Source organism: Thalassospira sp. (genome assembly GCF_030690045.1).
In the GTDB taxonomy this organism is placed as follows: Bacteria; Pseudomonadota; Alphaproteobacteria; order Rhodospirillales; family Thalassospiraceae; genus Thalassospira.
This window is the reverse complement of the sequence record NZ_JAUYHK010000011.1, coordinates 56565-114235: the sequence shown is the minus strand read 5'-3', so window position 1 is coordinate 114235 and position 57671 is coordinate 56565. Positions and strand designations below refer to the sequence as shown.

At 56.8% G+C, this 57671-nt stretch carries 49 protein-coding genes (2 of these 49 cut by a window edge); 23 read left to right on the top strand and 26 right to left on the bottom strand.

Features of this window, described 5'->3' with window-relative positions; genetic code table 11:
- A protein-coding gene (locus tag Q8O73_RS06405) for a methyl-accepting chemotaxis protein (protein WP_305556575.1) crosses the window boundary here: on the top strand, positions 1 to 2474 show its 3' portion. 391 nt of this gene lie to the left of the window's left edge; 2474 of the gene's 2865 nt are visible here — the last part of the coding sequence; the start codon falls outside the window, past its left edge; its stop codon occupies positions 2472 to 2474.
- Positions 2475 to 2514: 40 nt separating this feature from the next.
- Here Q8O73_RS06405 and Q8O73_RS06400 read toward each other — a convergent pair whose 3' ends face one another.
- The 3 genes from Q8O73_RS06400 to Q8O73_RS06390 all read right to left on the bottom strand — a co-directional run bounded on the left by Q8O73_RS06400 (position 2515) and on the right by Q8O73_RS06390 (position 6572).
- Positions 2515 to 4017, bottom strand: a complete 1503-nt coding sequence (locus Q8O73_RS06400) for an ATP-binding protein (RefSeq protein ID WP_305556573.1) — start codon at positions 4015 to 4017, stop codon at positions 2515 to 2517.
- A gap of 3 nt (positions 4018 to 4020) precedes the next feature.
- On the bottom strand, positions 4021 to 4749 hold the full coding sequence (locus Q8O73_RS06395) for a response regulator (protein ID WP_305557912.1): 729 nt from the start codon (positions 4747 to 4749) through the stop codon (positions 4021 to 4023).
- 221 nt (positions 4750 to 4970) lie between these two features.
- Positions 4971 to 6572, bottom strand: a complete 1602-nt coding sequence (locus Q8O73_RS06390; protein ID WP_305556571.1) for a choice-of-anchor I family protein — start codon at positions 6570 to 6572, stop codon at positions 4971 to 4973.
- Positions 6573 to 6747: 175 nt separating this feature from the next.
- On the opposite strand from Q8O73_RS06390, the gene Q8O73_RS06385 reads away from it, so the two are divergent.
- On the top strand, positions 6748 to 7725 hold the full coding sequence (locus Q8O73_RS06385; RefSeq protein ID WP_305556569.1) for an NAD(P)/FAD-dependent oxidoreductase: 978 nt from the start codon (positions 6748 to 6750) through the stop codon (positions 7723 to 7725).
- Positions 7718 to 7918: a DUF2256 domain-containing protein gene (locus tag Q8O73_RS06380; protein WP_371135047.1), complete on the top strand. Its 201-nt coding sequence runs from the start codon at positions 7718 to 7720 to the stop codon at positions 7916 to 7918. Before Q8O73_RS06385 ends, Q8O73_RS06380 begins: the two co-directional genes overlap by 8 nt.
- Here Q8O73_RS06380 and pgi read toward each other — a convergent pair.
- The 7 genes from pgi to Q8O73_RS06345 all read right to left on the bottom strand — a co-directional run bounded on the left by pgi (position 7900) and on the right by Q8O73_RS06345 (position 15916).
- Positions 7900 to 9546: a glucose-6-phosphate isomerase gene (pgi, locus tag Q8O73_RS06375; protein ID WP_305556567.1), complete on the bottom strand. Its 1647-nt coding sequence runs from the start codon at positions 9544 to 9546 to the stop codon at positions 7900 to 7902. The two genes, Q8O73_RS06380 and pgi, sit on opposite strands and share 19 nt — an antisense overlap.
- Positions 9547 to 9622: 76 nt before the next feature.
- On the bottom strand, positions 9623 to 10582 hold the full coding sequence (locus tag Q8O73_RS06370; RefSeq protein WP_305556564.1) for a PfkB family carbohydrate kinase: 960 nt from the start codon (positions 10580 to 10582) through the stop codon (positions 9623 to 9625).
- Between the two features lie 158 nt (positions 10583 to 10740).
- Positions 10741 to 11385 (bottom strand): tyrosine phosphatase family protein, encoded by a 645-nt coding sequence (locus Q8O73_RS06365; protein ID WP_305556561.1) that lies wholly within the window; start codon positions 11383 to 11385, stop codon positions 10741 to 10743.
- 6 nt (positions 11386 to 11391) lie between these two features.
- On the bottom strand, positions 11392 to 12357 hold the full coding sequence (gene speB, locus Q8O73_RS06360) for an agmatinase (protein WP_305556559.1): 966 nt from the start codon (positions 12355 to 12357) through the stop codon (positions 11392 to 11394).
- Positions 12358 to 12376: 19 nt separating this feature from the next.
- Complete coding sequence (locus Q8O73_RS06355; protein ID WP_305556557.1) at positions 12377 to 13882, bottom strand: aldehyde dehydrogenase; 1506 nt, start codon at positions 13880 to 13882, stop codon at positions 12377 to 12379.
- Positions 13883 to 13946: 64 nt separating this feature from the next.
- Complete coding sequence (locus Q8O73_RS06350; protein WP_305556555.1) at positions 13947 to 14534, bottom strand: cupin domain-containing protein; 588 nt, start codon at positions 14532 to 14534, stop codon at positions 13947 to 13949.
- Positions 14534 to 15916, bottom strand: a complete 1383-nt coding sequence (locus tag Q8O73_RS06345) for a glutamine synthetase family protein (RefSeq protein WP_305556553.1) — start codon at positions 15914 to 15916, stop codon at positions 14534 to 14536. The genes Q8O73_RS06350 and Q8O73_RS06345 overlap by 1 nt, the downstream gene beginning before the upstream one ends.
- Before the next feature lie 304 nt (positions 15917 to 16220).
- Here Q8O73_RS06345 and Q8O73_RS06340 point away from each other — a divergent pair, with 304 nt between their 5' ends.
- From Q8O73_RS06340 to Q8O73_RS06330, 3 genes are all read left to right on the top strand, one after another.
- A complete protein-coding gene (locus tag Q8O73_RS06340; RefSeq protein ID WP_305556550.1) occupies positions 16221 to 17591 on the top strand; it encodes an aspartate aminotransferase family protein in 1371 nt (456 codons plus the stop codon).
- Positions 17592 to 17669: 78 nt separating this feature from the next.
- Positions 17670 to 19019 (top strand): FAD-binding oxidoreductase, encoded by a 1350-nt coding sequence (locus Q8O73_RS06335; RefSeq protein ID WP_305556548.1) that lies wholly within the window; start codon positions 17670 to 17672, stop codon positions 19017 to 19019.
- A gap of 90 nt (positions 19020 to 19109) precedes the next feature.
- Positions 19110 to 19595: a group III truncated hemoglobin gene (locus Q8O73_RS06330; RefSeq protein WP_305556546.1), complete on the top strand. Its 486-nt coding sequence runs from the start codon at positions 19110 to 19112 to the stop codon at positions 19593 to 19595.
- Here Q8O73_RS06330 and Q8O73_RS06325 read toward each other — a convergent pair.
- Together Q8O73_RS06325 and Q8O73_RS06320 are read right to left on the bottom strand one after the other, a co-directional pair.
- Positions 19592 to 20911 (bottom strand): FAD-binding oxidoreductase, encoded by a 1320-nt coding sequence (locus Q8O73_RS06325; protein ID WP_305556544.1) that lies wholly within the window; start codon positions 20909 to 20911, stop codon positions 19592 to 19594. The genes Q8O73_RS06330 and Q8O73_RS06325 overlap by 4 nt on opposite strands.
- A gap of 26 nt (positions 20912 to 20937) precedes the next feature.
- Complete coding sequence (locus Q8O73_RS06320; protein WP_305556543.1) at positions 20938 to 22515, bottom strand: L-serine ammonia-lyase, iron-sulfur-dependent, subunit alpha; 1578 nt, start codon at positions 22513 to 22515, stop codon at positions 20938 to 20940.
- 155 nt (positions 22516 to 22670) lie between these two features.
- Here Q8O73_RS06320 and Q8O73_RS06315 point away from each other — a divergent pair, with 155 nt between their 5' ends.
- Complete coding sequence (locus tag Q8O73_RS06315; RefSeq protein ID WP_305556541.1) at positions 22671 to 23423, top strand: hypothetical protein; 753 nt, start codon at positions 22671 to 22673, stop codon at positions 23421 to 23423.
- Here Q8O73_RS06315 and moaD read toward each other — a convergent pair whose 3' ends face one another.
- Together moaD and Q8O73_RS06305 are read right to left on the bottom strand one after the other, a co-directional pair.
- Positions 23424 to 23675 carry a molybdopterin converting factor subunit 1 gene (moaD, locus tag Q8O73_RS06310; protein ID WP_305556539.1) on the bottom strand — a complete coding sequence of 84 codons (252 nt, stop codon included), beginning with the start codon at positions 23673 to 23675 and terminating at the stop codon, positions 23424 to 23426. It lies immediately after the preceding gene.
- A 77-nt stretch (positions 23676 to 23752) separates the two neighbouring features.
- The gene (locus Q8O73_RS06305; protein WP_305556536.1) at positions 23753 to 24697 is read right to left on the bottom strand and encodes a LysR family transcriptional regulator; all 945 of its coding nucleotides are present in this window, start codon (positions 24695 to 24697) and stop codon (positions 23753 to 23755) included.
- A 171-nt stretch (positions 24698 to 24868) separates the two neighbouring features.
- Here Q8O73_RS06305 and Q8O73_RS06300 point away from each other — a divergent pair, with 171 nt between their 5' ends.
- The 10 genes from Q8O73_RS06300 (at position 24869) to Q8O73_RS06255 (ending at position 35189) form a co-directional block, all read left to right on the top strand.
- Positions 24869 to 25741: an ABC transporter permease gene (locus Q8O73_RS06300; RefSeq protein WP_305556533.1), complete on the top strand. Its 873-nt coding sequence runs from the start codon at positions 24869 to 24871 to the stop codon at positions 25739 to 25741.
- Positions 25742 to 25755: 14 nt separating this feature from the next.
- Positions 25756 to 26556, top strand: coding sequence for an ABC transporter permease (locus Q8O73_RS06295; RefSeq protein ID WP_305556530.1), 801 nt, complete (start codon positions 25756 to 25758; stop codon positions 26554 to 26556).
- Between the two features lie 57 nt (positions 26557 to 26613).
- Positions 26614 to 27768: a PotD/PotF family extracellular solute-binding protein gene (locus Q8O73_RS06290; RefSeq protein ID WP_305556528.1), complete on the top strand. Its 1155-nt coding sequence runs from the start codon at positions 26614 to 26616 to the stop codon at positions 27766 to 27768.
- A 98-nt stretch (positions 27769 to 27866) separates the two neighbouring features.
- A complete protein-coding gene (locus Q8O73_RS06285) occupies positions 27867 to 28973 on the top strand; it encodes an ABC transporter ATP-binding protein (protein WP_305556526.1) in 1107 nt (368 codons plus the stop codon).
- A 23-nt stretch (positions 28974 to 28996) separates the two neighbouring features.
- Positions 28997 to 30358: an aspartate aminotransferase family protein gene (locus Q8O73_RS06280; RefSeq protein WP_305556524.1), complete on the top strand. Its 1362-nt coding sequence runs from the start codon at positions 28997 to 28999 to the stop codon at positions 30356 to 30358.
- Entirely contained in the window at positions 30355 to 31284 is a 930-nt protein-coding gene (locus tag Q8O73_RS06275) for a 3-keto-5-aminohexanoate cleavage protein (RefSeq protein ID WP_305556522.1), read from the top strand. Before Q8O73_RS06280 ends, Q8O73_RS06275 begins: the two co-directional genes overlap by 4 nt.
- Positions 31285 to 31325: 41 nt before the next feature.
- A complete protein-coding gene (locus Q8O73_RS06270; protein WP_305556519.1) occupies positions 31326 to 32357 on the top strand; it encodes a histone deacetylase family protein in 1032 nt (343 codons plus the stop codon).
- A complete protein-coding gene (locus tag Q8O73_RS06265; RefSeq protein WP_305556517.1) occupies positions 32354 to 33496 on the top strand; it encodes an FAD-binding oxidoreductase in 1143 nt (380 codons plus the stop codon). Before Q8O73_RS06270 ends, Q8O73_RS06265 begins: the two co-directional genes overlap by 4 nt.
- A gap of 11 nt (positions 33497 to 33507) precedes the next feature.
- Entirely contained in the window at positions 33508 to 34803 is a 1296-nt protein-coding gene (locus tag Q8O73_RS06260) for an ArgE/DapE family deacylase (RefSeq protein WP_305556515.1), read from the top strand.
- A 38-nt stretch (positions 34804 to 34841) separates the two neighbouring features.
- Positions 34842 to 35189 (top strand): RidA family protein, encoded by a 348-nt coding sequence (locus tag Q8O73_RS06255; protein WP_305556513.1) that lies wholly within the window; start codon positions 34842 to 34844, stop codon positions 35187 to 35189.
- Positions 35190 to 35248: 59 nt separating this feature from the next.
- On the opposite strand, the gene Q8O73_RS06250 is transcribed toward Q8O73_RS06255, so the two are convergent.
- A complete protein-coding gene (locus Q8O73_RS06250; RefSeq protein ID WP_305556511.1) occupies positions 35249 to 36484 on the bottom strand; it encodes a bifunctional alpha/beta hydrolase/OsmC family protein in 1236 nt (411 codons plus the stop codon).
- A gap of 93 nt (positions 36485 to 36577) precedes the next feature.
- Here Q8O73_RS06250 and Q8O73_RS06245 point away from each other — a divergent pair, with 93 nt between their 5' ends.
- Positions 36578 to 37087 (top strand): GNAT family N-acetyltransferase, encoded by a 510-nt coding sequence (locus Q8O73_RS06245; protein ID WP_305556509.1) that lies wholly within the window; start codon positions 36578 to 36580, stop codon positions 37085 to 37087.
- A gap of 4 nt (positions 37088 to 37091) precedes the next feature.
- On the opposite strand, the gene Q8O73_RS06240 is transcribed toward Q8O73_RS06245, so the two are convergent.
- The 3 genes from Q8O73_RS06240 to Q8O73_RS06230 form a co-directional block, all read right to left on the bottom strand.
- Entirely contained in the window at positions 37092 to 37586 is a 495-nt protein-coding gene (locus Q8O73_RS06240; RefSeq protein ID WP_305556507.1) for a thioesterase family protein, read from the bottom strand.
- Entirely contained in the window at positions 37583 to 38524 is a 942-nt protein-coding gene (locus Q8O73_RS06235) for an ornithine cyclodeaminase family protein (RefSeq protein WP_305556505.1), read from the bottom strand. The genes Q8O73_RS06240 and Q8O73_RS06235 overlap by 4 nt, the downstream gene beginning before the upstream one ends.
- Positions 38525 to 38649: 125 nt before the next feature.
- A complete protein-coding gene (locus Q8O73_RS06230) occupies positions 38650 to 39501 on the bottom strand; it encodes an alpha/beta hydrolase (RefSeq protein ID WP_305556502.1) in 852 nt (283 codons plus the stop codon).
- 179 nt (positions 39502 to 39680) lie between these two features.
- Here Q8O73_RS06230 and Q8O73_RS06225 point away from each other — a divergent pair, with 179 nt between their 5' ends.
- Entirely contained in the window at positions 39681 to 40172 is a 492-nt protein-coding gene (locus tag Q8O73_RS06225) for a hypothetical protein (RefSeq protein WP_305556499.1), read from the top strand.
- On the opposite strand, the gene Q8O73_RS06220 is transcribed toward Q8O73_RS06225, so the two are convergent.
- The 5 genes from Q8O73_RS06220 to Q8O73_RS06200 all read right to left on the bottom strand — a co-directional run bounded on the left by Q8O73_RS06220 (position 40173) and on the right by Q8O73_RS06200 (position 45755).
- Complete coding sequence (locus tag Q8O73_RS06220; protein ID WP_305556497.1) at positions 40173 to 41237, bottom strand: D-TA family PLP-dependent enzyme; 1065 nt, start codon at positions 41235 to 41237, stop codon at positions 40173 to 40175. It abuts the gene before it with no gap.
- 2 nt (positions 41238 to 41239) lie between these two features.
- The gene (locus Q8O73_RS06215) at positions 41240 to 42709 is read right to left on the bottom strand and encodes a M81 family metallopeptidase (RefSeq protein WP_305556495.1); all 1470 of its coding nucleotides are present in this window, start codon (positions 42707 to 42709) and stop codon (positions 41240 to 41242) included.
- An 89-nt stretch (positions 42710 to 42798) separates the two neighbouring features.
- Entirely contained in the window at positions 42799 to 43854 is a 1056-nt protein-coding gene (locus tag Q8O73_RS06210; RefSeq protein ID WP_305556493.1) for a DctP family TRAP transporter solute-binding subunit, read from the bottom strand.
- 102 nt (positions 43855 to 43956) lie between these two features.
- The gene (locus Q8O73_RS06205) at positions 43957 to 45237 is read right to left on the bottom strand and encodes a TRAP transporter large permease (protein ID WP_305556490.1); all 1281 of its coding nucleotides are present in this window, start codon (positions 45235 to 45237) and stop codon (positions 43957 to 43959) included.
- Positions 45234 to 45755 (bottom strand): TRAP transporter small permease, encoded by a 522-nt coding sequence (locus Q8O73_RS06200; RefSeq protein ID WP_305556488.1) that lies wholly within the window; start codon positions 45753 to 45755, stop codon positions 45234 to 45236. The genes Q8O73_RS06205 and Q8O73_RS06200 overlap by 4 nt, the downstream gene beginning before the upstream one ends.
- Positions 45756 to 45959: 204 nt before the next feature.
- Here Q8O73_RS06200 and Q8O73_RS06195 point away from each other — a divergent pair, with 204 nt between their 5' ends.
- The 3 genes from Q8O73_RS06195 to Q8O73_RS06185 all read left to right on the top strand — a co-directional run bounded on the left by Q8O73_RS06195 (position 45960) and on the right by Q8O73_RS06185 (position 48303).
- A complete protein-coding gene (locus Q8O73_RS06195) occupies positions 45960 to 46349 on the top strand; it encodes a RidA family protein (RefSeq protein WP_305556486.1) in 390 nt (129 codons plus the stop codon).
- Positions 46350 to 46422: 73 nt separating this feature from the next.
- Positions 46423 to 47307, top strand: coding sequence for a MurR/RpiR family transcriptional regulator (locus Q8O73_RS06190; protein ID WP_305556484.1), 885 nt, complete (start codon positions 46423 to 46425; stop codon positions 47305 to 47307).
- Positions 47308 to 47331: 24 nt separating this feature from the next.
- Positions 47332 to 48303, top strand: coding sequence for a sugar kinase (locus Q8O73_RS06185; protein WP_305556482.1), 972 nt, complete (start codon positions 47332 to 47334; stop codon positions 48301 to 48303).
- Here the strand turns inward: Q8O73_RS06185 and Q8O73_RS06180 are convergent.
- Both Q8O73_RS06180 and Q8O73_RS06175 read right to left on the bottom strand, forming a co-directional pair.
- A complete protein-coding gene (locus Q8O73_RS06180; RefSeq protein ID WP_305556480.1) occupies positions 48300 to 52691 on the bottom strand; it encodes a translocation/assembly module TamB domain-containing protein in 4392 nt (1463 codons plus the stop codon). The two genes, Q8O73_RS06185 and Q8O73_RS06180, sit on opposite strands and share 4 nt — an antisense overlap.
- Entirely contained in the window at positions 52691 to 54604 is a 1914-nt protein-coding gene (locus Q8O73_RS06175; RefSeq protein WP_305556478.1) for an autotransporter assembly complex family protein, read from the bottom strand. Before Q8O73_RS06175 ends, Q8O73_RS06180 begins: the two co-directional genes overlap by 1 nt.
- Positions 54605 to 54781: 177 nt before the next feature.
- Here Q8O73_RS06175 and Q8O73_RS06170 point away from each other — a divergent pair, with 177 nt between their 5' ends.
- Positions 54782 to 56758, top strand: coding sequence for a GNAT family N-acetyltransferase (locus Q8O73_RS06170; protein WP_305556476.1), 1977 nt, complete (start codon positions 54782 to 54784; stop codon positions 56756 to 56758).
- A gap of 13 nt (positions 56759 to 56771) precedes the next feature.
- Here Q8O73_RS06170 and Q8O73_RS06165 read toward each other — a convergent pair whose 3' ends face one another.
- On the bottom strand, positions 56772 to 57671 hold the 3' portion of the coding sequence (locus tag Q8O73_RS06165) for a GNAT family N-acetyltransferase/peptidase C39 family protein (RefSeq protein ID WP_305556473.1). The gene runs 210 nt beyond the window's last position; the window shows 900 of its 1110 coding nt (coding positions 211-1110); its start codon lies beyond the right edge, outside the window — the gene reads right to left on this strand; its stop codon occupies positions 56772 to 56774.

Here is a 57671-nt window from a genome sequence, read left to right as displayed (position 1 = left end):
ACAGTGCGGTTGCCGCAGGCGTTGAAACCCTGCGCCGCTCCCATGACGGATTTCTGGGCAATATCAATCAACAGGTTGAAAACGCCAATCGCGATCTGGTATCGGGCAGCAATTCGGTCATCAATACCGCCAATGACAATATCAATACCCTGATCACCGGCGAAGTCGGCACCTTGCGCACCGCCCTGACCTTGCAGGCCGAGGGCAATCTGATGGTCAGTATCCTGTTGGAGGCAGCCAACGCCGAAAATGCCGCCGCCCTTGACGCGCTGGAAAGCCGTTTTGCCGAAACCAGCAAGGTTCTGGGCGATCTGGGCATGGAAATTCAGTCACCCGAACTGGCCGACATTACCCTTTCCCTGATCGGTTTTGGCGAAGGCAACAACAATGTCTTTTCGATACGCCGCAACGAACTGACGGCAACCGCACAATCCAGCGAAGTGTTTCGCAAGGCCCGCGAGGGACTGGAAGCCCGCCTGCATCAGGCCTATGGCGAGGTGATGGCACTGGTTGACGGCAACACCGCCCTGCTGCCTGCCCCGCGCAATCAGGTCAAGGCGATTGTCGCGCAAAGCTATGCAATGATGGTCTCGGGAATTGCCGCCACCAATATCGCCAAGGTGCGCGAGGCCAAGGACAATTTCCAGAAATTCTATTCTGAAAACCGTAAAATCCCCGAAGAAATCAGTGCCGATTTCAAAAAACCGATTGGCGATTTTTTCCGTCTTGGCATCACCCGTGGGGCACTGTTTGATCTGCGCGCCCAGGAACTGGAAGCCATCGAGCGCGCCATCGCCACATGGTCGCGACTTGCCGCCGAACGCAAGGCCGAACTGGTTGCCACCCATGTCGCGTTCCGCGATGCCATCCAGCCGGTGGTCGAAACCGCCGATGCCAATCTGCGGGACCGTTCCGCCAGCATCCAGGAAGAAAGCCGCACCGCCCTGACCAGCCTGCTTGAAGACCAGTTGACCGCCCTGATCACGATGGTGCGCCTTGAAGCCACCGGCAATCTTGCCGTCGGATATCAAAATCAGGCGGCGGCTTCGTCCGATCTGGCCGCGCTGGATCAGGTATCGGCACGTCTTGGCGATACCGCAACCCAAAGTACGGCAATTGCCCGATCGCTCAGCGGGCAAACCGACATTATCAATGCCGCCGCCAGCCTGACCGGCCCCACCATTGTCGAACAACGTCGCGCCGCCCTTCTGGCGCGTAACGAAGCCGCCGCAGCCCTTGACGGCGTTCGGACGTCGGTTGAAAAAATGGGTGTGCAGGGTGTGGCCGGTGCGGCAAGCCAACAAGCCTCTGCCGTCACCCGGCAATCGGCACGCGCCATTGCCCAGGGTCGCTGGATTCTGATCTCTCTTGGCATCGGGTCTCTGATTCTGGCCGGGTTGCTGGCGTGGTTGTATGTCGGGCGCGGCCTGATTGCCCGTCTGGAACGGGTCCGCGTGGCGATGGCCGATATTGCCGCAGGCAATACTGCCACCATCATTGACGATACCGGCAATGATGAAATTTCGGAAATGGGCAGGACACTGGAAGTTTTCCGCGCCAATGCCGTCGAAATTACCGCCGCCCAGCAGCGCGAGGCACAACAGCGCGATGCCGCCGCCCGCGAACGTCAGGATGCCCTGAACAATCTTGCCGCCGATTTTGAAACGCGCATCAAATCGGTTGCCGAAGAAATCGGCACCGCATCGGAACAAATGAACGCATCAGCCCAGATACTTAGCGAACGCAGCACCGTCAGCGCCCAACGTTCCGAAAGTGCTGCCGCTGCAACAGAGGCAACAGCACACAGCGTTGAAACCGTCGCAGCCGCCGCCGAACAACTGGCCGCCTCGATCCGGGAAATCCGCCGCCAGACGGCTGATTCCACCGATATTGCCCGCACCACAGCCAAACGCGCCGAAGAATCGGCGCAAAGTGTCGGTCAACTCAACAAGCTGGCCGAAGAAATCGGCGATGTTGTCACCCTGATTTCAACCATTGCCGAACAGACCAACCTGCTGGCGTTGAATGCCACCATCGAGGCCGCCCGCGCCGGAGACGCCGGCAAGGGGTTTGCCGTGGTCGCCAACGAGGTCAAACATCTGGCCGATCAAACCGCCAAGGCAACCGCCGATATCGAAGGCCGGGTCCGTGCCGTTCAGGATGCCACCCGACATGCCAGCGACGAAATCAACGCAATCAGCACCGCGATTGCCGACCTTGACGGCATCACCAGCAATTTGTCGAGTGCCGTGGAACAACAGGCATCGGCCACCGATGAAATCACCCGCAATGCCCAGGCCGCCAACGACACCACCCGCCGCGCCGCAAGCGACGTGTCCGCAGCCAATACGGTGGTTCTGGAAACCGGGGAAATATCGCGCGATGTTTTGACCGCCGCCCAAAATCTTGGCCGCAAGGCCAGCCATATCCAGCACGAGGTTGATGGATTTCTGCGCGATGTCCGGCAAGGCTGAATATATCAAAACACCCGGCCTGCCCCGTCTGGCCGGGTGTTCAGGCCACCCGGCGCGGCAGGGTGATCGTAACCTGCAATCCCCGGCGCGGCAAATTGCGCAGGCTGATATCGCCCTCATGGGCGTCAATCACGGTTTTGACAATCGACAGGCCAAGGCCACTGCCGCCAGTGCTGCGTGCCCGGGATCCCTCAACCCGGTAAAACGGTAAAAACACCTTTTCCTGTTCTTCTTCGGGAATGCCCGGCCCTTCGTCACAAACCGTCACCATCACCCGATCTGCCGTGGCATCCAGACTGACATAGGCGCGATGACCGTATTTCAGGGCATTTTCAATCAGATTGGTAAAGGCGCGTTTTAAGGTTCCAGCCCGGCAGGTCAGGCGAATGGACCGTTTATCGCCAAAGGAATGGGCCTCGTCCCCGCCGCCAAAAACCGTATGTACAGAACTGAATTTTAACGGTTTTGGTCCTTCAAATACCACCGGGCGGCCCAGATCGGCATAATCATCGCAAATTGCTTCCAGCACCGAAATGAAGTCAACGGTGCGTTCTTCTTCCTTGTGAATCCAGTCACCAAGGAAATCCATCGCATCGCTCAGCAAATCATCCATTTCATCCAGATCGCGCAGCACAGTTTCGCGTAATTCGTCATTATCGATAAATTCGGCGCGCAACCGCAACCGCGTGCTGGGCGTACGCAAATCATGGGAAATCGCCGCCAACATCCGGGTCCGGTCATCCAGCATCCGCGCAATCCGCAACCGCAACCCGTTATAGGCCGCCGCCATTGACCGTGCCTCGGTTGGCCCGCGTTCTTCAACCGGCGGGCCTTCGACTTCATCCCCATTGCGCAAAATCGCATGGGTCAGGGATTTGAACGGCCCTGCCAGCAAATCGGCAAGGGCGGCAAACACTGCCAGAACTGCCACCACGCCCACCAGAAACATAATAAATACCACAGAGGGCGATGCGTGATCGGCCCATAACACCGGATGCGCGACCAACAACCGGTTGCCCGATGGCATGGTAACTTCCAGCCGCCCCTCCAGCCCCAGCCGGGCAATTTCACGCGACAGACCGGCAAAAAACAGACCGGGACTTTCGGACTTTTCAATCGATGATCTTTGTTCGGAACTTAATCGTCCACGCCGGAAATACACCTTTACCGATGTCGGCCAACCGGTTTCGCTTAACCGGACCGGCAGGGCGATATGTTGCGCCGGACGGCTAAATAACAGCGATGTTCCCGGCTCGTCCGCCGCCATCAATGTCACCAAAAGCCCATCGCGTGCGCCAAGATCAGCGGCACTGGACCGCAATTCCGGGTTTTCGGCAATCAGGATCAATTCCCGGATGGTAAAGCCCAGCGTATAGGCGCGGCTGATGCGTTCGCTGCGGTCAATGATATATTGCGACGCCATTGTGCTGATCCCGGCAATAATCACACCGCCCAGCATCATGATCACGAAAATCCGCCCGCCCAGGGTGCGGGGTTTGTAATGCCGTAAAATTTCGGCGATGGCGCTGCGGCGGCCCTGCACGCCCTACTCCAGACGGGTATCGGCGCAAAACTGATACCCGATGCCGCGCACGGTTTTGATCAGCTTGGGATTTTTGGCATCTTTTTCAATCTTGCGCCGCAATCGGCTGATCTGGATGTCGATGCTGCGGTCAAACGGAATAGAACTTTGCCCGCGCACAATATCCACAAGCTGTTCGCGTGACAAAGGCCGCTTGTTATGTTTGACCAGCGCGCGTAACAGGGCGAATTCGCCGCTCGACAAATGCACCACCACATTGTCGGACCCGCGCAATTCCCGCGCCCCCAAATCCAGAACCCACGACCCAAACAGGATTTTTTCCGATCCGCCCTGATCTGGCGGGGCTTTGGTGCCGGTTTCTGCCCGCCGGAAAATAGCCCGAATACGCGCCAGCAATTCCCGTGGATTGAACGGTTTGGTCAGATAATCATCCGCGCCCAGTTCCAGCCCCAAAATCCGGTCGGTATCCTCGCCCACGGCAGTCAGCATAATGATCGGCACCTTGGAATTGCGCCGCACATCTCGGCACAACGCAAACCCGTCATCACCTGGCAACATGATATCAAGGATCACCAGATCAATATTCCAGTCGCGCAGGGCCTTGTGCATCTCGCCGCCATCGGAAACCGTCGTAATGCGAAAACCGTGTTGAAGCAGGAATTTCTTCAACAGGCGCTGTATTTCCTGATCGTCATCGACGACAAGAATATGGGGTTCACGGCGGGAACTCAGGCTCTGTCTCCTGCAAAATCAATGGCTTTGTCCAATTGCGGCGGAGTGTAATCGGTTTTTGTAACAAATTGAAGCATTCTGCGATCATCGCCCTGTTGATTTTGGGGATATCGGACTGCCAAACAAAATGGCAGGCCGAAATGATCATTCGGCCCGCCATTGTAACACCCGTCACATTCCCACACGCATCAGCCACAAATCGGGTAGCTAACTTTATGCTTTTATTTCAGATCATAAATTTTGGTGCTGCCAGAAACTTCTGACGCAATCACCAGCATGGCATTACCCGTCGGGCTTTTTGCCGCATCAATAAACAGCATCCCTTCCGGGGCCAGTTCACCCGCTTTGTCGGTCTTGGGATCACCGGCAAAATTACGGTCAGTATGATAGGTCACAAATTGCGGGTTTTGTGGATTGCTCAGGTCATAGACCATGAAACCACCCTGCCGTTCCAGACCAATAAACGCATAAGGGACGCCATTGACATAGCCGCTGGTAACACCTTCCGGCTCAGGGCCTTTATCATCGGAACGATCATCAAAGCTGCCATTTTCGCTGCTGTCAGCGTTAAAGTCGCTTGCAAAATGCACGGCCAGATATTGTTCAAACTGATCGCCGCTATCAAAAATCATCGCAGCATGATCGTTCAGGACAGAAAACGACCGACCGCCGAATGTGTAAAGCTTGTCAAAATCACCGTCGCCATCAACATCTCCCTGGGCCGTTGTCACCTTCAGACGGCCCAGATTTTCCTTTTTCTGCAATGTTTCGGCATCGGGAAACGCCGTCGGATCCAGTTTCAAATCGCCAATGCGGGCTTCTTCGCTGTATCCGTCATAATCGCGGGAATCACCTTCATTGGCGATGATGAAATAATCTTTGCCGTCAATTTCAATGCCCTCAATGGTATCAGGCATATACATGCCCCAAACCGGCCAGGTTTTTATATTGATCGCGTCATCCTTGTTGCTGGCATCAAGGGCATGGATCGAATGATCCTTGAACCCAAGAGCAACAACATCCGTTACGCGGGCGGTCGCAATATCGACAATTGCAATGGCGTTGTTTTCCTGCAAAGTCACATAGGCTTTGCTGTCATCCGCACTGATCGCAATATATTCCGGTTCAATATCCTGTGCGATGCTGGATGTCCCCGGATTTGCTGTGCGCATACCATATGGCAGAACCGCTTCGTTCAGATGTTCAAATGTTGCGAATTTAACATTTTCATCGGTTATTGTGGTAATGTCGGCCGGAACGGAAATGACAGAAACGCTCCCTTCCGGGTCATTGTCGAAGGCGTCATTGGGTTCGCCTTCATTGGCGACCAGCACATGTCGGCCGTCGTGGGTAAACTTGATCATGTCGGGCAAGGCACCAACGGTTACTGCCGCTTTGAAATTGCCGTCGATATCAAAAAATACCGCTTTGCCCGGTGCCTGTTTCTCGGTGTTTTCAACAGCGGCCGCAATCAGGCCATTATGAATGGAAACACTGTTGGCGGTCTTGCCCCACTGTGCCAGTTCAATCGTTGAAATTTTGCGAATATTCATGGGATCGGACAGATCCAGAATATCAATTCCCTTGTCCCCGCCATTGACAACAAACGCCCGCTTGCTGTCGGCATCAAAAGCGACAATTTCTGCCCCACCTTCATCAAACAACTTCGTCCGATATTCTCCCATCGGCGTAATTGCAAGCGTATGCGCCGCCATATTGGCGCTGCGCAAGGAAATATCATTTTTCATCTGCATGCCACTAGCGGCACCTGCCGATAACAGACCAGAAATCGCAACACCTGCCAGCAATACTGAACGACGCATGAATTAACCCTTTTTGTCTGTGAAATTTATCAAGGATTCAACAATGAGAGTTACGGGTAACGGTTTCATGACAATGATATGATGCTTTGATAAATATCTTTGCAAAGGATGTGCTCCGACCCGGTCCCCGATGCGTATTGAGAAAACAGCACAATCAACAGGGCCAGCATTTTTCATGTCACAGCAAAAAATTGCCATCATCGGGGCTGGGATGACCGGGCTCAAGGCGGCATCCAGCCTGAATCGCGCCGGGTTTTCCGTTACCGTTTTTGAAAAAAGACACAGCCTTGGCGGGCGTCTGGCGACCCGGCGCACGGAATTGGGTATGTTTAATCATGGTGCGCAATATGTCACCGCCAAACGTCCCGATTTTACCGCCTATCTGATCCGTGCTGCCAATCTCAATGCCGCATCGGGCTGGCATCCGCATATCCACCCCCAACCGGGTGGCAATGCCGATCCGCGACAGGACTGGTATCGCGGTGCGCCACAGATGAACCGGCTGGTCAATCCCCTGCTCGCCTCTTATCCGCTGATCAGACAGAGCACCATTACCGCGATTGAACCACTGGGCCGCAAATTCATCCTGCATGGTGCGGCAGACGAACAATTTGGGGAATTTGACAGTGTGATCGTCACCGCCCCCGCCCCGCAAACCGCAAATCTTCTGATGCCGTTGAGCGGTCGGTTTGACTGCCTTGGCGATGTGACAATGGCCCCGTGCTGGGCGGTAATGGTGGCCTTTGCCAAATCACTGGATATGCGCTGCGATGCCATGCTGCATCCCGACCCGGCCATCAGTTGGGCCGCACGCAGCGAAGCCAGCATGCCCGGACGTCCGGATTTATGGGTGATCCATGCCAGCCCGCAATGGTCGCAAGACCATCTGGAAGATGACAGGGATAGGGTGATCTCCCGCCTGCTGGCCCGGTTTGAAGATGTTAATCCCGCTCTGTTGCCTGCCGTCATCTCGGTTGATGCCCATCTCTGGCGTTTTGCCCGCACGCAATCCCCACTGGGCCGCAGCCATCTGGCCGGGCTCAATGGCAGGATCATTGCCGCGGGGGACTGGTGCCTTGGCGCACGGGTCGAGGCCGCCTATGACAGTGGCCGTTGTGCCGCCAATGCCCTGATCGAAACATTTTATGGGTAAGGCCGCCCAAACCACCGGCGGGAAAATGCGTAAAAAGGCCGACCTTCCTGCCAAAATCTGCGTAATATGCCACCGCCCATTTGCATGGCGACGCAAATGGGCGGTGTGTTGGGATCAGGTGCGGTATTGTTCGGAAAAATGCCGTCGTACCCGGCAATCCGCAACACTCTCCGTTCAGGATCGCAGACTGTAAAGCTGGTCGATCAGACCGGCGGTTGAACTGTCGCGGTTTTGCGCAGTCTCCTCGCCCCGGACCATCGGCAGCAATTCTTTCGCCAATTGCTTGCCCAGTTCCACCCCCCACTGGTCATAGGAATTGACGTTCCAGATAATCCCCTGAACAAAGATTTTATGTTCATACATCGCCACCAGCCGCCCCAGCGTAAAGGGATCAAGCTGTTTATACAGGATCATGGTGCTGGGTTTATTCCCGGCAAAAACCTTGTGCGGGGCCAATGCCGCGATTTCACCGTCCGACATGCCCTGTGCAGCCAGTTCAACCTGCACCTCCTGCGCAGTTTTGCCGCGCATCAGGGCTTCGGCCTGGGCAAGGCAATTTGCCACCAACTTGTCATGATGGTTTTGCAACGGATGCAGCGCCTTGGCCGCCACCAGAAAATCAACCGGGATCAATTCCGTGCCCTGATGGATCAATTGATAAAAGGCATGTTGACCATTGGTGCCCGGTTCCCCCCAGATCACCGGGCCGCTGGCACGGGTAACTTTTTTGCCATCGCGCTGCACCGACTTGCCATTGCTTTCCATATCGGCCTGCTGCAAATAGGCCGGAAGCCGCGACAGATGCTGATCATAAGGCAGGATGGCATGGCTGGCCGCGCCCAGAATATTGCGATACCACACCCCGATCAGGGCAAGGATAACCGGAATGTTTTCGGCCAGACGGGCGGTGCGAAAATGATGATCCATTGATGCCGCACCGCGCAACAATTCCTCGAATTTGTCATAGCCCACCGCCAGAATAACCGGCAATCCAATTGCCGACCACAGGCTGTATCGCCCGCCAACCCAGTCCCAGAAACCAAAGGCATTGTCGGTATCAATGCCGAAATCTGCGACCTTATCAAGGGCGGTCGATACCGCGACAAAATGCTTTGCCACCGCCCCGTCATCGCCCAGCTTTTCAATCAGCCACGCACGGGCCGACAGGGCATTGGTCAGGGTTTCATCGGTGGTAAAGGTTTTCGACGCAATCACAAACAGGGTGCGTTCCGGATCAAGGTCTTTCAGCGTATCGACCAGATGCGCACCATCGACATTGGACACGAAATGGGCCCGAATGCCGTCAAGATGAAACGGGCGCAGCGCCTCGTTGATCATCACCGGCCCCAGATCGGATCCGCCAATGCCGATATTGACGACATCGCAGATGGTTTTGCCGGTATGACCTTTCCAGTCGCCCCCCTGCACGCGGGCGGCAAAGGCCTTCATTCGCGCCAGCACATCCTTGATACCGGGCATGATATCCTGCCCGTCCACCATCACCGGGCCACCATCCAGATTGCGCAGGGCAGTATGCAAAACCGCCCGGTTTTCGGTGATATTGATCCGGTCCCCGGCAAACATCCGGTCCCGCCATTCAGTCACATTGGCGGCCTTGGCAAGGTCGATCAATTCACCCATCACCGCATCGGTAACAAGATTCTTGGAATAATCGACAAACAGATCGTCAAACTGCAAATGATAACGGCCAAACCGCCCGGCATCACTGGCAAAGGCCCGTCGCAGATGGAAATTTTGCGCAATATCCGCGCCCAGTTTCTCCAGATTTTCCCAGCGATCCGTCAGATTTTCGGTGGACATGGCATCCTCGGTTTTCAAACAGGTCGGCCCGCAGGCCATGATGATATGCGTGGGACGTCTATAGATGGTCTGGCAATCAGGCTTGCGCCATAAAAGATGTAACTTCCGCCTCGGTCGGCAGGGCGGCAATCGCCCCGCGTTTGGTCGCGGTCAGCGCCCCCATCGCATTGGCAAACCGGCAGGCGGCGGCAATTTTATCCTGTGATGACAGCAATTCCGGATCTTTCAGCAATCGTGACAGGAAACCGGCGGTAAATCCATCCCCGGCCCCGGTGGCATCAACCGCCGTCACCCTGAAAGCATCGGCATGCCCGGTAAAATCAGGGGTGAAAAACCGGCTACCTTCAGGGCCGGAGGTCACGATCAGAAGTTTCCAGCCCGCACACCACAGCTTTTTGACCCCGGCATCAATATCTTTTTCACCGGTCAGAAAGGCCACTTCGTCATCGGAAATTTTAACAATATCGGCCTTTGAAATCGCCAGCAGCAACATCTCGCGCGCGGCATCCTCATGGGGCCACAATGGCAGGCGCAAATTGGGATCGCAGGAAATAATCGCCCCGCCTGCCCGCGCAATTTCAATGGCCTTTAATGTCGCCGCTCGTGGGTCGTCATCAATCATGCACAGCGTACCGTAATGAAACAGATCGCATCCTTGCAGCATCGCCACATCCAGATCGGCAGGCGACAGCAACATATCGGCCGAAGGCGAACGGTAAAACGAAAATTCGCGTTCGCCATCGGCCCGCAACGACACAAAGGCCAGCCCGGTCAGGGCTTCTTTCGTCAGGACAATTCCCGATGTATCGACATGATCGGATTTTAACGTATCCACCAGAAAATGCCCGAAGGCATCATCGCCCAGCTTGCCGATAAAGCCGGTGGCAATCCCCTGGCGCTGCAACCCCACTGCCACATTGCCCGGCGCACCGCCTGCCGCCTTGGCAAAGGCCGGTGCATCGGCAAGTCCCGTCCCCGTCACGGTCGGGACAAAATCAATCAGCAATTCCCCAAGGCAAACTGCTTTCACTGTCATGTTTATCTCCGGTTTGATGGCCTTTATGGCCTGGTGTTTTGTGACGTGGGACAGCATCTTTTAAATCGATTCAATTACGGTCGCAAAGAAAAAGCCGCCCGGAAATTTCCCGAACGGCCCGACAGGATCAAAACAGCAAAAAGCGCTGCATTTCCCCCTCAATAAAGCGCCATTTCAACTTCACGCGCCCGGCCCAGTTCGGTCATCCATTCGCCGATTGACGGGTCCTTTTGCAACTGGCGACCATAATGGCGGGTCAGGGCCGCACTCAAACGCCCCTTGCGACCCAGATACGCATCGGCATAGCCGATCATCACAGAATTGGGCCACGCCTGGGGCCGGATCATGGCCAGACGGTGAAAGAGTTCATCCTCGCTGGCATCGGGTTGCGCCTGTGCCATCAGGGTCATCATCGCCGCCGTTGACCGCGATACGCCCATATGACAATGCACCAGCAAATGCCCGTCGGTCCGGCTGTCACAGGACCCGGCCAGTTTCTCGCCAAAACCAAGGATTTCCTCGACATGGCCGGATTGCGGCATGATCATGCCGGGTTTTTCCTCGATAATATCGTGAAACCGCAACAGGGTGCGGTCATGCGGCGCATAGGTGCCAAAGGCCTCGGGATCGGGGGTTTCCGGGTCAATCACCGATAAAACATGCGTCACAGACCGCGCTGCATGCCCCGGAAGTTCTTCAATGCCACAAATCGTCAAAACCGAAATCGAAACCGACTGCATCATGCTTTCCTGTATCAGACCCAAAACAAAGGCCGGTACATCTGTACCGGCCTGATCGCCCATAACGGACTATTTCTTGTTGGCTGCGTGTAAATTCAACATTTCCCACGCAATCGTCGCCCCGGCAAGGGCGGTAATATCCGCCACATCAAAGGGCGGGGATACTTCCACCACATCGCTGCCGATCAGGTTGATCCCCTCCAGCCCGCGCAGGATCGATACCGCCTGATGGGTGGTCAACCCGCCCAGAACCGGGGTTCCTGTGCCTGGCGCGTAACAGGGATCAAGGCCATCAATGTCAAAGGTGATATAGGCCGGGTTATCCCCGACCACCGCCTTGATTTTGGCGACAATCGCCTCGATCGACATCGCCTGCACATCCGGGCCGTACAGGATGTTAAACCCCTGCGTCGATTCATTATGGGTACGGATGCCGACCTGTATGGATTTGGCCGGATCGACAATGCCGTTTTTCGCAGCATGCCAGAACATCGTGCCATGATCGATCCGGTCACCGTCATCTTCCCACGTATCGGAATGGGCATCAAACTGGATCAGGGAAATCCCCTTGCCGTATTTTTCGGCATGGGCCTTGAGGATCGGATAGCTGACGAAATGATCGCCGCCAATCGTCAACATTTTGGCACCCGATTGCACGATGGTTCGCGCATGGTCTTCGATGGCATCGGGGATCATTTGCGGATGGCCCGGATCAATCACCATATCGCCATAGTCAATCACGGCCAGTTGCGCAAAAATATCGCGACCCGACGGAAAATGCGGGGCCCATGCCAGATGGGCCGATGCCCGGCGCACCCCCTGCGGGCCAAGCCGCGTTCCCGGTCGGCTGCTGGTCGCCAGATCATAGGGAACGCCAGTCACAGCAACATCAATGCCGCTCAGATCGCGGCTATAGATCCGGCGCATGAAAGACAGTGCGCCGGAATACATCGGCTCGCTGGTGTTCTGATGCACCGATTTGGCGGTAAAGGCGTTGTCGCCGCCCTTGGTATCAATCACTCCGGTACTGCTCATCTTTCCAGTTTCCTCACGCTCAGGCATCGCCAAGGGCGATCCATGTCGATTTGATTTCACAATATTTATCAAGGGCATGCAACGAACGGTCGCGGCCTGTGCCCGATTGTTTGTAACCGCCAAACGGCATGGTGATCGACCCGCCGTCCCAGCAATTGATCCAGACCAGACCGGCCCGCAATTTTTTCGCGGCCAGATGCGCCTTGTTGATATCCCGCGTCCAGACGGCAGCAGCAAGGCCATACGGCGTATCATTGGCGGTTTTCACCGCTTCCTGCCAATCGTGAACTGATATCACCGACAATACCGGGCCAAAAATTTCCTCGCGGGCAATCGTCATATCGTTGCCCACCCCGTCAAATACCGTGGGTTCGATGAAATAGCCGCCGGTTTCGGTGCGCACACGGTTACCACCGGTGCGCAATTGCGCGCCTTCGGCATGGCCTTTTTCGATAAAGCCCAAAACGCGGTTCATCTGGTTTTCATCAACAATCGCCCCCATCTGGCTGGCCGGGTCCAGCGGATCGCCCGGCACCATTTTCTTGCCCTGGGCAATCACTTTTTCGATGAATTCATCCTTGATGCTGTTTTCAACAATCAGGCGCGATCCGGCGGTACAAACTTCACCCTGATTATAGAAAATCCCGCCCGCTGCGGCGGCCGCTGCCGCATCCATATCCGGGCAATCGGCCAGAACGATATTGGGGCTTTTGCCGCCGCATTCCAGCCAGACCCGTTTCATGTTCGACTGTCCTGCATATTGCAAAAACAGTTTTCCGACTTCGCCCGACCCGGTAAAGGTCACGCAATCAACATCGTCATGCAGGCCCAGTGCCTTGCCCGCCGTCGGGCCAAAACCGGGCACCACATTCAAAACCCCGTCGGGCAACCCGGCCTCTGTCGCCAGTTCGGCAATCCGCAACGCCGTCAGCGGCGATTGTTCGGCGGGTTTCAAAACCACTGAATTGCCCATCGCCAATGCCGGGCCCAGTTTCCACATCGCCATCATCAAGGGAAAATTCCACGGCACCACGGCGGCGATCACGCCCAAAGGTTCGCGGGTGATCATGCCAATCGCGCGTGGGTCACGCGGCGAAATTTCGTCATACACCTTGTCGATCGCCTCGGCGTACCAGCGCATGCAACTGATCGACAATGGAATATCATCGCCCGATGACATCGAAATCGGCTTGCCCATATCAAGGCTTTCCAGCAGGGCCAGTTCAGACGCATGTTGTGCCATCAGATCGGCGAATTTCATCAAAATCGCCTTGCGTTTGCCCGGCGCGGCCTCCGACCAGCTGCCTTTTTCAAACACCGCACGGGCGGCTGCCACGGCACGGTTGACGTCTTCGACATCGCATTCGGCGATTTTCGCCAGAACCTTGCCATCGCGCGGACTGACGCAATCAAAGGTGCGACCCGACGCCGCATCCACATAAACCCCGTTGATAAAGGCCTGACGACGGATATCAAGGCTGGCCGCTTGTGATTTCAGGGCGTCAAAGCTCATGACTTTGGTCATTGGATAATCTCCTGATACAGGACGTGACCGAGTGTGCCACATACTTGTCGGTCAAAATATGATTTCAATATGACGGCGGCGTTGCCGCACTGACGACTTCGCATTCGGCATCGTCGGGATTGCGGAACCGGTGCGGGATTTCGGCATTGAAATAATAGGCATCGCCCGGTTCCAATACCTGCACCCGGTCGCCCACGGTGACTTCCAGCCTGCCCCGCACCACAACCCCGGCTTCTTCGCCCTTTTGAATAATCAGGCGATCCCCGGTGCCGCCTTTGGGCGGATAGATTTCATGCAACACCCGCAATTTGCGATCCTTGCGGGTTGCCCCGACCAGACGCATCGACATCGTGCCGTCCGACAGCTCCACCAGATCATCCCGCCGGAAAAAGATTTCCTCGCCATTATCCAGATCAATGGTGAAAAAATCGATCAGGCTCATCGGAATGCCGTCCAGAACCTTGGTCAGCGAGTCTACCGACGGGCTGACCCGGTTCTGTTCGATGGTTGAAATCGTGCTGTTGGTCACCCCGGCCCGACGCGCCAGTTCGCGTTGCGATAATCCATACATATTGCGCACCGATTTCAGGCGGTCCCCAATCTTGTTGGAAGCCACACGGTGCGGTTTTCCGTCCTCAATGACCGTGGCCATTAAACCGCATCCAGATACCAGCGATATTCAAGCGTGGTGACTTCGGCAAAGAACTGGTCATATTCGGCACGGCGGCAAACGTCATAAACCTCGACAAACCGTTCGCCCAGATAATCCTTGACGATCTTGCCATCCACAAAACAATCCAGCGCCGAAATCATGCTGCGCGGCACGATCTTGCCGCCGGTCTGCTCATAACCGTTGCCTTCAACCGGCGCACCGGGATCAAGTTTGTGTTTGATTCCGTAATGCATCCCGGCCAAAACACAGGCCAGCACCAGATAAGGGTTGGAATCCGCCCCCGACACCCGATGTTCGATCCGCGCACTTTCAGGGCCACCCGCCGGAACCCGCAAGGCCACGGTACGGTTATTCAGGCCCCAATTGGGCGACATCGGCGCATAGGCATTGTTCTGGAAACGCCGGAACGAATTGGGATTGGGCGCAAAAATCGCCATGCTTTCAAACATCGATGCCTGCAACCCGCCAATCGAATATCGCAGCATATCGGAAACGTCTTCATCACCAACTGGCGACAATACATTCTTGCCTGCCGCATCGCGCAAGCTGACATGAACATGCAAACCGTTGCCGGCCTGATCGGAATAAGGCTTGGCCATAAAGGTCGCCGTGACCTTGTGATCCCACGCAATCCCCTTGACCACGCGCTTTAACTGCATGGCATGATCGGCGGCCTGCATCGGGTCATTGACATGGCCCAGATTGATTTCGAACTGTCCGGGGCCGGCTTCGGCCACGATGGTATCGGCCGGAATCCCCTGCCGGTTCAGCTCACTGACCGCATCATGCAGCACCCGGTCGAAATTTTCGATTTCCTGCAAACCATAAACCTGTACCCCGTCAGACGCATAACCACCGCCCAATGGTGCGGGCGGCAACGGAATCCCGGTTTCGGTATTCTGGTCGGCCAGATAAAATTCCAGTTCCAGTGCCACGGTCGGAAACAGGCCATCCGCCGCCATCCGGTCAACGACCCCTTGCAAGACATTACGCGGATCGGCAAAAAACCGTTCCCCGTCAAGGTCATGCAACGACATCATCACCTGTGCCAATGCCTGCTTGCCATACGGCACGCGATGCAATGTGCCGGGAATCGGATGGGCGATATTATCCTGATCGCCGCTGGACCATAACATCCCCGTACCTTCGGGATTGTTGCCGGTAATATCGACCAGACACATCGAACCGGGCATATTGACGCCCTCGGCATAACTTTTCAGAAATTTGTTCTTGCTGACGCGCTTGCCGCGAAACACCCCGTTGATATCGGGCAGCAAAATTTCGACCAGTTCGATATCCGGATTGGCATCAAAGAACCTTTGGGCTTCGGCCCGACTGTCTTCGACGAACGTCTTGTTCATCGGTTTATACCCCCAGATAGCGTCTTTGTTATGAATGCCTCATGGTGCCGCGCCGCCGGGATTTGGTCAAGCCCTTGTTCATTATATCGTGCATCTGCCATTTTATCCCTGAACAAACATTGCGCCGCACAATACGGCATTGTTTCTGCCTCATCAGAACATCTGTTGGCTTTTTTGCGCCACGATACCTCGGACAAGGCGACAAAAATTTCCTCTTGCAAAGGTGTGCGAAAAAACGAACACTTGAACAAGCCGTTCAACATTCCACACAGAGCAAGGCGCATTGTCGCTGCCGGGAGACGTCATGAACCAGATCGACAAAACCACCCATTGGCAGAATATCGACCAGCAACACCACATGCACCCCTTTACCGATACCGCCGACCTCAATGCACGCGGTACACGGATCATTACCAAGGCGCAAGGTGTCTATATCGAGGATTCGCACGGCAAACGTTATATCGACGGCATGGCCGGCCTGTGGTGTGTCAATGTCGGTTATGGCCGCAAGGAACTGGCTGATGTCGCATCGCGCCAGATGATGGAACTGCCCTATTACAACAATTTTTTCCAGTGTGCGAACGCCCCGGCGATTGAATTGTCGCAGGTCCTGGCCGATATCACGCCCGATGGCCTCAATCATGTTTTTTATGCCAATTCCGGGTCCGAGGCGAACGACACCGTTGTGCGCATGGTGCGGCAATACTGGAAACTCAAAGGCCAACCGGATCGCAGCCATATCATCAGCCGCCATAACGCCTATCACGGATCGACCATTGCCGGGGCGTCGCTGGGCGGAATGGCCGGGATGCATTCGCAAGGCGGGCCGATGTTGCCCAATGTCGCCCATATCATGCAACCATACTGGTTTGGCGAAGGTGGCGATCATACCCCCGATGAATTCGGCCTGATTGCGGCGCGTGCGTTGGAAGACAAAATTCTGGAACTGGGTGCGGACAAGGTCGGTGCCTTTATCGGTGAACCGATTCAGGGCGCGGGGGGCGTCATCATTCCACCTGCAACCTACTGGCCGGAAATTCAGCGTATCTGCGATAAATACGATATTTTGCTGGTGGTGGATGAAGTCATTTGCGGGTTTGGCCGCACCGGCAACTGGTTTGGCAGCGACACATTTGACATCAAACCCGACCTGATGCCGATGGCCAAGGGCATGTCATCGGGTTATTTGCCGATTTCCGCCGTCATGGTCGGCGACCGGGTGGCCGATGTGCTGATCAATCAATGCGGTGAATTCACCCACGGCTTTACCTATTCCGGTCATCCGGTCTGTGCGGCTGTGGCGCTGGAAAATATCCGCATCATTCGTGATGAAAAACTGGTGGAACGGGTCCGTGATGATATCGGCCCCTATCTGCGCAAAAAACTCGCCAGCCTTGCCGATCACCCGCTGGTCGGCGCGGTTGAAAGCGTCGGGCTGATTGCCGGGATGCCACTGGTATCGGACAAGAAAACCCGCAAGGGGTTCGAAAAGCCCGGCACGGTTGGCACCATCTGTCGCGATTTCTGTGTTGAACATGGCGTGATCATGCGCGCCTGTGGCGACCGCATGGTGATGTCGCCGCCTTTGGTGATTTCGCACAGCGAAATTGACGAAATCGTTGAAAAGGCCACCGCCGCCTTTGACGCCACCGCACGCAAAATCGGCAAGATGTAACCGCCCTCAATCAAAGCCTTATCAAAACACCCGGCACGCGATATCGTCTGCCGGGTGTTTTCATCTTCAGGTCTTTTCATGCTGAAACGTTTCTATGAACCCGCCGCCTATGATGCCGCCCGTCTGCCTGACAGCTATTGGGCCGAAACCGCGCATCCCCTGCCCGATTGCGAAACATTACCCGCCGAAGGTGGCCTTAAAACCACGGTCGCGGTGATTGGCGGCGGTTATACCGGCCTGTCGGCGGCCCTGCGTCTGGCCAAAACCGGGGTTGATGTCTGCGTCTTTGACATGGGCAGGACCGGCTGGGGTGCATCGGGGCGCAATGGCGGTTTTTGCTGCATCGGCGGGGCGATTGCATCCTATGACGATCTGGCCCGGCAATTTGGCACCGATGCCGCCCGCCATTTCGCCAGACAGCAACGATCCTCGATTGATCTGGTCGCAGGACATCTGGCCGACTGGAACCTTGATGCAGACCGCCATTCCGATGGTGAAATCGTTCTGGCCCACAAACAAAACCGCGTGCAGAAATTACAGGATGAAGCCCGGCACCTCAGGGAATTCGCCGGAATCGAATCCGAATTACTGGATCATAATGACCTTGTCGCGCGTGGCCTGAATGCCACCGGCACCTTTGGCGGCCTGCACGTCAAGGCCGGGTTTGGCCTGCATCCGCTGAAATATCTGGCCGGGCTGCATCGCGCCTGTCAGGCGCAAGGTGTTCGGATTTTCGCACAGGCGCAAATCACCCGCCTTGACGATCAGGCCGGGCGATATACCCTGACGGCAGGTAATTGCAGGATTACCGCTGATCGCGTGGTCATCGCCACCAATGGCTACAGTGCCGAAAACCTGCCCGACTGGATTGGCGGGCGGTTATTGCCGGTCTTTTCGGGCATTTTCACCACCCGCCCCCTGAGTAATGCCGAACAGGCGCAACAGGGCTGGACCAGCGACCTGATGGCCTATGACACCCGCATCCTGCTGCATTATTTCCGCAAATTGCCGGATGGCCGGTTGATGTTTGGCGGGCGCGGCGGGCTCGCCGCCACCCCGGCGGCGTTCGAGAAGGCAAAACGGCAATTATTTGCAGGCTTCCGCGCCCTGTTTCCGGCATGGCGCGATGTTGACATCACCCATCACTGGAACGGTCTGGCCTGTCTGATGTATTCTTTCCGGCCCTATGTCGGGCCGGTGCCGGGGCATCGCGACGTCTGGGTGGCGCTGGGCTATCATGGCAACGGGGTCGCGATGGGCAGCCTGTGCGGCGATCTTTTGGCCGGGCAAATGACCGGTGCCGTTTCACCGGGCGATATCGGCCCTGTTCTGGCAACACCACCGGGCAAATTCCCCCTGCCCGGTCTGCGCCGTCAGGCCCGCACCGCCGCCTATTTGTCTTATCAGTTGCGCGACCGGCTGGCATAGGGCGGCAAACTGACCTATGTCATGTCGCAGCAAGACGCCACCGCCTATAACGCCGATAAATACTGATCCGCCGGAGCCCCGAAAGCCATCATGTCCGACCGCCCGTCCTTACAGGAAATACGCGACCGCCGCGAAATCGCCACCCGCAAAATCAGCGATGAAACCGGCATTACCGATGTCATGATCCATGATGTTGTGCATGGATTTTACGACCGGGTGCGGGCCGATGCGGTTTTGGGGCCGATCTTTGCCGAAAAAATCAACGATTGGGATTTCCATCTGGATCGCATGTGTGCCTTCTGGGGGTCGGTTGCCCTGGCCAAGGGGGCCTATGATGGCCGCCCGATGCAAAAACACATGCCCCTTGCCATTGATCGCCATCATTTTGATCGCTGGCTGGAACTGTTTGCCGAAACCCTGAAGGATTTATGCCCGCCTGCCGCCGCCCGCCATTTCATGGAACGCGCCCTGCGAATAGCCCAAAGTTTCGAACTGGGCATCGCCGCCCATAACGGGGTTATTCTGGGCAAGGGCGAACGTTATGATCCCAACCCGGTAAAATCCTGGACGCCCTAAAGTCTGTCGCGCAGCGAAAACCACATCATCGCCAGCACCAGCAACGGATAACGCAGGCTTTTACCTCCCGGAAATGGTGGAACCGGCACCCGCGCCATCACATCGAACCGTTCCATCGTACCGGCCACCGCATCGGCCATGATCTGCCCGGCCAGTGTCGCCATCGCCACCCCATGCCCGGAATAACCGCTGGCCGTCAGGACATTGCCCTTGATCCGCCGGAAATACGGCATGCGGTTCATCGTAATCGCCAATGTCCCGCCCCAGCCATAATCAATCTTCACATCGCGCAATTGCGGATACACTTCCAGCATGCAGGGCCGAACAAACGATCCGATATCCTTGGGGAAATGATAACTATAGGTTTCCCCGCCGCCAAAAAGCATGCGTTTATCGGCACTTAACCGGTAATAGTTAATCACGAACTTTGAATCGGCGACCGCCACATCATCGCGGATCAACTCACCGGCCAGATCATCGCCCAGCGGTTCCGTCGCGATGATGAAATTATTGATCGGCATGACGCTACGCGCCACCCGGTCTTCCAGCCCGTCAAGATACCCGTTGCACCCCAGAATCATAAACCCGGCCCGCACCACCTGCCCGCCCGCAAGGCGCACCGTCACCGTCACCGTCGGTCCATTGTCATATCCGGTAACCATCGCATTTTCATAAATCCGCACCCCGGCCTTTTGCGCCGCCTGCGCAAGACCCAGGGCAAAATTCAGCGGATGCAAATGCCCCGCCCCCATATCCAGCGACCCGCCATGATAAAATCCGGTGCCCAGCATCTGGCAGATTTCATCGCGATCAATCGCCCGAATCTGGTCATAGCCATAATCGGTGCGCAATTTGTCGCAATAGGCATGGCTGCCTGCCACCATGCGGGCGCGATGATCGGCATGGAGAATGCCCGGTTTCCAGTCACAGGCAATATCATGGTGGTCAATCAGGCTGCGCACCAGATCCTTGGATTGTTCGGCGATATCCCACAAACTGCGGGCATCGTCACGACCAACCATTTTTTCCAGATCATCCTGTTCGCGGCGTTGCCCCGATCCAACCTGCCCACCATTGCGCCCCGATGCGCCCCAGCCAACCCGGTGTGCCTCCAGCAACACCACATCATATCCGCGTTCCGCCAGATGCAGGGCCGATGACAGGCCGGTATACCCCCCGCCAATCACCACCACATCACAGGTCAAATCCCCTTCGGGTGCCGCAAAGGGTGCCATCGGATTGGCCGTGGCCGCGTAATAAGAAGGGGGATAGCTTCCGGGGATGTCGTTGGCTGTCAGAAAAGCAGGATGAAACACGCAAGGCCTCGTTATTTGTGAATTTTCTATCCGGCAATACCGGATGTCTGTTCAACCAGTTTCAGGGCGGTTTTGGTCGCGGCACAGCCGCCCCGCGCCGTACAGCGCAAATCCGGATGCATCATCGCGCCAATTTTTACGGTCTGATCGACCAGCTCGTCAAATCCCAGAACCGCATCAAACCCGGCCATCACGGCCATCGCCGATGAAAAGGCATGTGAAACACCGGCCACATTACGCGCATGACACGGAATTTCAACATCCCCGCCCACCGGATCACACACAAGCCCCAGCGTATTCATCAAACACATCGCCGCTGCATCAAAACATTGTTGCGCCGTACCGCCATAGGCCTGCACCACCCCGGCGGCGGCCATCGCCGCCGATGCCCCGGTTTCAACCGAACATCCCCCGCATTCCGCCGCAAAGGTGCCGCGCGCCGCAAATACCGCCCCCACCAGCGCCATCACCTGCAAGGCATCCGTCATGCCATCCGGGTCGATGCCATGCCGGATCAGGCCATACAGCGTACCCGGCACCACCCCGGCGCTACCCGCTGTTGGCGCAGCACAGACCAGCCCACGGTTGGAATCGCGTTCCATCGCTGACAAGGCCCCGGCAATCGCATCCTGCAACACCGCCCCGCCCAGACCGGCGGGCAAATTGGCATCCCGCACCTTGCGCGCCCGCAAGGTCAAAAACCGCATGACGTTATCTTCGGGTTTGGCGTCAAATCCTTCGGCCACCACCTGCAACATCAATTCACCACGCTGTCGAAACAGGGCGCGGGTGTCATCAAGGCTGCGACCCAGACGCTGCGCCTCCAGAACCAGCCCGGCTTGCGCCAGCGACCCACCCTGCGCCTCGGCCACATTGATCACCGCATCGGTGGTTGAAAACAGATCATCGGTTGAACACACCGGATATTGCGACGCATCGGCCATCCGCACATCATGAATGCCCGGCATCTGGCGCAGCGTTTTGAATGCGGCCTGCGAAGGCAAGGCTTGCAGGGATATGTCAATCCGCCCGTCCGGCCCGGTTTCCTGTCCCAAAACGACATTATCCTTGCCGCACAACATCGTGGCGACATCATCGGGCGCATTGCCCCAAACAAACACCACCGCGGTTTTACCGGTCAGAAAAACCGGCACATCATTCATGCGGTCAATATAAAACATCCCGCCGCCAATCGACGCCCCCTGATAAAGATCGGTGCGCGTGCTGCCATCGGGGGCCTGCACGGTCAGGTGCAAATCAACCCGGTTGGGATGGTTGTTATTGGCAAGTTCGGTGATTTCAACGGCAAACTCAAATCCTTCGCCGCGCAAGACACGCGGCAAAACCTGACGAAAACCGGTATCTGTCAGGCCCACCCCGGCCAGACCTGCGGCAAAATTTTCATCCGAACTTTGCGCCTGATAGACCGGTGCAAACGACCCTCGCGAGTCAAACCGCACAATGGCACGGGTCAAAACTTCGCCATTCGTGGTTGATAATTCACGCACCAGCCTTGCCATCATATAGGGCGCGGCACAATGGGAACTGGACGGACCGCGCATCACCGGACCGATGACGGAATTAAGCAGGCTGATTTCTTGCATGGCTCTCTCTGGCGGGCGGCGATTTTCGCATCTTGTTATCCGCAATCATCCCCCTTTCGCCCGGCAAATGCAATGATCCAGCACCCCGTTTTGCCGCGTCACAAATTCGTGTGTACTGCGTCGTCGAATATCCTCACCTCTGGCGGAGCAATCACATGGCGCTTTTGACAAATGCTCAGTTGCAGGGTCTGGCTTCGCCGGATCTGGACGCAGGCACCGAACTTGATCCCCGTTTCAACGATCCCTATCCCGATGCCGCCTGTTGGGGCTGGGCGTTGTGTGGCGGGCCAAGCCTGCATGGCAATGCCGAACCGGCAACCATTTTCGGCAATGCCATCAACACCAATACCGGGGGCTATGTCACTGGCCTGAAACCGGATTTTGTCGATTGGGTCAATGTCGCCTTTGGTGCCAATGTCAATGCCAACAATCAGGCCCGTATCCTGAGCGAAAATTTCAACCCCGCCCTGATTGAACTTGATGATGATGCGCAGGATGCCTGCCGCACCGCCTTTGCCAAACTCTGTATCATCGTCAATGGCCTGACGATCCCCGAGGCCCCGACAAATTACAAAATCGTCATGGCGTCCGATCATTGGTACACATGGGAACACTGGGCGCTGGGCCTGAAGAACAATATCGCAGCCCCCGACAACCCGGCCTGGCAATATACCCAGCGCGATGCCGGGGTGAACCCGGTCAATACAAGATGCGGCCATGTCTGGGGGGCGCACCCGTTATTGACCGAAATCTGCGTGTCGGAATTGCAGGACGGGCATTTGATGTATTTGCCCCATGCCGTGGGCTGGCCCGCCCCGGTTGTACCGGCGGCACCTGCCGAACCAGTTGTCCTCGCTGCCAAAGTGGATCAGAACGGCCTGCCGCCCGAACCCGGCAGCAATCCCTGATCAGCCACCCGTAACCGGCGGAAACAGGGCAATTTCCTGCGCCCCGGCAAGGCTGCGGTCGCCTTGTGCATATTCCTGATCGACCGCAACCCGGATCAGATCAGGGTCCTTGAGGGCCGCGGCATAATTGGCCCCGCGCTGTGGCAACCATGCCATCAGGGCGGCCACTGTCGTTACCTCATCGGGCAGATCAAGAGTTTCTTCGGCAAGGCCGATCCGGTCCTTGACCCAGGCGAAATAGACCAGTTTCATCGTGCGTCCTGTCTTGTGATGACCTTTGAATACGGCGCATTGTTGGCGCAGTCGGGCGGCCCTGACAAGGCCAACTGTCAGGGATAAACAAAAAAGCCGCCCGGTGCCGCGTCCAGCCGTGAAATCAGATTGGCGACAAAAAACCGTTCCGCCCGGCTCAACGACATGCGCGGATTGGTCACCAGATAAATATCAATCGCGGGCGGCGCATCATAGGGCGGCAAACGCCATAACATGCCGCGTTCCAGCGCATTTTGCACCACATGGATCGGCAACGGCCCGATCCCCAGCCCGGCATTGATCAAACGCCGCACTTCTTCCAGATGCGGGCTTGTGGCAATCACCTTGCCCTTCATGCCTTCACGGGCGCGCAATACCGCCACCGGGGCCAATGCGCCCGATAACTGGTCGGTCGAAAACGAAACAAACGGTTCATTGCGCAGATCGGCAAGGGTCAGGTCGGTGCGCCCGAACAAATGATGGGTCGGCCCGCAAAAAAATCCGAAATGTTCGCGATAAAGCCGCCGGTAATGCAGGCGTGGATGTTGTTCATGGACCAGACAAATGCCGAAACTGGCCTGCTGCGACAACACCTGACTGACGACATGCACAGATGTCGCGACATTGATTTCATAGCTGACCTGCGGATGGGCGCGGTTAAAATCAAACAGGGCCTCATCCAACGGCGGAAACACCACATGACTTGCCAGCCACAAATGCAAATGCCCGGATAATTGCGCGCCACTATCCTGCATGACATCGGACAGACGGCCAATCGCCCCGCAAATTTCCTGACATTCCTGATACAGCGCCAATCCCTGTTCAGTCACTTCAAACCGGCCACGATCGCGGTCAATCAGCCGCGCCCCGATCTGATCCTCCAGACGCTTTAACGCATTACTGACGCTGGGCTGGCGCAATAAAAGCCGGTTGGCCGCCCCGGTGATCGACCGTTCCTCGACAATGACGCTGAAAGTATGCAGCAGATTCCAGTCAAACCGGCGGCGGAAAATCTCGGCCATGACGCCCTCATAGTTTTTATCTATGGGTCGTATATTACTTATCTATTTGCGCTATGTCCAAGCATCAGGTGAAATGAATTTGGGCAAAAATTCCCGACGATCAAAAAACAGCCAAAAAACGGCAGAACCGCCAGACCCGCAACCGGGTCGCAGACAGAACGGGAGGCATACATGGCCGCAGAGAGTGCGAGGGGGCGCAGGCAACCCTGGATTCTGTTGTCACCATCGCTGGCGACCATCAGTTTCTTGCTGATCATCCCGATGATGTTCATCGTGGTGTATTCCTTCTGGCTGCGCACCGCAACCGGGGCCGATCAGGTCGGTTTTTATCTCGATAACTGGCAGGAAGTCCTCACAGACCGTTATTACCGCGACATCCTGTTTCAAACGTTCCAGATTGCCTTTTACACCACCGTGATCTGTGCGCTGGTCGGGTATATCCCCGCCTATTTTGTCGCCAACACCCGCATGCGCAGCAAAACCCTGTTGTTGTTGATGCTGATGCTGCCATTCTGGATCAGCTACATCATCCGCACCATGTCATGGATCAACATTCTGGGATCATCGGGTGCGATCAACACCTTCCTGATCTGGACCGGTGCCATCGATAGCCCGATCAGCATGCTCTACAACCAGACCACCGTGATTCTGGGGCTGGTGCATTATCTGCTGCCTTTCATGATCCTCAATATCTATGTCAGTCTGGACGGTATCGAAAAGAACCTGACCGAAGCCGCACAAAGCCTGGGATGCAATGGCTGGCAGGCTTTTCGCGAAGTCACCCTGCCCCTGTCATTTCCCGGTCTGGCGGCGGGGTCGCTTTTGTGTTTCGTGCTGGCATCGGGCACCTATATCACGCCGCTGGTTCTGGGCGGGCCGCGTGATGCAATGTTTGCCAATCTGGTGTTCGAGGCCATCGTCACACAGTTGAACTGGCCTTTGGGTTCGGCGCTGTCGCTCGTGCTACTGGCCTTGCTGGGTGTTCTGGTTGCGGTTTACAGCCGTTATCTGGGTGTTGATCAAATCGCCAAGAGTTTCCGGTAAGGGGGATGATCATCATGACAGGCTGGTCCTGGATCCGCATTGCCACCATTCTGGTTTACCTGTTTTTGTTCGCCCCGGTCGCGGTGGTGATCCTGCTGGCCTTTAATGCCAACCAGTTTGGCAGTTTCCCGATACAGGGATTTTCCCTGCGCTGGTTTGAAGCCCTTTATCACAATGACGCCATTGTCCGGGCGTTCAAAACATCCCTGCTGCTTGGCGTTTTAACGAGTGCGATCTCGACGACGCTGGGTACCCTCGCAGCACTTGCCATGGTCAGGTACGATTTCCCCGGGAAACGCACAGTATCAAGCCTTTTGGTTGCCCCGATCCTGATTCCCGAGGTCGTTCTGGCCGTGGCACTTCTTTTATTCCTGCAATTTCTGTCGCTGCCCAAAAGCTTTTTTCTGTTGTTGATGGGGCATGTGGTTTTCACCCTGCCCTTTGTCGTTCTGGTGGTACAGGCACGGCTGGTATCCATCCGCCGCGATGTCGAAGAAGCCGCCATGAGCCTTGGCGCAACGCCCATACAAACCTTTTTTGAAATCACCCTGCCCTTGATGCTGCCTGCGGTGATGGCCGGAATGCTGTTTTCCTTCACCATCTCCTTTGACGATATCACCGGCACCCTGTTCTGGAAGCCGGGCGGCATCGAAACCGTCCCGACCCAGATTTTCGCCATGCTGCGCAATTCCATCAGCCCGGAAATCAATGCACTGGGGGCGGTAATGGTAATTTTCACCGTCGCCCTGCCGCTTTTGGGCACCGCAATCGCCCGGCGCATGTCGGCGGCAAAAATGAAATCTGCCAAGACCTGAACAAACGAAGCGGAAAACCGCCAAAACCAACCAAACACCTTTATCAGGAGGCCTGAAATGGATAAGACCAAAAGATACGAACGCCTGCTTTCCCGCCTGAAAGACGGCGATATCAATCGCCGCAGCTTTTTAACCGCCCTGGGTGCGGCCGGTGTCACCGCCGGTCTGGTCGGGGGCCCGATGGGCATGCTGACCCGTGCTGCCCGTGCCGCCACCCCCGAACAAATCCGTTTTGACGGCTGGGGCGGTGTGGTGTCCGAAGCCTTTGAAAAATTCGCCTTCGCCCCCTATACCGCCAAAACCGGCATCAAGGTGGTTTCCGGCACCTTTGGCGGGGCTGATGAATATATCGCCCGTGTAAAAGCCAGCCAGACCGGCGAATTCAACCTTGCCCATCTGTCCGGCGTGTTTGACTATGCCCGTTATCATGGGCTGGAACTGACATCCGAACTGAACGAAGCCAACATTCCCAATCTGGCCAATGTGATTCCCGGCCTGATCACCCCGCTGCGCAATATCACCGGCGGCACCCTTTCGGCGGTGCCGTATAATTATGGCACCACCAGCATCGCCTATAACCGCAAATATATCAGCGATGACGAAGCAAAGGCCAAGGGTGCAAAACTGATGGTCGATGACGCCTATAAGGGCAAAATCGGCGGCTGGGCCGAATGGAAAACCCGCATCTGGTACGGTGCCCTGCAATCGGATCAGGACCCCAACAATATTCAGGATATCGATGCGGTCTGGGATCAAATCCGCATCCACCGCGATCTGGCACTGAAATACTGGACATCGGGTGCGGAACTGATGAGCCTTCTGGCCGAAGAAGAAATCTATGTCACCGAAGGCTGGTCCGGCCGTATCCGTGCCTTGCAGGATCAGGGCCATGATATCGGTTATTTCGATCCCAAAGGCGGCCTTGGCTGGCAGGAATGTATCTTTGTTCTGCGCGGCAGCCCGATGGCCGAATGCGAGGAACTTCTGAACTTCATGCTGGAACCCGAAGTCGCCATCGCGGTGGCCGAAGGCCAGTTTTATCCGCCCGCCCTTGACCCCAACAAGGTGGAACTGACCGATCTGGTCAAATCCCTGCCCGCCTTTGATCCGGCAGGCACCCTTGACGGTCTCAGCTTCTTTAATCCGGAATACTGGAACAGCAACGAAGCTGAATGGTCCAAGACCTTTTCGCGGGTACAGCGCGGTTACTGATCCGCTGATCCGCTGATCACCTGATCCAGGGACCCGGCCAGTCTGTTTTAATATGCTGGCCGGGTCGTTCTTCCGGCTTCTGACAAGGTTATTATGTGATGGCAGAAACCCGAAACGCGGTCGAACTGCGCAATGTCGTCAAACGGTTTGGTGAATTTACCGCCGTGCAGCGCATGAATCTGACCGTGCCAGACAACAGTTTTGTCACTTTTCTTGGGCCGTCGGGTTGTGGCAAAACCACTACCTTGCGCATGATCGCCGGTCTGACCGACATTACCGACGGTGATTTGCTGATCCGGGACAAACGGGTCAACGCACTGCCGATCCACAAGCGCAATCTGGGGCTGGTATTTCAAAGTTATGCCCTGTTTCCCCATAAAACCATTTTCGACAATATCGCCTTTGGCCTGAAATATCGCAAAATCCCGCGATCCATGATCGGGGAAAAAGTCAAACGCGCCCTTGATCTGGTGCAATTGCCCAATGTCGGCGACCGTTACCCCAATCAGCTTTCTGGCGGGCAACAGCAACGCATTGCACTGGCGCGTGCCATTGTCATTGAACCCGATGTTTTGCTGCTTGATGAACCGCTGTCGGCCCTTGATGCCAATCTGCGCGAAGAAATGCGGGTTGAATTGAAACGCATTCAACGCGAACTGGGCATTGCCACGGTTTTTGTCACCCATGACCAATCCGAAGCCCTTGCGATGTCGGACAAGTTGGTGGTGATGAATAACGGCATGATCGAACAGGAAGGTGCGCCCGAGGATGTCTATAACAACCCGGTTTCGGCCTTTGTCGCCGATTTTCTGGGCCATTCCAATATCATCGCGGGCGAACTGGACGGCCCGGATCAGGAATATATGCCGGTCCATCTCAGTAGTGGTGAAACGCTTCTGACCACCCGCCAACAGGCCGGACGTGTCGCACGGGTCGAGGGGTCAAAATCCGTTCGCGCCGTCATTCGCGCTGAAAAAATTGATCTTTCAACGGAAAATATTCCGCAGGACGGCATGGTCGCCCTTCCGGGCCGGATCAAAACCGTTGATTATCTGGGGCAGACGGCCCGCTATTTTGTCACCGTCAATGGGCGGGACTGGCAGGTGATCAATCCGATCAACGCCCATCCCCACGCCGAGGGCGCCGATGTGTTCATGAATATCGCGGCACGCAACTGTGTCATATTGCCCGGTCACGCTGACTGACCGGTATGGGAGATCAAACGAAAATGTCGCTTGCGGGCCATAACCGGGAATCCCGTCTGTTTTATCAAAGCCATTCACGCCGCCCGTTGATTGATCATGCGCGGGGCGTGTTCATGTGGGATGTGAATGGCAAACGCTATCTGGATGCCTCAAGCGGGGCAATGGTCAGCAATATCGGCCATAGCGACCCGCGCGTTCTGGCCGCCATGCGCGACCAGATGGACAAGGCAACCTTCGCCTATCGCCTGCATTTTGAAAATGACGCCGCCGAAACGCTGGCATGGCGGCTGGCCGAACGGGCACCGGGCGATCTGGACCGGGTGTTTTTTGTCTCCGGCGGGTCCGAGGCGGTTGAAAGCTGCATCAAGCTGGCCCGGCAATATGCCCTGGCAATCGGGCAGGCCCAGCGGTTCAAAATCATTTCCCGCTTTCCCAGCTATCACGGCTCAACGCTTGGCGCACTGGCCCTGACCGGCTATACGCCGATGCACGCACCCTTTGCACCGATGATGGTCGATCAACCCAAAATCCCCGCCCCGACCTGCTATCTGGATCGCGATGATTTAAGCGATCATGAACGCGGCATCAAATACGCCAATATGCTGGAAGCCGAAATCATCCGGCAAGGACCCGAAACGGTTCTGGGATTCATTATGGAGCCGGTCGGCGGGGCATCCACCGGCGCGCTGGTCGCCCCTGACAGCTATTATGCCCGAATTCGCGAAATTTGCGATCAGTATGGCATCTTGCTGATCTATGACGAGGTAATGACCGGCGCCGGGCGCACCGGCACCTATTTTGCCGCCGAACATTGGGGCATTGTGCCCGATATTCTGGCGGTGTCCAAGGGCCTGGCCGCCGGTTATGCCCCGCTGGGCGCGATGATTGCGCCGGACCGCATCGTTAATCCGGTACTTGATCATGGCGGCTTTATTCACGGCTATACCTATGCCGGCAATCCGATTGCCTGTGCGGCCGGGAACGGCGTTTTATCGGTGATCGAAGACGACAATCTTCTGGACAATGCCGCGCAAGGGGGCGCTGCCCTAAAATCCGCCCTGTGCGAAATGGCAACCCGCCATCCGATGATCGGCGATGTGCGCGGCCTTGGCCTGTTGCTGGCGGTTGAACTGGTGGCCGACCGTCAGACAATGGCCCCCTTTGATCCGCGCCATATGGCGGCATCCCGGCTGGTCGATATCGCCTATGACAAGGGCCTGATCATTTACTGGCGGCGCACCCGCGGCGGTTATCGTGGCGATCACGTTATGATCTGCCCGCCCATGACCATCACACGCGACCAGTTTGCCGACATTCTGGGGCCGCTTGAAGATGCGCTGGTTGAACTTGCGCGCGAACTCACCCAGGCCGGAGCCTTTGCATGACCCGGAAAGTAATCATTACCTGTGCCATCACCGGATCGGTGCATACCCCATCCATGAGCCCCTATTTGCCGATCACCCCCGATGACATCGCCCAACAGGCGATTGACGCGGCCAATGCCGGGGCGGCGATCCTGCATCTGCATGCCCGCGATCCGCAAACCGGGTTTCCGTCCCCCTCGCCCGAACTGTTTATGCAGTTCCTGCCCAAAATCCGGGCGGCAACCAATGCGGTGATCAATATTTCGACCGGGGGTGGCATGACCATGTCGGTTGGAGACCGCATTCTGGCGGCCAAAACCGCCGCCCCGGAAATGGCGTCGCTGAATATGGGCACGATGAATTTTGGCCTGTTTCCCGCCCTTGCCCGTCCGACTGACTGGCAACAGGACTGGGAACCAAAATTTCTGGAAGACAGCCGCGACTTTGTATTCAAAAACACCTTTGCCGATATCGAAACCATTCTGGCCGATCTGGGGGTCGCCAATGGTACCCGGTTTGAATTTGAATGTTATGACGTTGGTCATCTTTATACGCTGGCGCATTTTGTCGATCGCGGGCTGGTCAGGGGGCCGATCTTCCTGCAATTCGTGCTCGGCATTCTGGGCGGCATCGGCGCCGATCCGGAAAACCTGACGCATCTCAAGGCCACTGCCGACCGGCTGTTTGGCGATCAGTATCAGTTTTCAGTCCTGGGGGCCGGTCGCCATCAAATGCCGCTGGCAACCATGTCGGCCAGCATGGGCGGCCATGTCCGGGTCGGACTGGAAGACAATCTGTATCTGCGCAAAGGCCAACTGGCGACATCAAACGCCGAACAGGTCCGCAAAATTCGCGATGTTCTGGACGGATTATCGCTTGAAATCGCCAGCCCCGACGATGCACGCACCGCCCTTGGCCTCAAGGGTGGCGATAACGTCGCCTTTTAGATGCAGGCCGACCAAAACGACAGTCAGGAAAGGGCAGCATCATGATGCGGGCCTATTTTTCACCCGATCAGTTATTGCATCACGGCCAAAGTTTTCTGGTCGCAGGCGAACGCAAACCGATCCCCGAAATCCCCGAACGCGCCGAAATCCTGCGCGAAGCATTGCTGCGTCTGGGAATGGAAATCCTGTGTCCTGACGATCACGGTCTGGGTCCGGTTGCCGCCGTCCACAGCCCGGAATATCTGGAATTTCTTGAATCGATTCATACCGACTGGCAGGCAGCAGGCGGATCGGACATTGTGATCCCCAGCATCCACCCGTTTGACCGCACCGGCCCTTATCCGCAAACCCCAACCGCACGCGCCGGGTTTCATCTGGGCGATACATCCTGCCCGGTTTCGGCCACCACATGGCAATCCGCCCGCAGCAGCGCCAACAGTGCTGTCGCCGCCGCCCGTGCAGTCCGCGATGGCGGAGCCCACCACGCCTATGCCCTTTGCCGTCCGCCCGGCCACCACGCCAGCCGCGATATCGCAGGCGGGTTCTGTTACCTCAACAACAGCGCGATTGCCGCCCGACAATTGCGCCATCGTCATGATCGCGTTGCCATTCTTGATATCGATCTTCATCACGGCAATGGCACGCAGCATATTTTCTACGATTGCGATGATGTTTTAACCGTCTCAATCCATGCCGATCCCAACGCCTTTTACCCATTTTACTGGGGTCATGCCGATGAACGCGGTGCCAATGCCGGATTGGGCTATAATTTCAACCTGCCGCTGGCACTTGGCAGTGGCGATGATGTGTTTCTCGCCGCCCTTGATACCGCATTGGCGCGGATTTCCCGATTTGCTCCCGGTGCGCTGGTGATTGCGGCGGGTCTGGATGCCTCGATTGACGATCCGTTCGGCGGGTTGGCGCTCAGCCCGACGGGATTTGCCAAAACTGGCAAAAAAATCAGCTTGATCAACCTGCCCACCGTGATAGTGCAGGAAGGAGGATATCTCAGCAAAAGCCTTGCTGAAAACCTCTATCAATTTCTCAATGCCTTTGCGGAGCAGCGTCCATGACCCCAACAGATATCGTCATCATTGGCGGCGGCATTGCCGGCATGTCGGCGGCTTATTTTCTAGCCCTCAAAGGCCAAAAAGTTGTGGTGCTGGAGCGCGAGGATCAACCCGGCTATCACAGCACGGGCCGCTCCGCCGCCCTTTATAGCGAAACCTATGGCCCGCAAATCATCCGCAAGCTCTCCACCGCCAGCAAGGCGTTTTTCCTGACCCCGCCCGATGGTTTCACCGATCATCCGATCCTGACACCGCGCGGCGTCATCCTGACCGCCGGGCCGGGCGACGAAACCGCCCTTGACGAAGTCCTGACCGAAGGCCGCGCCAACGGGGCCAATGTTGTGGCCCTGACCGCCGATGAGATCGGCAAACTGATCCCGATCATCAAAACCGAACGCCTGATTGGCGGCGCGCTTGAAACCGATGCAATGGATATTGATGTTCATGCCCTGTATTGGGGATTTATCCGCCATTTCAAACAATTGGGCGGCGAACTTGTCACCCGGGCCGAGGTTTCAAGCATCACCAAAACCGGTCATGACTGGCACGTAACGGTCACCGGTGGGGATGTCTTTTCTGCCCCCGTCATCGTCGATGCCGCCGGGGCGTGGGCCGATGAAATTGCGCGGATGGCCGGGGTGACACCACTGGGGCTGGTGCCCAAACGCCGTACCGCCGTCATGGTCGATCTGCCTGCCGGAACCAAAGCCGATCACTGGCACATGGTATCGGATATCGGCGAAGGATTGTATTTCAAGGCCGATGCCGGGCGCTTGCTGGTGTCACCGTCCGATGCTACCCCGACCGAACCGCAGGACGTCCAACCCGAAGAACTCGACATCGCGATTACCATTGACCGTCTGATGACCGCAACCAGCCTTCCGGTCGGTCGCCCCGGCGAGGCATGGGCCGGATTGCGCAGCTTTTTTGCCGATGGCGACCCGGTATCGGGATTTGATCCCGACCATCCCGGTTTTTACTGGCTGGCCGGACAGGGCGGCTATGGCATCCAGACCGGCCCGGCGATGGGCGAACTCGCCGCCAGCCTGATAATGGGTGATGGTGTCCCCGATCATATGAACAAAATCGGCGTCACCGCCGCCGCCCTGTCGCCGACCCGTCCGGGTTTGCGGCAATCATAAGGGGGCCTGAAATGCCGGGTTATGACCGCAATGCCCTGCGCAACGCCATCGCGCAACGCCGTGATCGTGCCATTGCCGATTTGTCTTCATTGACCGCGCATGCCAGTTTGCTGGGCCATGAACAGGCCGCACAGGATTGGATCGCCGGGCAATTTGCCGATATGGGATTGCGGGTGGACCGGGTGGCAATTGATATCAATGCCCTGCGCGATCAGCCCGGATTCTCGCCCCCCGTCATCGATGATTATTCCGAACGGGAAAATATCGTTGGCGTCCACACGCCCAAAACCGTCACCGGGCGCAGCCTGATCCTCAATGGTCATATCGACGTGGTGCCGACCGGCCCCGAAAATTTATGGCACAAACCGCCCTTTAACCCTTATGTCGAGGGCGACTGGCTGTATGGCCGGGGGGCGGGCGATATGAAAGCCGGGATCATTGCCTTTTGCCACGCGGTGCGGGCCTTGCACGATATCGGCCTGCAACCGGCCGCCCCGCTGATCCTGCAATCGGTGGTCGAGGAAGAATGCACCGGCAATGGTGCTCTGGCCTGCCTGCATGCCGGATACCGCGCCGATGCCGCCATCATCCCCGAACCGTTCAATCATACCCTGATGATTGCCCAGCTTGGCGTCATGTGGTTTCGCGTGCATGTCACCGGCAAACCGGCCCATGTTCTCGATACCTCGGCGGGCAGCAATGCGATCGAGGCCGCCTGTGGCATGTTCAGCATGTTAAAAGAAGTCGAGGAACTCTGGAACCATCCCGGTCACCGGCACGAAAGCTATGACGCCCATATTCATCCGGTCAATTTCAATCTGGGCCGTATTGATGGCGGTGACTGGGCATCAACCGTGCCGCCGTCCTGTGTTGCCGATATCCGGGTGGGATTTTATCCGGGCATGACCCTTGAACAGGTCCGCACCACCATTGAAACCGTCGCGCAAAATGCCACCGCCACCCATCCGGCCTGCAAGGGGGCGCAGTTTCGCATCGAATATCGCGGCTTTCAGGCCGAAGGATGCGTAATGGATCAAACCCACCCGATGATGACGATGATCGGCGATATTCATGCCGAAGTCACCGGCAAGGACATCGCAAAATTCGCCTCGACCGCCACCACCGATGCCCGGTTTTTTCAGATTTACGGCAACATCCCGGCCACCTGTTACGGGCCATTGGCCGAAAACATTCATGGCATCGACGAACGGGTGTCGATTTCCAGCATGATGACTGTCGCCGAAGTCCTCGCCCTGTTCATTGCAGACTGGTGCGGCGTTGAAAATCGTGATAGTCACAGCGCATAAATTCTTTAACAAATCCCAATAAAACCAAGGAGTTTCAAATGAGCATCGAACGTTTTGATACCGGCCCCCGCATGAGTCAGGCCGTTGTTCATGGCAACACGGTTTATCTGGCCGGTCAGGTCGGTGAACCCGGTTCATCGGTCGCCGAACAGACCAGACAATGTCTGGCAAAGGTTGATTCCCTGCTGGCGCGTTGCGGCACGTCCAAGGAAAAAATCCTCTCGACCACCATCTGGCTGGCCGACATGAAAGATTTTGCCGAAATGAATTCCGTCTGGGATGCCTGGGTGCCGCAGGGCCACACACCGGGTCGCGCCTGTGGCGAAGCCAAACTGGCAACCCCGGATTATCTGGTCGAATTCATCGTGATCGCCGCCAAAGACTGATCCGTCCGGATTATTCTGCGAAAAGATCAAACGCCCGGCTTTCCCGCCGGGCGTTTTGCTTATGCGTCACGGGCATCGCGGGTCACGATTTTTGATGTGGATTCCAACGTGCGATGCACCGGGCATTTATCGGCGATTTCCAAAAGCCGCGCCCGCACATCCTCCTCCAGATCGCCATGCATCGTGATGATCCGCTCAAACCTGTCGATCTTGCCGCCCTTTTGTTTTTCTTCCATCGTGCAGTCGATGCAATCATCGGCATGAATTTTATCATGCAGCACCTGAACCGATACGCCATCAAGGGCGATCTGTTTGTGATCGGCATACATGCGCAATGTCATCACCGTACAGGCCCCAAGGGCGGCGGCAAGATAATCATAAGGCGACATGCCACTGCCAAGTCCGCCAACATCAACCGGCTCATCGGCCAGCGCCCGGTGCGGTCCGGCCATCACCATCGCCTGAAACTTGCCCTGCCCGGTTTCGCGCACCACGACACCGGGCGGGGTTTCTTCCGGTGCCGCATCCACCGTCCCGACATAACGTTTCGCCCAGGCGGCAATCACCCCGGCGGCATAGGCCGCATCATCGGGATCGCGCAGCAAATGGTCGGCATGATCCAGCGATACAAAACTTTTCGGGTGCCGGGCGGCGGCAAAAATACGGCTGGCATTATCAATCCCGACGGTCTGATCCATCGGCCCGTGCAACACCAAAAGCGCCTTGCGCAAACCCCCGACCGACTGTGCAATATCGTGCGCGGCCAAATCCTCGACAAACTGTTTTTTGATCACAAAGGGCCGCCCGCCCAACGAAACCTCGGCCATGCCATCGCGGTTGATGTCGGCCAGATGGGCGCTGAAATTATGGGTGACATGATCAACATCGGCGGGGGCGGCAATGGTCGCAATCGCGGTTGCCTCGGGAATATCCTGTGCCACAGCCAAAACCGCCGCCCCGCCCAACGAATGCCCGATCAGCAATTTCGGCGCGGCAAAATGACGGCGCAGATAATCCGCCGCCCGCCTTAAATCTTCAAGATTCGAGGTAAAATTGGTCGAGGCAAAATCGCCGCCCGATCCCCCAAGCCCGGTAAAATCAAACCGCAAAACACCAATGCCCTGCATGGTCAACGATTGCGCAATATGGCGCGCCGCCGTCAAATCCTTGGAACAGGTAAAACAATGGGCAAACAGCGCATAAGCCATCACCGGCCCGGCGGGCAGATCAAGGCGGGCGGATAATTCCGCCCCCATGGCCCCTTCAAAACGCAATCTGATGGGTCGAACCGTCATTCCCGGCCCTCCTTTCGTCTGAAATATTGCTCCCGCTTTGGCCGCAGCCGGGATAATCTATCACGGATCGTCTCTGCCATTTCAGGTTAAATCATGTTTTGTCTTGAAACCGACCGCACCTTGCTGCGCCATGCAACCCTCGAAGATGCCGCCTTTATCCTTGAACTGCTGAATGAACCCGACTGGATCAAATATATCGGGGATCGCAATGTCCATGATCTTGACGCTGCCCGCGGCTATATTACCGACAAACTGATCGCCAGTTATACCCAAAACGGTTTTGGCTCGTATCTGATCACATTGCGGGATTCCGGCACGCCGATTGGTCTGTGCGGGCTGGTCAAACGCGACAGTCTGGATTGCCCCGATATCGGCTTTGCGTTAAGTGCGGCGCATGGTGGCAAGGGCTACGCCCTTGAAGCCGCAACCGCCGTCATGGCCCATGCCCGCCATGATCTGGGCCTGGCGCGCGTGGTTGGTTTTGCCTTGCCGGAAAATCACGGTTCAATCCGGTTGCTGGAACGGCTGGGGCTGGTCTTTGACAGGATGATCCATATTGATGGCGACCGGGACGCCTGCAAATTGTTTGTCCCCGCCCCGTAACGGTTTAGCGCCGAATACCGATCTTGCGCCCCACGCCGGATGGCACCGGCAAATCCTTGTGCGCCGCCCGGATCAGATCAAGCGTCTTTTGCATATCATCGGGAAATGGTGCCGACCGGCGGGTTTTCATATCGATATGCATGGTGATGATTTCATTGGTCGCCGACAGCCACCCTGCGGTGCCGTGGCGCAATTCATGATACATGTGAATGCGTTTGTGATCGCAATCCAGAATGTGCGTATGAATAACAAACGGATCATTCAGATGAATTTCCCGGTCATAGGTCACATGCATTTCAAGGGCAAAGGTTGAAAAACCGCGCCGTTGCGGATAAGTCGCCCCCATCCCGACCGCATCCAAAAACGCCACCGATCCCAGATCAAAGGCAACCACGTAATAGCCGACATTGACATGGCCGTTAAAATCAATCCATTGCTGCGGCACCGTCCCGTCATAAGTCCGCAGCATTTCCGGGGCAAACAAATCGGGGCGGCTCATTGATACAATGCCCCGACGACCGTAACCGCCGCCGCAAAATCTTCCAGCGCATGTCCGACCGATTTAAACACCGTGCATTCATCGTCGGATTGACGGCCTGTCACCATCCCCCGGGTCAGACCAAACAAATCACCCAGAATATCTTCCTTGGCAATCACACCGGCCTTGATCGGTTGGACAATATCGCCGCCCTCCGCACTCGCCCCTTCAAAACTGTCAACGAAAATCCGGCATTTGCGCATCACATCATCATCGGTTTCGCGCATGGTCGGCTTGAACGCCCCGACCAGATCCACATGCGTTCCGGCCCGCAACCACGCCCCGCGCACCAACGGTTCGGTGCTAAGCGTCGCACATGAAATGATATCCGCCGTCTTGCAGGCACTTTCCAGATCATCCGTGCCAACCGCGTCAAAGCCAAGCCGCGCGGTTTCCGCCGCAAGGGCCTGCGCCTTGGCCGCATTGCGGTTCCAGATCGTGACTTTTTTGATCGGTCGCACCGACGCATGGGCCGCAATCAGATTGGGGGCCAACGCCCCCGACCCGACCATCACCAGATGGCTGGCATCCTTGCGTGCCAGATAATCGGCGGCAAGAGCCGATGCCGCCGCCGTGCGCCGCGTCGTCAGGCGCGTGCCATCCAGAACCGCAGACGGTTGCCCGGTCACCCCGTCCAGCAAAATGTAAATCCCCGATACCGCCGGAAGATTGCGCGCCGCATTGCCCGGCACCACGGCGGCAACCTTGACCCCGGCCGCCCCGTCCTTTTCCCATGACGGCATGATCAGCAAGGTGGCGTCGTCTTCACCGGATCGTTCCATGTTGAAATGGCTGCGCAGCGGGGTTTCACACCCTTTGGCAAACCATGTGCGCAGAGCCTCGACCATGGCACGCGGCGGGACGGAACGGTCAATATCTTCGGCGGTTACAAAACGCATCGCAATACCTGCTGTTTTTCGTGGAAATTCAATCTCTAACGCAGATATTCTTATAGCATGAATTGCCCCGAACCGTCACAGGATGAACCACCAAAATAACCGGATTTTACAGCCGTTCTTGCGCCTCAACTTTTCAGAAACCGCTTGAATTCGCCAAACTGCGCCCCGCCCTGTACATAAAGTTCTTCCAGCACGGTAAAATGGTTGGCACCCCATGCCTTGATCACCGGCACAGAAACCCCGGCGCGACGGCAATAGGCGGCATAGGCCTCGCTCTGGCGGACAAATTCCGGGCTTTCATTGGCCCCGACCACCAACATCATGCGGGGTTCAACCGGCGCAGCATCCAGCATCGGCGAACATTCCGCCGCCATCTGTTCATCCAGACGGATATCGTCATTCAGGCTGGTAAAACGGATGGGTTCCAGATCAAACACCCCAGATACCGGCACCACGGTATTAAAGGGCCGCGTATCGCCCAGTTCCGCGTGCCAGTCATGACTGGCAAGGCGCGCGACAATCTGCCCGCCCGCCGAATGGCCCGACAGGCTGATCTGGTCGCGGTCGCCTTTAAAATCGGCAACATTTTCAAACACATATTTGACGCACCGTACCGCCTGTTCGTGAATATCGGCAACCGTAACATCCGGGCACAAATCATAATTGGCGCAAATGACAGTAAACCCCGCCGATACCAGCCCCGGTGCGATAAAGGCATAATCCTTTTTGTCCTGACTGCGCCAATAACCGCCATGAAAAAACACATGCACCGGCGCACCCGGCGTTGCCGCCGGATAAATATCCATGGTTTCTCTGGGGCCGGGGCCGAACCGCACATCAGGCTGATGATTCAGGGCCGCACGGGCCACGTCGGATTGCTGCGCAAACCGCTGAAAATCCTCCATAAAATCCGGGACGGTTTCGCGCGGATTATACTGCCATTCCAGTTCTGCTGCGGTAAAACCACCCCAACCCATTGGCTTGTTTCCCTGTTTTATGCTGCCGCCTGACGATATCGATTATTTTTCTTTATTTCCAAGACATTTGCAATTGCCCGGATTTTACGGGGCAGAAAATCCCGTCATGTCAGCTTGATGAAAACCGTCATCACTGGCACAATCGGAAAAATCAAATTTTGAAATCAAGGGGATAAGTTGTGACAAAATCTGATTATTCCTGCCCCTTTACCGCCGATGACCTGGATCGTTGCCAGATTTGGGAAATGCTGGTGGTGCGCGATATTGCGGCCTTTGTCGCCGCCGACTGGTCCCAGATTGCCGATGATTTCAAGGCCGACGGGTTTTATGCAATCGATGCACAAAAATCCCCCAATCCTGATGACTGGGAAATGGCTTTTCCAAATCTGGATGCCTATCGCGATGAATGGCTGCGTCAGGCCCATGAAAGCCGCAAAATCAAATGGGCCGAAGATGTGTTTGATGCCGTAATGCGGGCGACACAGCTTGAAACCATCGAAATTTCCGGCAACCGGGCGCTGGTGCGCAAACATTTCAACGGCACCCTCAAAAAAGCAGACGGCACATCGCACCATCTGCTGTGGAAAACCCATTATTACTGCGAAAAAACGCCGGGCGGGACATGGCTGATTACCGGTTTTACCGGCTATCTGCCCCATCACATCGTCTGATCAGGTTACACGTCCACGTGCCGCCACCGGCACGGTCCGTTCCAGAACCCCGCCCCGCGTCAGATGCACTTCGTCCAGCATATTGCTGACCACGCAAACATGGTTGGGAATGATCCGGATGCGTTGCCCGACAACAAAGGGCACCGTCGCCGGATCATAGGTCAGAATACCGTGTTCCTCGCTGAGCGACGATACCGCAACATCGGGATGCCCGACCACATAGCCATAGCCCGAAAGCCCCAGCAAATCCGATGTCAGAACCTTGGACCCGGCATCGATAATCGCCCGACCGGCGGTTGGCACCGATACAATTTCGCACAGAACCTGCAAGGCGCAATCTTCTGCGCCACACACCCCCCGCGCCATCAGGGACCGGTCATTATAGATATAGGTCCCGATGCGATATTCCGTGGTCAGGGGCGACAAATGGGCCTGCCACATATCAGGCGTCCCGCCGGAACTGCGCACCGGGCATTCGATTCCGGCATCCCGGCACCCGGCCATCGCCGTTTCAAAAAACGCCTCGACCTTCTGCGTGCCACCGGCCGCCGGATAGGTCATCAATCCCATAAAAATCAGACCCGGCGCCGCATCAACCATTTTGGCCAGCGCCACGGCATCATCCGGGCTTTGCACACCGCACCGCCCGCCGCCGGTATCACATTCCACCAGAACTTCCAGTGGCCTGTCCGCCCCGGCAAAGGCATTGGCAAGACCGCTGATCACCGTTTCATTGTCCGCCACCACCTGCAAGCGGGTCAGACGATCCGCAAGTTTGCGCAACCGGGCCAGCTTGCGCACCCCCAGAATATTATAGGTAATCAGAATATCCCGGATTCCGGCATCGGCCATAACTTCGGCCTCGCCGATTTTCTGGCAGGTAATCCCCGTCGCCCCGACGGCCATTTGCTGACGGGCGAAATCGGGGATTTTGTGCGTCTTGATATGCGGACGCAACCCGATGCCGTGCAAGTCGCAATAATCCTGATATTTCCGGATATTGCGATCGACACAATCAAGGTCAATGACGGCACAGGGGGTATCAAGATCGGGGAAATCGGTCATTTTCAGGTCTCGGCAATGGCAAAAGGATCATCGACAATCGGCCAGATCGGGCGGCTCAGATGACGGTAATCATTGGTTTTCGGGTCCGATGGATAGGGGCCGTGAACATCGACATAAATGATTTCCCCGGCAATCCGTGCAAAGGCATCGTAGAAGTGATTGGTCGATTTGATAAACAGGTATTTTTTTGCTGCCGGGTCAACCCCCATATTGGAAAACAGGTCCGGCTCGAAACTTTGCGCCCGGTTGGAATTGAGGATCACCTCGCCACCATCGGGCAATTCAATCAGGGCACAATCGCCCAGCGGCACGATGCTGTCACCAAAACTTTGCCAGGAATCCCGACGCAATTTTTTCACCACCACCTCGGCATCCACCGGCGCGCCGCCATGTGCCGATGTCTTGGCCCCAAAGCGCAAGGGCAAAACCGCCCCTTCCCCCGCCGAAAAACAGGTGCGCACCGCCATCGGGTCCCAGATCGTGCCAAAGGCATAATCGCGCAATCCGCGATCCATCACGGCACGCAGTAACAGGGTCGAATCCCCCGGCACCCCGCCGCCGGGATTGTCCCAGACATCGGTAATCACCACCGGGGCCGTATTGGCGGCAACGGCCCGGTCAAGCGCGACATCTGTTTGCAGGAAATCGGGCCGCGTCGTGCCCCGAAACCCGAACAGTTCAAGCCCCAGCCGCTGCGCCGTTTCCTGTGCCAGTACCGGGTTGTTGTTGGTAATTACCACCGCCTTGGTGCCCAGATCGGGCACATCCCCGGCCATGAAACCATGAATGAAGGATATCGACAAAATATCGCCCTGCCCCTCCATCGCACGGGCACGGTCTATAAAGGACCGCATCGGTTCGCGCGATGTCGGCAACACTTCAATCATCCGGCAATCAAACACCGCCTTGACCGGCACAATCTCGCCGCGCAGGGTCCGCAGCACCAGATCAACCACCGCCTCGCCCGCATCGACAAAATCGGTATGCGGAAATTCCTTAAAGGCGACGATGATATCGGCATTGTCAATCCGGGCGGCACTTAAATGGCTGTGCGGATCGAAACTGGCCCCGATCACCACATCCGGCCCGACAATTGCCCGCACATGGGTCAGCAAATCCCCCTCGCAATCCAGATATCCTTGCGCCACCATCGCCCCGTGCAGGCCCAGCATCACCCCATCCACCGGCAGGGCATCGCGCAATTGCCCCAAAACCTCGTCGCGCAATTGTTCATATGTGGCGCGGCTGACCAGCCCGCCCGGCTCGGCCCATGTCGCCGTGCCCTCGATCAAATCCCATCCTTCGGCGCTCGCACGGCGGCGGGCGACCGGAAAAATGGCGCTGCACAGGGTCGGGGTGGCCGGATGTTGGCCGGGGGGCGCATAAAAACTTTCGGTAAAATCTGAAAAATCAGTCCGCAGCGGCGAAAATGTATTGGTTTCGGTCGCAATCGAAGCACAGAAAATCCTCATGATCCCATCCTTTTGTTCTTTGTTTTTGTCATGATTATCGGCAAAAGAAAAAAGCGGGAGGATGATTGCACCATCCTCCCTTACGTGGATTATTCCATGTAGCGGCTGGTGTTGGCCTTATCGACTTCCTGCTGGAACAGTTCGAGAAGTGCCACGCCTTCCGCGCCCAGCGTTTCGGTAACATGGTTGATGACAACCGGCTGGGTTGCCTTTTTGAATTCTTCGCGGTCTTCTGCCGACAGGGCGGTGATTTCCATCTTGCCGGTCAGGCCTTTAAGCCCGCGGTCCGATGCCTCGATCACCCGCGACAAACCACGGCTGGCAACCACACAGGATTTCGCGGCATAGCGCACGATTTTCTGTTCATCGGGGGTCAGCTCATCCCAAAAACTTTTGGACAGCATCATGGTGTAAGGCGAAAACAGATGGTTGGTCAGGGTCAGATAGGGCTGCACTTCGTCAAATTTTGAAAAAGTCACTGTTGGCACCGGGTTCATCTGACCGTCGATCACACCGGTCTGAAGCCCGGCATACACTTCGCCCCATGCCATCGGATAGGCTTCTGCTCCCATCGCCTGCATGATTTTCTGATGGGCGGGCAGCGCCATGGTGCGAATGCGGATACCCTTGAAATCTTCCAGTGTCGCAATCGGCCGTTTTGAATTGGTCACGGCAAAAAATCCGCCGGTATCGGGGAAACCCAGAACCACAACATCGCCCAGCGTCTTTTCGACATCTTCGGCCAAGGCCTGGCCAAACGGACCATCAAACACGTCATAGGTCGATGCGTTACTGTCAAAGGCAAAGGCCAGATTCAGGACATCGATCCGCGGATAATAGGATGCAATCGCCCCGGTCGATGTCAGGGTGCCCTGGATCAAACCATCGCGCACCATCTGCACATGTTCGGCAGCCGATCCCAACTGATTGGACGGGTAAACTTCAACCTTGATCGCGCCATTGGTGTCAGCTTCGACAATATTGGCAAAAACGGCGGTACAGGCATGGGCCGGGTTTTCAAACGGGTCGGTCTTGTTGTCATGGGCAAATTTCAGAACCTTGCCGTCGGCATAGGCCCCGGTTGCCGTGGTCGCCAGAAGGGCAGTCGCCAATGCGGCGGCCCCCAAACGTTTAAATGTGTTCATAACACCTCTCCTTGATGCGTCATTGTTGTTACGATCCGATATTGCGCCGTTGCCCAGCGCCCTGATCCGGACCAGATCAGGGGAAATCACAGGCGACCGCCCTCACCGAAATCCCAACAATCGCGGGATCAGCAAGGCCAGATCGGCCCAGAAGGCAAAAACAAACAGAATGGCAAGTTCGGCGATCAGGAACGGCCACAGTTGGGCCGCAATTTTCTCAAGTTTCTCGCCGGTCACCGAAGACAGAACAAACAGACAGGCCCCGACCGGCGGCGTCATCAATGAAATATTGAGCGCCAGCACAAAGATGATCCCGGCATGGATCGGGTCCATGCCGATCTGAACGGTCAACGGCACCAGAACCGGGGCCAGAATGATCAGGATGGCGTTGATATCCATCACCATGCCAATCGCCAGCAACAGCGCAACAATCATCAGAATGATCATGTAACGGTTGTCCGACAGGCTCAGCACCATTTCCGCCACTTCCTGCGGAATGCGGTTAAAGCTCAGCCACCAGCCCATGATCGAGGCAAAGGCGATGATGATGAAAATCACCCCTGTCACCCGGGCGGTGCGGATCAGCATGCCGATAAAAGCCTTCACCGTCAGGGCACGATAGATAAACACCCCGATAAACAGCGCATAACCCACCGCCACCGCCGCCGCCTCGGTCGGGGTGACAATCCCGCCCAGAATGCCGCCCAGAATAATGATCGGCATGATCAGGGCCGAAATCGAGGATTTGAAAATCGCCCAGATTTGCAAAAGCGACGCCCGGCGTTCTTCCTTGGGCAGGTTTTTCGACCGCGCCGTCACCGCAATCACCGTCATGCAGATCAGGCAAATCATCAGGCCGGGCAAAATACCTGCCGCAAACAATCCGCCAATCGATACCCCCATCAGCGATCCATACACCACCATCAAACCGGATGGCGGAATGGTCGGGCCGATGATCGATCCGGCGGCCGTCACCGCACAGGCATAATCGCGCCGATATCCGCGTTCGACCATGGCAGGCACAAGGGTTTTGCCAAAGGCCGCCGCATCGGCGGTCGCCGCCCCGGTCAGTCCGGCAAAAAACACCGACGCCAGCATATTGGTATGGGCAAGCCCGCCGCGAAAATGCCCGACCAGCGCCTGGGCAAACAACACCAGACGGCTGGTAATGCCGATATGGTTCATGATCTCGCCTGCCAGAATGAAAAACGGCATGGCCAGAAACGGAAACACATTCAACCCGTTGAAAATCTTGCTGGGTCCCTGTGCGAGAAACATGCCGCCGCCCATGTCAAACAGACCGGCAATCCCCGCAACGCCAAGGGCAAAGCCAATCGGCATGCCCAGAACCATCAGAACGACAAAAAGAATCGCGACGATCATTCCGCACCCTCCGTAATATCGATGGGCACGAACCGGCCCTGATCGCGCAACGCCACCAGCAATAATTGAATTGCGGCAAGGCTGGCTGAAACCGGTACGGCGGCATAAGGCAGGGCAAGGCTCATGCCGAAAATCATCGCCTGACGGCGCATGCCGCCCGCTGCAAAATCAAACCCGTAAATCGCCAGATAGGCAAAGGCACTGAGCGCAATCAGATCCATCGCAATCAGGATCGGGCGCTGCAAGATCATCGGCAAATTCAGGACAACCATGCCAATGCCGATATGTTCGCGCCGGGCAATCCCCGCCGATACCGCCAAAAGAGCCGCCCAGATCATCAGATACCGCGCCAGTTCCTCGGGCCACGGCAATTGCCAGTGAAAAAGATAGCGATCCATCACGCCGATCCAGACATCGACGACCAAAAGCAGCATCAAACAGGCCACCACGCGCTCGACGGCCCAGTTCAGCCCCTTGCTCAGCCGCCCGGCCACATTTTCAAGGCCATAAAATACCATCGCCAGATATCTCTCCGCTGAATGCCGTTGTTATGTAATTTTTCTACATCCTGAGGAGCATTTTGTAGTTTGTCTACATTTTTTTGACATAATTTGGCACTTTACGCTATATAATGGTTAAATTATCGCAAAATAAGTAGCTTAGCTACCTATCACGCAGCCTGTTTTCAGGTGCAACCCACAATGTCTGACAGGGAGATTTCCATGACAATTCAATATTTTGGCAATGAACGCAGCGGTGCTGGCGGCCAGAAACTGCCCTTTACCCCGGCGGTACGCGCCGGTGATTATGTCTATATTTCAGGCCAGGTCGCGATGAAGGAAAATGGCGAAATCGAACCGGGTGGCATCGAATCCCAGACCAAACGGACAATGGAAAATGTCAAAGCCACCCTCGCCCTTGCCAATTGCACCCTTGAAGATGTGTTCAAGGTCAATGTCTGGCTGGCCGACACGCGGGATTTCTGGACATTCAACCGCGTCTATGCCGAATATTTCCCCAATGAACGCCCGGCACGCTCCACCGTACAGTCGCAAATGATGGTGGATGCCAAAATTGAAATCGAAGTTATCGCCTACAAACCGGAAAAATGATATTTGTCAGCGGGGTGTCGGGTGACGTCGCCGGGCACCCCGCCCTTTTTCTGCGCAGTTTCGGGATATCCTGATGCAACCAGCCACAGATATTATCAGCCAGATCAGCCGCCATTCCGGGTCCTTTCCGGCCCGCGAACAAAAAGTGGCCGATTACATCCAGAATCATCTTCAGGATGTGACGACCATTGCGCTGTCGGAACTGGCACAAAAGGTTGGCGTCAGCGAACCCACCGTCATCCGGTTTTGCCGCACCCTTGGCTGTGACGGTTTTCGCGATTTCAAGATCAGGCTGGCCCAGAACCTTGCGGTCAGCATGCAATATCTGGGGACCGAGGATTTATCCGACGACACCACCGATGCCGATGTCCTGACCAACCATGTTCTGGGCGTCATCATCGATAATCTGCGCACCTTGCGCGAACAATTGCCGCAAGATAAAATCACCGCCGCCGCCGATGCCCTGTCGCGGGCCCGGCAGGTGGTATTTTTCGGGGTGGGGGGCGGTTCCACCACCGTCGCGCTGGATGCCGCCCACCGGTTTTTCCGGCTGGGTATTCCGGTACAGGCGCAAAGTGACGGTTATTTGCAACGCATGCTGGCCTCGACACTGGGCGAGGAAGACGTGCTGTTTGCCATTTCCACCAGCGGCCTGCCGACCGAACTGATCCACAGTGCGGCAATCGCCCGGCAATATGGGGCAACCGTCATTTCCCTGACCAAGCCCGACAGCCCGCTGGCACAGGAAAGCGATATTGTCATCGGGCTTGATATGCCCGAAAATCCCGATGTATACAAACCCACCGCCACCCGCCATGTCTTTCTGGCCACCATTGATATCATCGCAACGGCGGTTGCCCGCCGCACCCCGACCAAAAGCAAGGAAAAACTGCGGCGAATCCGGTCTTCGTTGCTCACCCTGTATCCCCCGGTTTCGCGTCAGCCGATCGGCGACTGAATATTGATTGAACGAGGTTCCCGAATGACCAGAATTGCCTGCATTGGCGAATGTATGATCGAAATTTCCGGCGCGTCACCCGGCGCATCACAAGGGTCCGGACACGGCCCGTTTGGCCCGTGCACTCTTGGCTATGCGGGCGATACGCTGAATGCAGCAATTTATATGGCACGCACCGCCCGGCTTTTGGGCAATGCCCCCCTTGATATTGCCTATGTCACCGCCCTTGGCGACGATTCCTATAGCGACGCCATGATCGCAGGCTGGCAACGCGACGGCCTGCATACCGGTCTGGTGCGCCGCCTGCCCGGTCAATTGCCCGGCCTTTATGCGATCCAGACCGACACACACGGCGAACGCAGCTTTCACTATTGGCGCAATAATGCCGCCGCCCGCAATCTGATCACCAATGGCGGCGATGCCGTATTGCGCGACGGGCTGGCGCAGTGTGATCTGGTTTATCTGTCGGGAATTTCGCTGGCAATCCTGCCTGCTGCGGATCGCGATACATTGTTTGGCATCTTGCAGGATGTCAAATCCGCCGGGGGCCGCATCGGCTTTGACAGCAATCATCGCCCGCGCCTGTGGAATGATGCGGATTCCGCCCGTGCCTGCTATCAGAAATTCGCGGCCCTGTGCGATAATGTCCTGCCGACCTTTGACGATGAACATGTGCTGTTTGGCGACCCGACCCCGCAAGATACGGCACGACGCTGGCAGGACTGGGGCGCATCTGAAATCATCGTCAAGAATGGTGGCGACGCCACCCTGTATCTTGACAGTTCAGGCGCAACCGGCACCCTCACCCCGCCCAAAGTTCCGCACATTGTCGATACCACATCGGCGGGCGATTCCTTTAACGGGTCCTTCCTTGCCGCCCGGCAATCGGGGCACCGCATTGATGATGCCATCATGATTGCACAAAAAGTCGCCGGTCGGGTCATCACCCGGCATGGTGCGCTGGTCGATATCAGTGACCTTGACCTTGCTGTTTAATAATCCAGCTTGAACTGAATCCCCGCCTTGGTATCGGCGGCACCGGTTTCGCTGGTGACCTTGATATTCGGGGTCAGTTCAATTTCCACCTCGACCCCGCTGGAACCCGGCGTGGTGCCCTGTTTGGTGCCAACATAAACCCCGTCGGCCAGATATTGCCCGACACGGACATTCGCGCCACTATCGCTGCCGCCCACCTGCAAGACATCAACACCGACAAATTTCCGGATCGATCCCACCACATCCAGACCCCCGCCGCCGCCCGACAATTCCGATGCCGCACTGGCAAGCTGCACCGCTTCAATCGCCGACAGACTGCCTTGCGATTTGCCAAACAGCACCCGCGACAGGATTTCATCCTGTGGCAAGGATGGCTCGGATGTCAGAACCAGTTCCGGGTCACTTGCCGGTCCCTTAAACGCCGCCGTCACGATCAGGTCATCGGTGCTGTAAACCCCGGCAATATCGAGCAACGGGTCGGGCGGTTGCGCCCCCGAAAAAGTGATGGTGGAATCCCGGATCACAAAGGTCTTGCCGATCACATCCAGTTGCCCGCGCAAGGCGCGCAATTCCCCGACAATAACCGGATCATCGGCCGCGCCGCTGATTGCCAGATTACCGCCCCATTCGGACTCAAGCCCCTTGCCGCGCACAAACAACCGCCCCGGAATCGATACCCGCACATCCAGCACACTGGCAAAGGCATTCGGGGCGTCCTTTGCATCTTCTGCTTCGGTCCCCTGTTGCAGATTATCGATCTCAAGCTGCGATACCGATGCCGGTAACGCGACATTCAAATCAATTTCACCACGCTGCAAGGTAATCTGCCCGGTAATATCGGCCCTGGTATCATCGCCCGTTACCGCCATATCCATATCGGTCCAGATTTTGACTTCATCCATCCGCGCCATCGCCGCATTGCGCATCGTCAGTTCCGCCTCATAAGACAGGGCCGGATCATCATCCAGCCGAACTGCGGCCTTGCCCGAAATCGTCCCCTTGCCGCCATCGGTCGCCGTGATCGACGGAATGATCAATCCGCGATCATCAAACCGACCATCCAGATTGATGGCGGCCAAAAGGGTGCCATATTGCAAATGTTCATACCGTCCGTCCTCAAGACGCAAAATACCGTTCCAGTCGGGTTGTGCCAATGTCCCCTGCGCTGAAAAATCAAGCAGGATGCGCCCCGACAAGGCATGATCGGGCAAAGGCACATAGGGCCAAAAATCCTCGATCTGACCATCAATATCGGCATCAAGGCTCAATGGCGCATCGCGCACCGGCGCAAATTCGCCGCGCAGGGCCGAAAAGGCCACCGGCAGGCTGCCTGATGCCGTCAAAACATCCAGATCAGGCCGCCCCAGCGACAATGCCGTTTCTACCCGCCCATTTGCCAATGTGCTGTTCAGCACCAGTTCCAACGGCGGCAAATTCCCGGCGGCATTGATGCGAATATCGGAAATCCGCCCCTCCATCCGGGCTTCGGCCATTTGCCCGGCCTGTTCCGATACATCACCATTCAGATCAAGATTGCCATCCATCCCCTTGATATCAAACATCTCTCCCCACGGACCAAGGGCCAGCCCGGCAATATCCAAAGATGCCGTAAATTGTTGCAACGGGCTATGGCGCAATTGCGCATCAATCTGCCCCGAACCAACGGCAAGGGCCAATGAGGCTTCCTGTGCCCCCTGTGCGGTCTGGCGAAACAGGGCCGGTTCACGCAATGCGATCTTTTGCGCCCCCACACCCGCATCAAACCGGTCCAGCCGCACCTGTATGTCATCCCCAAGGCCGACCACCGCCGCACTGTCAAGCCGCAGGGCAATATCATCCTGCACCTTGCCCGCCAATTGCGCCGTCACCACCAGTTCGGACAAGGCCCCGTCAAGGGTCACGCCAACCGTATCAATCCGAACCGGCGCAACAACAATCTCCGATCCGTTCAGACGCAGCGCCAGCGCAGGATTGTCAAAGGCATCGCGCACCTCGCCCGACAGGGCGATCTTTTCAATCCGGCCCGGCGTTTCGTCCCCTTCGGCCATCGCCAATCGCAATCCGGCGGCATCGGCGGCAAGTGTCACCGTCTGGCGGGTCTGGTCGGGGACAAAACCGATATCGCCCGTTATCGTCCCGGCCTCAAACGGCCCGCCCCATGCTGCCAGCATCCCGGCATCCAGATAATCCACCACGATGCGACCGCTTAAAGGTGCGCTGTAATCGGGCAGGGCAATGTCACCGCGGATGCCAATCCCCTCGCCCGTCAATCCAATCGCCGATACCCTCACCCCGTCATCGGGCAGCGAAACCGTGGCGCGTGCCGTATAAGGCTGATCGCGCAGGGTAAACCCGGCACGGTGATCAAGCCGCAAAACCCCGGCATCCGACCATGTCATATCCGTGGTCAGGCTGATGCGCCGGAAATCCTCGCCACTGACATCAAGGCGCGGCAGTGTCAGTTTGATTTGCCCCGCCGGGACCGCCATCGGCCCGGCGATGGCGGCATTCAATTGGGCGGGTTGCGATGCCGTCACCCCGATCCCCGGCGGGATGATGGATGGCGCAAGTTCCAGATTAATATTTGCCAACAAATCACTGAAATTATTTGAAATACTGACCGATCCACCCCCATCAACTGCCGCCAGACCAATGCGGTCAAAATCGATTTCCAGATCAAATTGCGGCGATATGTTTACCTGCCCGCCAATCACCGGCTGCGGTCCGATCACCCGGTCCAGATCGGCAAGACCAAAACCGGCCTCTTGCGCGGTAATCGCCAGTTTCGCCGCACCACCATCATCTGCGTTCCAGACAATATCCTCAATGCCGACCCGGCCCTGCCCGCTCAGATCAAGCCCGGAAATCGCCGAAAAAATTGCCAGATCGGTGGCATCGGCAACGATATTGCCCTGCGTCACATTGCCCGCATCATCAAGGGCGGCCTGCCCGGTTACGGTCATGCCCGGTGCGCTGATCATCACAGACGGAATTTGAATATCACCGCCATCGCCTGCCAGATCGATTTGCAGGGTGATGTTTTGATGATCGCCCAACATCGCACCCAAACCATCATCCTGCCATACATGGCCCGTCGTCGTGCCCCCGGCATCAATCATGAATCGCGCCCCAACCGCCTTCATCGTGGCGGCAAGGTCAAGCTGCGCAATTTCCGAAACCGGGGTACTCAGGTTTTGGGCGGTCAGGCTGGCGGTGACATCCGGGGCCGCCAACGGCCCGCTGGCCTGCGCCGACAGATTGGCGGCCTGCCACGCAACATTTCCGTCCAGCAACGCACTTGCCGCCGGATCAAGCATCGCATCAAGACGCGCATCTATGGTTTCGCGGTCAAAATCAATTCCGGCCTGCGCCGAAAGATTCAGCAACCCGGCCTTGATGATATCAAATTTAGATATCGCAAGTTGACTGTCGTCCATCCCATAGGACCCGGCAATCGCAAGATCGATATCCCCCTGAATTTCCGGCGGTACTTGCTGCGCCAGACGACCTCCGGTCGCCGCAATCCCGGTAAAATCAAACCCGATATCGGGGGCTGTGGCCTGCACGCCAAGCCGCCCGGACAGGCTTGCCAGATCGCTGGCGGTAAAATCAAGCTGCCCCTGCCATTGATCCGCCGGGCCATCGCCAATCAGGGAGATGGTAATATCGGGCGCATCTTCGGGTGCCATCCCGGCCAGTGTCATCACCACCCCGGCACGGTCAAGACGCCCGGCAAGATTGATGTTCAAATCGCGCCGGGCCGGGTCATAATCCATTTGCGCCGACACATGATCAATCCCGCCATCCAGCGGATCAAGTTCCAGCGCAAGCCGCGCCGATCCATCGGCCAAAGCCGCCCCGTTGGCCGCCAGGCGATAGGAAAATATCCTGCCATCGCCCGGATTGACGATGTGAATTTCCGGCAGATCAAGCTGCCCCAGCCGGATCGACAAGGGCAAGACAAACGGACCATCACTGCTTTCGTCTTCTACCGGTCCCGCTGCCGTCTGACCGGGCAAAACCACCGACAGGCGCGATGCGGCAATCCGGTCAATGCCCAATGTGCCACGCAACAAGGCCCCCGGCGACCAGATGAATTCAAAATTATCGACCTCGACATGCAACCCGGTCGCCGGGTCTTCCATCAACAGGCTGTCAATGTGCAAGCCGGTCCACAAATTGCCCTGCGGTCTGGCCATCACAAATGTCCCGCCCAGCGCGTCGGAAACCTGCTCATTGATCATCGGGGTCAGGGCCCGCAAAACCGGGCCGGTCCCGGCGGTAAAAACCACCGCCGCCAACAACACAATCAGGGCACCGGCACTTATCGCGCCACGGCGCAGCCATATCAGGACCCGGCGTTTGGCATTATCAGGCCGTTTTTGCATCAAAAGGCCTGCCCGATACTGATATAAAACTGGAAATCGTCATCAACATTATCGCGTTTGTCCAGCGGAACGGCGACATCAAACCGGATCGGACCCACCGCCGTATAATAACGAAACCCAAGGCCCGCCGACCATAACAAATCAAGATCATCGGGGTTGCTGCGATCAAACACATTGCCGCCTTCGATGAACGGCACCAGCCCGAAATCCTCGGTCACCCGCGCCCGAAATTCCAGCCCGGTCTCAATCACCGACCGGCCACCAATCGGATCACCATTGGCGTTGAGCGGTCCCAGTTTCTGATATTCATAACCGCGAACAGACCCGCCGCCCCCGGCATAAAACCGTTTATTGGCCGGCAAATCCGACCGGTTTTCGCCAAAGATCGACCCCACCCGCCCGCGCCCGGCCAAAACATAATACCCGTCTTCATCCAGTGCGAAATATTGCGACGCGCCAATCGATACCGATGTAAATTGCATGTCGGTTGCCGTCAGGCTGGTATAGGGCGAAACATTCAGTTCCAACCGGTTGCCACTTGTCGGGTCCAGCGGATTATCCGTGCTGTCGCGCCGTAAAATGCCGCGCAACCCGCCCAGATAAAATTGTTCATTCGGGGATTCGATCCCGGTCAGATCGGAATATTCCGCCGTCACCCCCACCGTTGCCGACCAATGTTCGGCAAAACTGCGTTCCACCCCGACAAAGGCATCGGCCAGATCGCCGTCATAGGCATCGGTGGAATATTGTTTGGCCGTGCTGGTCGCCACCAGCGCCTGTTTGCGGCGTAAAAATTGCGGTTTGCGAAATCCGGCCTCAAGCCCGTGTTCCTGCTGCGATCCGCGCAATGTCAGGCGCAATTTTTCGCCCTTGCCCCACAAGTTGCGATGTTCCCAATAGGCATTGGCCCCCGGCCCGTCGGCGGTTGAATAATCGATCCCGCCGCCCACCGTGCGGTGGTCGCGTTCCTCGACCTGGATTTCAACCGGGATCTCGCCATTGTCGCCAACCGGCCCGACTGGCTGGACGCTGACCGTGTTAAACAGGTTCGATTGCGTCAGATCACGGCGGGTTGCTGAAATTTCATCGGGCGAATAAGCCTGCCCGGGTCGCCAGCTTCGATATCCGGCGATAAATTCCGGATCGACTTCCGTCGCTCCCACAACATTCACCGCGCCAAAATTGGCCTTGTCATCGGTGATCACCTGATAGGTCACGCTCAGGGTTTTTTCTTCGGTATTGGCGATCACCTTGCGCTTTCCGGTACGGGCAAGCGGATAGGCATCGCGGTGCGTCTGATCGACCATCGCCTGTTCGGCCAAAATTACCGGGTCGGCCTCGGCCCGCATGCCAATGCGCAGGCCCGCCTTTTCCAGTTCGGCGTCACTCAAAGGCCGGGTTTCCGTGCCGTCCGGATGAATGGTTTCAAGCATCACATCGGCCAGAAGATAAGGCGCACCGGTGTCGATCTGATATTCCAGAATAACCGGTGCAAATGCGTCTTCCGGCTCCGATTCTGTTTCATTGACCGGACGAACGTCAAAACCGATCACCCCGTCATAAAATCCAAAGGACCGCAACACCGACTGAAACCGTTCGACATCATCCTCGGCCCGGCGATCCAGCCCGGCCAGCGTCGGGGTCGGCCTGTCACGCAGCCGCAAGGATGTGCTGATATCGCGCAAGGACGCCAGCAACCGTTCTTCGTGCGGATCAATGCCGGTAAAGGTCACGTCATAGGGAATGGTCTGTCCGATATCGCTGGCGACATCGTCATACCCCCCATTCCCGCCAATCACCGGCAATTCATCAACCCACGCACACCCGGCAACCATCGTACTGCCCAGCAACAGGGAAACAGAAAACACCCGTCGCGCAAAAATGCCGCCGATACGGGTTGTTTCATCCTGCACGTCCTCTGACCTCCTTGTTGTCTGATCGCCATGATACGTCATTTGGCGGCAATAATATCGCCCAAAGGCTGCTGCAATCATCACAGGAAAATGGCAACCATAAGACCATTATGATCTTTCTGTCGGCTTGCAAAAAACACAATAGCCCATGATGATAGCACCAAGGAAAAGAAATATATGCCACGACAAGGGACCGCAAACGCCATGACGCAATCGCACAATATCCCGGTGATCATCCGCAGCGCCACACAGGCCGATCTTGATGGTTTATGTGCGCTGGAACATGGCAGTTTTTCGTCCGACAAACTGTCGCGGGCCAGCTTTTCCCGCTTTCTGAAACAGGCATCGGCACGTCTTCTGGTCGCCGATGATGGCGATGCCGGAATTGTCGGCTATGGCCTGTTATTGCTGCGTGCCAACAGCCTGACAGCACGGATTTATTCGCTGGCAATCGCCAATCACCGGCGCGGCAAGGGTCTGGGCACGCAATTGCTGGCCGGGTTGGAAAGTCTGGCGCTGGAGGCAGGCTGCGATAAAATCCGCCTCGAAGTCCGCAAGGATAACGGATCGGCCCGTGGCCTTTATGAACGGCATGGTTATGGCGATATTGCCAATCTGCCCGATTATTACGAAGACGGTGCAGATGGCACGCGCATGGAACGCCGCCTGTTTGACGCCACCACACAGCTTTCCCCGGCGGTTTCAACCGGTGCGCCGCTGATTTTGGTGGATCGTACCGGCGATTTGCCCTTTTCCATTCCCGGCGCACGGGTGATGCGGGTGCGCGATTATCTGGCGCTGGATCACGGGGTGCGTAACCGGCGCGTCATCAATCTGTGCCAATCCTATGAATATCTGTCGCGTGGCTATTATTGCAGCCTTCTGGCCGCCGCACGCAGCGAACGGGTCATCCCCGAGGCGGATGTCCTTCTGGATCTGAACTGGAAACGCCTGCAAAAATCGGCGCGTAGCGATCTGGGACCGCAGATTGCCGATGCCCTGACCAAACCCGGCGATACGCCGGACCATATCGACGTATTTTTTGGCCGCACCGCCGACAAACGGTTTCGCGATATCGCGCAACGCGCCTTTGACCAGTTTCGCTGCCCGATCCTGCGCCTGCATCTGAACCCCAATGACAAACGTCCCTTGCGCGAAATCGAGGCCCCGTCGCTGCATCAGTTGGGCAACGACGAAATGCCGGTTTTTGAAAGTGCAATCCGGGCCTATTTGCGCGGCCGGGTCCGCAAACCCAGCAGCGGCAACGCCCCGACTGCCCTTGTCGCCATTCTGTATGATCCCGATGAAGTCATGCCCCCTTCTGACAGCGACGGCATCGCCTGTTTTGTACAGGCCACCGCCGATCTGGGGGCCAAGGCCGAACTGATTACGGCGCGTGATTTCCATCATTTATCCGAATTTGATGCGCTGCTGATCCGCGAAACCACCGCCCTTGATCATCACACCTATCGTTTTGCCAAACGGGCGCGCAAGGAAGGCATTCCGGTGATTGACGATCCGGAATCAATCCTGCGCTGCACCAACAAGGTCTATCTGGCCGAATTGCTGCGCACCCATCGCATCCCCGCCCCGCGCAGTGCGATTTTTGACAAACGCCGCATTGATGTGATTGGCAAACAATTCAGTTTCCCCTCGGTGCTCAAGGTGCCCGATGGTTGTTTTTCGCGTGGCGTGCGCAAGGTGACATCGCCCGAACATCTGCGCGATGTCGCCAGCGAAATGTTCAAAAATTCCGAATTGCTGGTCATTCAGGAATATGTCGAAACGACCTTTGACTGGCGCATCGGCGTTCTGGGCGGCGAACCGCTATTCGCCAGCCGTTATTTCATGGCACCGGGCCACTGGCAGATCGTCAAGCACGAGGATGATGGCAAAAACTATTCCGAAGGCACCTTTGAAACCGTCGCCATCGAAGACGCCCCCGCCGATATCCTTCATGCCGCCCTTGCCGCCGCCCGCCTGATGGGCAATGGCCTTTATGGCGTCGATGCCAAGGAAACGCCCTATGGCCCGATGGTGATCGAGGTCAATGACAACCCCAATATCGATGGTGGGGTCGAAGACGTTATTCTGGGCATGGATTTGTATCGCCGCATCATCGCCAATCTGCTCGGTCAGATCGCAAGACCATAGGCAAAGACGGCCATCAACTCCGACGGTGCAGGAAAATTGCCGCCTGCAATTTGTTGCGACCATACCGCACCATCAGATCAAATTCATGGCGCAGGATCGGCACCGACACACAATCGCTGCCGGTATAGGGTTCGTCATCCTCGCCGATATCGGGATCGGTGACATAGACATACCGTTCGTCAAATCCCGAAACCACAACCCAGTGCGGAATTTTATCGCCATAAATCCGGTACTGGCTGATCAGGATCAGCGCCATTTGCCCCTTGCTGGCCCGCGCCTCGAACTCACGCACGCCAAACGGGCCGCGCAAAACCGGGATGCCTGCTTTTTTGGCCTGCTCGGCGAAATCATCATGCACCAGTTCAACCACCTTGCGGTTGGCCGCCTTGCGCACGGTGTTAACAAATAACGGTCCGTCGCTACTGGTCCAGATTTCAACATCAAAACCGCGACGATATGCCGCAAGCCCCAACCCCAATGGCCCGCAGCCGCCATGCCCCGATGTCATGAAAATCGTGGTTGCTTCGCGCCACAGGGCAATTTCGCTGGTGCGATCCATATTGATCGACGGGTTCAGGGCATTCATCGCCATCATCAATGACGCCGGACCACAGGTGAATGGCAGGGTCTGATGATAAAAATGCAAGGGTGACGGCCGCACCAAAGATTGCGGCACCAGAACCTTTTCCATGCGCAAGGCCGGGCTGTGATCGTCGTAATAATCGGGATACAGCGCAAATTCGCCATAACCATTCTTGCGATACAACCCAATCGCAGGGGCATTGTCCGGGTTGACTTCCAGTCGCAGGATCGGTGCGCCAAAATCAAGCGTCCCTTCTTCGGCCCGCATCAACAAGGCCTGACCGATCCCCTGCCGCCGCCAGGCCGGGTCAACCGCCATCGAATATAACCG

Coding starts and splice junctions, on each gene's coding strand:
- Q8O73_RS06390 (WP_305556571.1), bottom strand. CDS start 6,572: ATGCGTCGTTCAGTATTGCTGGCAGGTGTTGCGATTTCTGGTCTGTTA.
- Q8O73_RS06385 (WP_305556569.1), top strand. CDS start 6,748: ATGTCACAGCAAAAAATTGCCATCATCGGGGCTGGGATGACCGGGCTC.
- Q8O73_RS06380 (WP_371135047.1), top strand. CDS start 7,718: ATGGGTAAGGCCGCCCAAACCACCGGCGGGAAAATGCGTAAAAAGGCC.
- pgi (WP_305556567.1), bottom strand. CDS start 9,546: ATGTCCACCGAAAATCTGACGGATCGCTGGGAAAATCTGGAGAAACTG.
- Q8O73_RS06370 (WP_305556564.1), bottom strand. CDS start 10,582: ATGACAGTGAAAGCAGTTTGCCTTGGGGAATTGCTGATTGATTTTGTC.
- Q8O73_RS06365 (WP_305556561.1), bottom strand. CDS start 11,385: ATGGGCGATCAGGCCGGTACAGATGTACCGGCCTTTGTTTTGGGTCTG.
- speB (WP_305556559.1), bottom strand. CDS start 12,357: ATGAGCAGTACCGGAGTGATTGATACCAAGGGCGGCGACAACGCCTTT.
- Q8O73_RS06355 (WP_305556557.1), bottom strand. CDS start 13,882: ATGACCAAAGTCATGAGCTTTGACGCCCTGAAATCACAAGCGGCCAGC.
- Q8O73_RS06350 (WP_305556555.1), bottom strand. CDS start 14,534: ATGGCCACGGTCATTGAGGACGGAAAACCGCACCGTGTGGCTTCCAAC.
- Q8O73_RS06345 (WP_305556553.1), bottom strand. CDS start 15,916: ATGAACAAGACGTTCGTCGAAGACAGTCGGGCCGAAGCCCAAAGGTTC.
- Q8O73_RS06340 (WP_305556550.1), top strand. CDS start 16,221: ATGAACCAGATCGACAAAACCACCCATTGGCAGAATATCGACCAGCAA.
- Q8O73_RS06335 (WP_305556548.1), top strand. CDS start 17,670: ATGCTGAAACGTTTCTATGAACCCGCCGCCTATGATGCCGCCCGTCTG.
- Q8O73_RS06330 (WP_305556546.1), top strand. CDS start 19,110: ATGTCCGACCGCCCGTCCTTACAGGAAATACGCGACCGCCGCGAAATC.
- Q8O73_RS06320 (WP_305556543.1), bottom strand. CDS start 22,515: ATGCAAGAAATCAGCCTGCTTAATTCCGTCATCGGTCCGGTGATGCGC.
- Q8O73_RS06315 (WP_305556541.1), top strand. CDS start 22,671: ATGGCGCTTTTGACAAATGCTCAGTTGCAGGGTCTGGCTTCGCCGGAT.
- moaD (WP_305556539.1), bottom strand. CDS start 23,675: ATGAAACTGGTCTATTTCGCCTGGGTCAAGGACCGGATCGGCCTTGCC.
- Q8O73_RS06305 (WP_305556536.1), bottom strand. CDS start 24,697: ATGGCCGAGATTTTCCGCCGCCGGTTTGACTGGAATCTGCTGCATACT.
- Q8O73_RS06300 (WP_305556533.1), top strand. CDS start 24,869: ATGGCCGCAGAGAGTGCGAGGGGGCGCAGGCAACCCTGGATTCTGTTG.
- Q8O73_RS06295 (WP_305556530.1), top strand. CDS start 25,756: ATGACAGGCTGGTCCTGGATCCGCATTGCCACCATTCTGGTTTACCTG.
- Q8O73_RS06290 (WP_305556528.1), top strand. CDS start 26,614: ATGGATAAGACCAAAAGATACGAACGCCTGCTTTCCCGCCTGAAAGAC.
- Q8O73_RS06285 (WP_305556526.1), top strand. CDS start 27,867: ATGGCAGAAACCCGAAACGCGGTCGAACTGCGCAATGTCGTCAAACGG.
- Q8O73_RS06280 (WP_305556524.1), top strand. CDS start 28,997: ATGTCGCTTGCGGGCCATAACCGGGAATCCCGTCTGTTTTATCAAAGC.
- Q8O73_RS06275 (WP_305556522.1), top strand. CDS start 30,355: ATGACCCGGAAAGTAATCATTACCTGTGCCATCACCGGATCGGTGCAT.
- Q8O73_RS06270 (WP_305556519.1), top strand. CDS start 31,326: ATGATGCGGGCCTATTTTTCACCCGATCAGTTATTGCATCACGGCCAA.
- Q8O73_RS06265 (WP_305556517.1), top strand. CDS start 32,354: ATGACCCCAACAGATATCGTCATCATTGGCGGCGGCATTGCCGGCATG.
- Q8O73_RS06260 (WP_305556515.1), top strand. CDS start 33,508: ATGCCGGGTTATGACCGCAATGCCCTGCGCAACGCCATCGCGCAACGC.
- Q8O73_RS06255 (WP_305556513.1), top strand. CDS start 34,842: ATGAGCATCGAACGTTTTGATACCGGCCCCCGCATGAGTCAGGCCGTT.
- Q8O73_RS06250 (WP_305556511.1), bottom strand. CDS start 36,484: ATGACGGTTCGACCCATCAGATTGCGTTTTGAAGGGGCCATGGGGGCG.
- Q8O73_RS06245 (WP_305556509.1), top strand. CDS start 36,578: ATGTTTTGTCTTGAAACCGACCGCACCTTGCTGCGCCATGCAACCCTC.
- Q8O73_RS06240 (WP_305556507.1), bottom strand. CDS start 37,586: ATGAGCCGCCCCGATTTGTTTGCCCCGGAAATGCTGCGGACTTATGAC.
- Q8O73_RS06235 (WP_305556505.1), bottom strand. CDS start 38,524: ATGCGTTTTGTAACCGCCGAAGATATTGACCGTTCCGTCCCGCCGCGT.
- Q8O73_RS06230 (WP_305556502.1), bottom strand. CDS start 39,501: ATGGGTTGGGGTGGTTTTACCGCAGCAGAACTGGAATGGCAGTATAAT.
- Q8O73_RS06220 (WP_305556497.1), bottom strand. CDS start 41,237: ATGACCGATTTCCCCGATCTTGATACCCCCTGTGCCGTCATTGACCTT.
- Q8O73_RS06215 (WP_305556495.1), bottom strand. CDS start 42,709: ATGAGGATTTTCTGTGCTTCGATTGCGACCGAAACCAATACATTTTCG.
- Q8O73_RS06210 (WP_305556493.1), bottom strand. CDS start 43,854: ATGAACACATTTAAACGTTTGGGGGCCGCCGCATTGGCGACTGCCCTT.
- Q8O73_RS06205 (WP_305556490.1), bottom strand. CDS start 45,237: ATGATCGTCGCGATTCTTTTTGTCGTTCTGATGGTTCTGGGCATGCCG.
- Q8O73_RS06200 (WP_305556488.1), bottom strand. CDS start 45,755: ATGGTATTTTATGGCCTTGAAAATGTGGCCGGGCGGCTGAGCAAGGGG.
- Q8O73_RS06195 (WP_305556486.1), top strand. CDS start 45,960: ATGACAATTCAATATTTTGGCAATGAACGCAGCGGTGCTGGCGGCCAG.
- Q8O73_RS06190 (WP_305556484.1), top strand. CDS start 46,423: ATGCAACCAGCCACAGATATTATCAGCCAGATCAGCCGCCATTCCGGG.
- Q8O73_RS06185 (WP_305556482.1), top strand. CDS start 47,332: ATGACCAGAATTGCCTGCATTGGCGAATGTATGATCGAAATTTCCGGC.
- Q8O73_RS06180 (WP_305556480.1), bottom strand. CDS start 52,691: ATGCAAAAACGGCCTGATAATGCCAAACGCCGGGTCCTGATATGGCTG.
- Q8O73_RS06170 (WP_305556476.1), top strand. CDS start 54,782: ATGCCACGACAAGGGACCGCAAACGCCATGACGCAATCGCACAATATC.